The organism is Rhizobium sp. BK008, assembly GCF_014197345.1.
Lineage (GTDB): Bacteria > Pseudomonadota > Alphaproteobacteria > Rhizobiales > Rhizobiaceae > Rhizobium > Rhizobium anhuiense.
The window spans coordinates 1-53,572 of the sequence record NZ_JACIFK010000016.1 but is presented as its reverse complement, the minus strand read 5'-3'; the positions used below and the strand labels follow the sequence as shown (position 1 = coordinate 53,572).

The following is a 53,572-nucleotide window of genomic DNA, read 5'->3' as shown; positions in this document are numbered from 1 at the left end:
CCTGAAGGCCGCAGGTTCAAATCCTGCCCCCGCAACCAAATCCCACACAGACCGCCATACACACTGATACAAAAAGCCCGCCTCGTGCGGGCTTTGGCGTTTCCAGATGGAATTAAGCCAAGGCTTCAGCACTCGCCCCAGAGCCCATGGCAGCGTGGAAACGGAAAAATGTGTCGTGCCGGAACTGTCGGACCGCCTTTCCGCACCATGGCAAAAAGTCCTCAATGCAGACGCGGTCGGCGTCGTTCGCTGAGCTGCCGTCCCCGGTTCCAGCGGGCGATGGTTTCCGGCACGATGTCCGTCTTGCGGGCCGCCGGCTCGGCACATTCGCGAATGCGTTCAAGCGCCGCACTTGCCTTGGCGGCATAATCCAGTGCGGCCGGATCGTCCGAATGCACTCCCTGGATCGCAGCGAAGACGGCTTCTGCTTCAGCCAGCCGTCTGCTGGCAGTAAGGGCGATGCCACGCTTGTAATGCGCCTGGATGAGATGCGGCCCGATCTCGCCGACCTGGCGGAAAGTCTCTGCGGCCTGGTCATATTGATGCAGGGCAAGCTGCGTGTCGCCAAGCCGCATCTGGATCGGTGTCGGATCGGGCGCTCGCTCGGTGAGCGCGTTGTAGGCAGTCAGTGCCTCCGTCAGCTTGCCGCGGTCGAACAGCAGATTGGCAAGGCCGAATTCCGCGCCGGTATGGCCGGGAGCCGATTGCAGGACCTGGTTGAAGGCAATCTCCGCCTTACCGCGGGCGCCGTTGCGGTACATATCGAGCGCCTGTTCATAGACGAAGCGAATGCTGCGCGGGTTGAGCACGCCATGCAGGTTCTGGCCGTTGCGGGTGCGGAACAGGGTGCAACTGATCCGCCGTTCCTCTACCCCGAACATATATTTGTAAGGTTCGTTTCCGCGCAGGAAGTCATAGGTCTTGAAACCGTCCTCGATCGCCCGCCGGATGCAGTAGCCATGCAGGATGAGGCCGGGAGACGGCGTCTTCCAGTTCTCGTCGCGGCCGGTGATATAGAAGAGGATGGCCTTCTTCTGCCGGTCGACGATATTCGCCAGCGCGCCGAGCGGCTGGTCGCCGTACCACAAGACCGGCACGTCGAGATTGCCGCTGTTGAAGCAGTCCATCAGCATCTCGCGCGTGGTGACGATTAGCCGCTCGGTCCGCTCCGCACCCTTGCGGGCGCTCCATTTGATCCGCCAGAGATTGAAGAGGATGTTGAGGTCGCGATCGATGGTCTCGGGGGTTGCCATGGTGATCCGGTAGATATCGTCGCCTTCGACCTTGCGCAGGAACCGCCGGAGCTTCTGGCGTGTCTGGCTGCTCATGCGCTGTTCGAGATAATCGTCGAAGCTTGCCGGCAGCGGGACGATCGGGCAGATCGTGTTGTCGATGTTCTCGCTGTTCATCGGCGAGCTGTCGCGAAACATCACCTCCGGCCCTTGCAGCGCCTCGATCATCTTCTCACGCCGGCCCGCTGGGCCGCTGAAATATTCGATCTTCAGATCGGTCCAGTTCTGATGTTTGATAAACGAAGCAAAACCGGCAATGGCATGATGCTCGTAATCCGGCCTGACGATGAAGCCGGTGTAATCGGCCGCAAAATTCCCGGCCATTATGATTTCGTCGTAGAAGAGCCCGGTCTTCTCGTTCAGATGGGTGATGAGGCGCAGCGGAAAGAAGGCGACATAAGGTGCTGCGGGATCGCGCTCGCGAAGGGCAAGGATGAACCAGCGGCGCCGGCGAGAGAGATAATTCTTCAGCCAGATCCAGGAGAGGAAATGCTGCGCGTCGGGATCTTCCATGAAGACCCGATCCCAGTTGTCGCGTAGCGCCTCGAACCCGGCAATAGTGTCGATAACATCTATGCGCATGTCCGCCCCCCAATACCCCATACGTCACTCGGGAGGTTTCATTCTAATGGGAAACACCGATCTTCAAATAAACCGTCCGGATGATTTGCAGGGCTTAAATATGATTAGTCCTGAGCCGGCGCTTAACCCAAAATCGAAGTCGGTTTTCAGTAAAGATCACATATCAATTCAAAGACATAGAGCGCGATGCCCCTGTCGAATGCGACGCTTCAATCTATCTCGCCCGAAAGTGTGCAACGGTTTTGGAAAGAGATACTCGTAAGAGTTACTCAGAGCTCGCCGGCGATCCTCGGGCTCGCATGGATGAAGGCCCAGAGCGTCCGGCTGATGGCGACGATTTCGGCGATCGACTTTTCCAGAAGGTCGAGCTCGCGCGCGTCCATCTGCTCGATCTTGCCATAGCGGATCTCCTTGTCGTCCTCGACCAGCCGCATCAGCTGCGTGCTGGAGATCTCTCCCTTTTCGTCGAAGGAATAGATGCAGTGATTGTATTTGTTGCGTGTCTTGGATTCCTTCTTCAGCCGCGACATGGCTGAAAGGATCGCCTTCCGGTCGGAAGCTGAGGTCGAAGCGAGCTTGGCAAGCCGTTCGATGAGATCGATCCGGGCGCGCGTCGTATTGAGCGTCAGGAACACCACGATCGCCGCATCCTTTTCGACCCGGAGAAGATGGGCGATGATGTAGATCAGCAGGCTTTCGGTATTCGTCCAGACATAGTTCAGGCGGCCGACCCGCAACAGGACATCGGACATCGCCGCCATGCTCTACCCTTTCTCCCCCTGAGGGGACGACCCATCCCCAAGGGGATGATACGTGCCGACATTATATCAGAACAATGGACGAGGCCGTCATATTGCCGGACCGCTCCCTGCCTGATTGCGAGTGATCAGCGTTCCTTGAAAGCCCGTGACATGCTGTCGGTGATTGGTTTGCTCAGATATTCGAAAAAGGTGCGTTCCGACGTCTGGATCAGCACTTCTGCTGGCATGCCGGGAACGGGATGGAAATTGTGCACTCGGGAAATCTCGGAATCGGGTATTTCGACGCGGACGATATAGACGTCCTTGACCGAGACCCCGGAACTTTCCTCGATCGAGTCGGCCGAAACGTAGAAGACCCTGCCTTGCAGCACCGGCGTCGTGCGCCGGTTGAGCGCCGTCAGGCGGATCGAGGCTGTTTCTCCCTCGTGCAACTGATCGATGGAGGTACGCAGCACCTGCGCCTCCAGGATCAGCGGCACATGCGCCGGCAGGATTTCCATGATCGGCTTGCCGGTCGTGATGACGCCGCCGGCGGTATGAAAATAGGAGCGCACCACTGTGCCCGTCACCGGTGAGCGGATGGTGGTGCGTTCGAGCACGCCGGCAGCCTCGCGCATCTGTTCGCGCACGCTGTCCAGATCGGATTCGGCGGTTTCGAGCGCATCGAGTGCCGCCTGTTTGTTGGAGTTGACGGCGATGATGGCTTCCTGGCGGAATTTGGCGATCTCCGCCTCGCTCTCGTTGAGCTCGCCGTTCAGGCGAGAAATATCGCCCATCGCATCGGCGATCGCCCGTTCGATTGCCAGGAGATCCGTCTTGCGCATATAGCCGACCTTGACCAGGCGCGCCTTGGAATCGCGTTCCTCGGTCAGCAGCGCCAATTGTCTCTCGAAGGATTCGCGTTGGCCTTTATAGCCGCCGAACCGGTATTCCAGCGACTTGATGTTTTTCTCGATCAGATTGAGCTGCTCTTCGAGCTTGATCTGCTTGCTGTGGAAGACGACGTTCTGGCTCTGGATGATCGCGTTGATGTCTGGATCACTTGCTTCCTTCATGACGATATCGGGAACCTGGAATTCCCGCAGGCCCTGCGCTTCGGCACGGAGCCTTGCTACGACGGCTTCCAGGCGCAGGCGCCGAAGCTGCAGCATCCGTTCGTTCGAGCGGGATGCTGTCGGGTCGAGGGTCAGCAGGACGTCGCCTTCCTTCACCGTGTCGCCCTCGCTGACGCGCATCTCCTTGATGATGCCGCCTTCCAGATGCTGGACGATCTTGTTGTTGCCGGTCGCAACGAAGCTCGCCTGGGCAATGACGGCCGAGGCGAGCGGTGCCGTCGCAGCCCAGAAGCCGAACCCGCCGAACGAGGTGAAGAGAACCGTCAGGCCGACGATGCTGTGCACGCGGATCGAGCGCGGCACGTCGCTATACCATTCGAGCTGCGCCGGGCCTGATGTCTCCCGATTTTTGCGTCCCATGTCGTTCACCCTTCGATACGCGGTGCTTGTTGACCGTTATTGCCGTTGTTCTTGGAAAGCGCCTGCAGCACCTCGATCCTTTCCCCGAACATGGCGACAGTGCCCTCCTTGAGCACGAGGATCTTGTCGACGCATTGGAGAAGGGCGGGGCGCTGGGTGATGGTGACCGTGGTGATGCCCTGCTTCTTGGCGTGGATCAGCGCCTTGGCAAGCGCTGCCTCGCCCTGGGTATCGAGGTTCGAATTCGGCTCGTCGAGAACGACGAATTTGGGATTGCCGAAGAAGGCGCGGGCAAGCGCGATGCGCTGCTTCTGGCCGCCCGAAAGCGGAGCGCCGTCTGCCGCCACGATGGTTTCATAGCCCTGCGGGAAGCTTGCGATGAGCTCGTGCACGTCGGCGAGCACTGCTGCCTCGTAGATCTGATGATCGTCGACGTCGTCGCGCATGCGGCAGATATTGGCTTTGATCGTACCGGGAAAGAGCTGCACGTCCTGCGGCAGGTAGCCGATGCTTTCGCCGAACTGACGCTGATCCCAGTTGCGCAGATCCATCAGATCGAGGCGCACATTTCCCGATGTCGGAACGATCGAGCCGACGAGCATCTTGCCGAGCGTCGTCTTGCCCGATCCGGAATTGCCGATGATCGCAAGCGATTCCCCCTTCCTGAGCGAGAAGGAGATGCCGTTGAGAATGACTTTCTTCTGTGGCGGCGGCACGAAGAGAATGCGCTCGACATCGAGCCGGCCTTCCGGATTGGGAAGGCGCAGGCGCGGGAAGTTCAAGGGAGAGTTCAACAGCAGTCCCTTGATCCTGCCATAGGCGGCTGCCGACCGGTTGAACTGGTGCCAGCCTTCGATGGCGCCTTCGATCGGCGCCAGCGCGCGTCCCGAAATGATCGAGGCCGCAATCACCATGCCGCCCGTCAATTCTCCGGCGAGCGACAGATGCGCGCCCCAGCCGAGCAGGGTAACCTGGGTAATCATGCGGCAGGCCTTCGATATGCCCGAGAAGATAATGTTGCGGTCCTGAGCCTCGACTTGCGATTTCAGCGAGCCCGCCGTTTCCCGGCCCCACATCTTCACCGCCTCGGGGATCATCGCCATGGCGTTGATGATTTGCGAATTGCGCGACATGGAATCGAGATGGAAATTCGCCCGGCTGAGATAGCCGTTGGATTCGGCGAATTGCCGGGCGGTGAATTTCTGATTGAGATAGGCGATGAAAAAAAGCACCGCACAGCAGACCATGATGATGATGCCGAGATGCGGATGCACGAAATAGACGACGACCACGAAGAACGGCATCAGCGGCGCATCGAGAAATGCGATCAGCGTGCCTGACGTCACGAAGCCGCGCAGCAGCTGCAGGTCCTGCAGCGTCTGATAATCCTTGCCGCTGCCATGCAGCGACGCCCTCGCCGCAGCGCTGAGGATCGGCGCGCCGAGCTGTACTTCGAGCTCCACCGCGGTGCGCATCAGGATGAAGCGCCGCACCGAATCCATGAAGGCCTGCAGCAGCACGGCGCCGAGCACGGCGATCGAAAGCATGACGAGCGTGTCGATGGAGCGGCTGGTCAGCACCCGGTCGGATATCTGGAAGAGATAGAGCGGGATCGCCAACAGAAGCACGTTGATGGCGATCGTGAACATCATGACCACAGCCATGTTGCGTCGGACCGCCGCCATGCCGCGCGAGAGGCTGGCGGCGAAATTCACAGGCTCACTGCGCTTGTGAAAACCGCCGCCACTTCCCCCGCCCCCGCCCGCGCCGCCACCGGGATCGGAATCCTTGCCGGTTCCGCCGCCGCCGGTGCGCAGCCGTCTGTCATTCTCGCTGATCGGACCGCCCTCGCCTTCGATCGTCTTGCCGAAGGGCATCGTCGGGTTCGATTTGAGCTCGGTCGTCTCTTTCGGCAGTTCAGGCGCCGCCCGCGCTTCGATCTGCGGTTGGGCGGGCGCTTCCGCCGGTTTTGCTGTGGCCGGGGCCTGCACCACCCCGGCGAAAGGCGCCGTTTCCGCGGCCGAAGGTTTCGGCGAGGCTTCCGGCATCACCACCTTTTGCGCAGAGGGTGGCGGCGCTGTGTCTTCGCGCGCCATAGCGGCAGCCTCGCGTACTGCAACTTCGGCCGTCTTCTTGCCGCCTTCGGTCGATGAAGCAGCGGCGCCGCTGAGCCTGCGAAGGTTCTCGACCGCCTCGTCGATCGCAGAGATGCACAGATTGGCCGGCGCCGTTTCCGAAGGGGCAGCGGAGGGAATATTGCCCGACCTCAGATCGAGAGCGCTGCCTGCTGCAAAAACTTGTTTCGAAATCTGGTTCATCGTGGTTCCTTCGCAATACTTAAGGTCACGCGACCATGGCTTGCATTACGTCGGCGGGGTGCGCCGACGACCATGAAAGATCATGCCCGGCATTGATGACGCCATCGGCGGAACAGCCGCCCGTGGGATCGTCGTCATCGAGAAAGGCGATGACTTCGTTGGCGAGCCTGTCGTCGGCTGACTGCGGCTGCGTCGCATCATGCTCCACCAGCCCGCCTTGAATGAGGATGGCGTCTGAATAGAGCTGGCCTGCCAGATAGGTGGTCTGGCCGAAACTGTCGTAGTCGACGATCTCGGCGATGTTGATGACCGCATTGCTGCCAGTGTCGATCGTCACCGTCGCATCGGGATTGTTGCCGAGGAGCGTCGCCGCCGCCTGGGTCACATCGTCGGAATCGCCGAGGATGCTCACCTGCTTTATGATCGTCATGTCGTAGAGATTGCCGGTGATGTAGAGCACGTTGAGGCCGGCATATCCCTGAAAATTCACATCGAACGACAGCCCCTCCGGCATATTGGGATCGCGATCTTCGATCGCCTTCTGCGCTTCGATCATATAGTCCGGCATGGCCTCGAACGGGGTGCCCGTCCCGACATTGTGGATCGAGGCGAAATTCCAGATCAGGTTGTTGCCGGTCTGGATGTCGGCGCCCGGATCGACGCCGTCTTCCGCCCGCACCCAGTCATTGTCGTAGAGCAGCGAGATCTGCGTGATGCTGTTGATGTCGAGCACATTGCCGCCGATGATCACCAGGTCATACTGCATGCCCATCCCGAAAAAGGAGGATAAGTTGATGGAGGTATTGCCACCCGTCAGAACCGTGGCTTCGGATCCCGAGGTGGTGACCGTCATCGTGTCGTTGTCGCTGATGAAGTGATACTGCTCGATCCACTGTACGAAGGAGACGTCGCCATCGATGACGTTGACGCGCCAGCTGTTCGGGAATGTCGGGTCGGCAGCATCGGTGTCGGCGTGGCTCGATGCTGCGAAGGTGCTGTTTTCGAAGACGGCGATATTCTTGGCGATCGTTCCCGCCTCCTCGGCCGAATGGCCGGATGAGCGCAGCGTCGAGGCGATCTCGTCATTGTCGCTGTAGACGAAGGCCTGGGAGACCGCGTCGATCTGGTGGTAATTGCCCATGACAGCGGTGACCGAGGTGATGACGCCGGTATTGATCACCGAGGCGATGTTGACCACGAAATTTGCGCCGGCGGTCACATCAAGGCTGTTGCCGCTGGGATCTGTCTGCTCGACGGATGAATTGCTGTCGTCAGCTTCTTCCTGGAGCTTGGCGAGACCGCGGTCGGGCAGGAAGTCGTCGAGGACGGGGATGTCGGCTTGACGTTCGCCATTGACATAGATGATGGGGTCGTCGCCCACCAGATCGGTGGTGACGAAATGATGCGTCGGGTCGGTGCTGAGCGAGGTTGTTCCGCTGTCCTCGGTATTCTGGGCATTCTGGATATAGGTTTCGATATCCTCGGCAATCTTCAGCGCGCCATCATAGGTATCAATCCGGTGCAGGCTCGAAAAAGGCGTGAAGATCTCGGCTTTGGCGCTGAAATCCGCGAGCCGTTCGATGACGAAACTCGTGTCGCGAGGCGCATGGATGCCATTCGTCATGTCGAGATAGTCGTCGTCGTAGAGAACGTTGACCTGAAGGACATGGCTGATAGCCGAGCCGGGCCCGGCAAAGACGGTCAGTTCCGGCTCATCCGACAGCACGATATCCGTAGGATCGCCGAAATGCGGTAGCGGGATGTCCTTTGCGGCGATCGCCGCCAGCTTCTCAAGGCTTTCTTCGAGGACGCGGCCCACATGGCGCGTCGGACCATATTCGATCTCGTAACTGCCGCTTTGGTAAATGACGCCCGGATCGTAGTCCTTGAGCTGGAAATCGGAAGAAAAGGCGGCGGTAAAGGCATCCTGATCCGGCAGAGCCGGTCCATCCGCGCCGGGTCCTGCCCCTTCGGCATAATTGGTGCGCAACCTCATCTCGTCGATCGTCATCTCGAAGACACCGATGAAATGCGCAATGATTTCCGAAATCTTCTCGATATGCATGGTTCGGCCCTCCCATTCGAAATGACGATCGGCCTTATCAGGCGCCCCTCGTTGGGAGCCGTGGTGTGGTCGTCAAACCGTTTTCAAGCAGTCAAACTGCACCGGCCGGAGCCGGTGCAGTTCGTCTTGGTCGTTGGAGGTCAGTGTCAGGTGCCGGTATCCTCGCCGACGTCGGAGACATGAGAATTGCCGCCGATGACGCTGGAGTCGACTGTATTGCTGAGCAGGTTCGCACCCTGAACGAGCTCGAGGTGGAAGCCGGAATTGGCAAGGACTGCCGAAGCATCGGCCGTGCTCGAGCCGCTGGCATCGTCGCCCGCCTTGAGGTCCCAGCCCTTGCCGTCCATCTCAATGCCTTCGGCACTGTCGGCGTGACCGGCGTCCGCCTTCAGGTGGTTGTCGGCGCCGCCATTGTCCATCTTGATGTTCCAGGCCTGGTCCTGGTCGGCCAGATGGTTTGCCTGGACGGCACTGAAGCCGCTGTCATTGCCCTCGCCGGACAGCGAATTGTTCAGGATGCTGTCGACGTCGAGCGTGAAGGAGAAGTCGTCGCCGAGATTGAAGGTGAGGTCGTGGCCGGCAACGCCGAGGTTGTCGAAGTCCTTGACGTCCTCGATCACGGCGAAGTCGGTGTCCGTCTTGTTGAAGCTGTCGGAGGTGTTGTTGCTGTCGGAGACCGTCTTGGTATCCGTATCCGTGATGGTCTTGATATCGGTGTCGGTCACGGTCTTCGTGTCGGTATCCGTGATCGTCTTGGTGTCGGTGTCGTTGTCGCTGTACGACTTGCTGTCATAGCTCCAGTCGTAATCGGTTTTGGTGTCGGTGTCGGTGATCGTCGTGGTCTTGACGCTCGTATCGTCGTCGGACTTGTAGCTCCAGTCATAGTCGTTGTCACGGTTGTCGCCATTGCTGGCGGAGATTTCGGCCTTAACGTCGACGTCGACGCTGTTGTCCGTATTGTCGCGATTGTCGCCATTGGCGACGCCGACATAACCGGTCGAGCCGTCGTCGACTTCAGTTGAATTGACAGCACTGTTTGCAAAGCCGTCGGCCAGAGCCCCGACCTTCGTGATTTCGGTTTCGTCGCCCGAAGATTTCGGGGGCTTATAGTCGTCAGACATTGCAGTTACTCCAGAAAAAAACCGGAGCAGCTTTTCGAAATCCCTCTCATCTCAAATGGGATTTTGCTCGCGCTCGCTCCGATGCGGTGAACATCGGCAGATGTATTCGATACTAGTCATCTGCGGGTTTGTCGCGACTTGTTGATCAAATCGATAGTATTGGGAACGCACGTACTCAGTACAATGCCGCACATATCCGACTCCCTATCCTGAAGAGGATAAGGAGTATTCAGGTTTTCTTTTAGTTGAGTTGCCATAAATGGAAGTCATGCATCAAAAAGGCATGCAGATACATAGCTCTTCCATGTCACCACTTGGACGACGACCACAGATTGGTGGAAAAAATACGGATCCGATAGATATCAATTCGGGCTAAGGCGGATCTGCCACGTCCGGATAACCCCGTCGCGGGAGCGTTAAGACCTTGTCGGAATCGATGTTGCTGAGCAGCTGGAATGCGGGACGCCCGGCATTCGCGGCTGGGTTGAGAGGCGACTTTCGACACGTCTCTGCCTCATCCCGGTGCATCCCCGCATGACGAAAATATGACAATTTGTACTGAAATATTACATTCAGTCGATCATCTATAGTCACGACAAATATAACCTTGAAGTATCTATCGCAGTGAAAATACAACCAAAGCATTGTAACGTATCGTTTTTCGTCCGCGAAAACTAATCACTTTGGGCCATTTCCTTCCTTCTCAATCCGTATTAACATAATTAAGAAATGTCTAAAAAATAAAGCGGTGACATCAGGGGCCGGCATTTCATACTATTTAATACCCGCCATCGCTCCACGTTTGAGTAAAGTGTAACGCTAGGGGAGGCGTATATGTTCATGACAGGCTCAGGAATGGAGAATGCGGACCAGGGAAGGAAGTTGGGTTCGTCCGGAAATACTATACTAGTGGTGGCCAAGGCGGATCTGTTTTCAGAGTGCATGGTAGAGGCGCTCGCAAAGAAATTTCCGAACTGTGAAGTGACAAGTATAGCGAGTACAAATCCGATGCTGGAAAAAGACACCAGCGATATAAAGCTCGTTTTATTTTACCATATACCCGCCCCGGAGCTTCATGAAGCGCTGCAGGCTGCCCGCGAAAACCACCCCGAAACCTCAATCGGGCTCGTCGTTGAAGCGATCGACATGCTCGAACCCTATGTCAGCCGGCTGGTCGAGGCACGGATCATCGATGGTGTCCTGCCGCTCAATCTCCGGCTCGATGTCTTCATGGCCGCAGTGGATCTGCTGATGAAGGGCGGCGAACATTTTCCGTCAGCGCTTCTCAATCGTCTGACCAACAAGAATGCCCAGCTGGAACCTTCGCTCTATCAGACAAAATCGGTCGATGTGGCGCGCAGCAATGCGCTCAAGCTGAGACGTGACAGCATCTCCGCTTTGACAACCCGGGAGGTTCAGATCCTGGACCTCATTTGCAAGGGGACGCAGAACAAGATCATCGCCGACAAGCTGCATCTTTCCGAAAACACCGTGAAGGTTCACGTCCGCAACATCTACAAGAAGATGAACGTCCGAAACCGCACCGAAGCGGCATCGCGCTTCTTCAATGAGCATCCCGTCGGCGAAGACGACATGTCCGGCCGGTGGCGCAATTGATCTAATGGTTTTATTTCAGATCGAAGGACGCGCAAAGCAGCGCGACTTCTGTCCGAAGCCGCTCGGAGAGCAGATATAAGGCGCTGAGCCGTGATAGGCGACGGTGCGAACCGTTGCCGCAGCCCGGCGCTCGGTCCGGCTTGCCGGATAAGCATAGGCCTTCGAGACACGCGGTGCCTCGACCACGACGACATTCTCTTTCGCGACGACGGCGATATCGTCATCGACGGCCGTACAGGCCGTCGGCCCGGTCGCTAGAAGCGCCATTCCCCAGACAAACATTGTCGAGCGAAGACGCCAGCCTTTCAGCTGCGCTACATCTTGCTTTTTCAACATGGCCAAAACCCCTCGCATATCGCGCTCCCCGATGCAAGACCGGCCGTGCGGTCAAGCGCGGCCAAGCTGCACGCCGTCCGTTCTATATTAGTTTCATTGCGTGAAGCTTAAGCAATGGATGATAGGCGTTGCGGCGGAAAAGTGTCCGGAGTGATTAATCAATTGTTACTTTGAAGAATATTTGCGTAATTATTTTGGATATCTAGAATTTTTAAAGTTGACCTTGTCGGCAATAGACTTATCATTGAAATACTAATTCAGTTATCCGAAGAATAACTCAGGAAGTTATTCAAACTTGATAGTCATAATAATGAATATCAAGGCGGATAAGGGAGATATGACGGGCATACCCAAATCAAAAGACTAAAAACATGGGAAGGAGTTTGTAATGCGTAGTTTCGTTCCCAACGACGGCTATTCTCAAGTGTCAGGCATGCCGGTGCCCCAAGGCGCGCGCACCGTCCTTGTGAATGGTGGGGCCGGCTTCCTCGGCTCTCATCTCTGCGAAAGGCTTCTGCAGCGCGGCCACAAGGTCATATGCCTTGATAATTTTTCGACCGGCCGCCGTGTGAATGTCGATCACCTTCTATCGAATAGCCGCTTCCACATCGTCGAGCACGATGTTCGCCAGCCCTTCGATATCGACGCGTCACTCATCTTCAATTTCGCCTCTCCCGCCTCTCCGCCGGATTATCAGCGGGATCCTGTGGGAACGCTGCTCACCAACGTGCTCGGTGCGGTCAACACCCTGGACTGTGCGCGAAAGACCGGTGCGATTGTCGTTCAGTCGTCGACGTCGGAGGTCTATGGCGACCCGACCCACAGCCCGCAGCACGAATCCTATTGCGGCAACGTCAACCCGATCGGGCCGCGCGGCTGCTACGACGAAGGCAAGCGCAGTGCCGAAACCCTGTTCTTCGACTATCACAGGACTTACGGCGTCGACATCAAGGTTGGCCGCATCTTCAACACCTACGGGCCACGCATGCGCCTGGACGACGGGCGGGTTGTTTCCAATTTCATCGTGCAGGCCCTGCGCAATGCCGACCTGACGATCTATGGCGATGGCGAGCAGACCCGTTCTTTCTGCTATGTCGATGATCTTATCGAGGGTTTCCTGCGTTTTTCGGCTGCCGGCAGCGCCTGCAACGGTCCGATCAACCTCGGCAACCCGACCGAAATCACCGTTCGCCGCCTGGCGGAAATCATTCGGGACCTGACGAATTCCCGTTCGCGGATCGTCCACCTGCCTGCGGTCGCCGACGACCCTCGTCAGCGGCGGCCGGATATTTCCCGGGCCATGGCAGAGCTGGACTGGCAGCCCCGCATCGGGCTCGAAACCGGTCTGGCTCGCAGCGTCGACTATTTCGACGGACTGCTGGCGGGCACAGAGAAGGCGGAGATCGTATGAGATGCCCCGCTACATTCTGGTTACCGGCGGTGCCGGTTTCATAGGCAGTCATATCTGCAAAGCGCTGTCGCGCGCCGGCATGACCCCGGTTACCTACGACAATCTGTCGACGGGACATGCCGACAGTGTCCGCTGGGGCCCCCTCATTCGGGGCGAGCTTGCCGACGCCGCCATGCTGCGCCGGACTCTCGCAGAGTTTTCGCCCGATTGCGTTATCCATTGCGGCGCCAATGCCTATGTCGGCGAATCCGTCGACATGCCGAGGAAATATTACCGCAACAACGTCGTCGGCAGTCTGACGCTGCTCGAGGCGTGCCTCGACCAGGATATCGACCGGATCGTCTTTTCGAGCAGCTGCGCCACCTATGGCGTTCCCGACTCCTTGCCGATACGAGAGGAAAGCCCGCGGTTACCGGTCAATCCCTATGGGCGCACCAAGCTGATCTTCGAGATGGCCCTCGAGGATTTTGCCGCTGCCTATGGCATCCGCTTTGCCGCGCTGCGCTATTTCAATGCGGCCGGAGCCGATCCGGACGGTGAGCTTGCCGAGCGCCACGACCCCGAAACCCATCTCATTCCTCGCGCCCTTCTCGCCGCCGCCGGCAGGCTGGAGCGGCTCGATATTTTCGGCACCGATTATGCGACCGAGGACGGAACCTGTGTTCGCGACTATATTCATGTCAGCGATCTGGCGCAGGCGCATCTCGCCGCCGTCAACCACCTGATGGCGGACGGCGGCTCGCTCAGCGTCAATCTCGGCTCCGGCCGGGGCACCTCGGTGCGCGAGATTCTCGAAGCGATCCGTCGCGCGAGCGGCCGCGAAGTTCCCGTCCGTTATCGCTCCCGCCGCATCGGCGATCCGCCGATCCTCTTTGCCAACACGGCAAGGGCAAAGGCGGAACTCGGCTTCGTGCCGGTTTTCTCGGATATCGATACGATCATCCGCACCGCCGGTCCCACCTTCGGACTGGAGATGACCGCATGAGCGACGCTTCGCAAGTTGGCCACGGCGTCGGCATGGCGAAAGCCGCCACCGCGGCCGATGCATTCGATCCTGTTTTCACCGGCTGGAACCGCGTCGCCTATGGCTTCGGCATCCTCTGCTGGCTGGCGTCGCTCGGCTATTTCTGGATCTGGTGGTGCCAGTCCGCCCATATCATTTCCTGGGCGGCTTTCGTGCTCATCACCCTCGTGCTTGCCTGGATTACGCTGGTGCCGGCCTATTTCATCCTGATCTTCCTCGATGCGAGGACGATCAGCCCGCACGCACGGCTGCCGGAAGGGCGGGTGGCAATGGTCGTCACCAAGGCGCCGTCCGAGCCCTTTGCCGTCGTCCGCGCCACGCTGCAGGCGATGCTCGACCAGGTTGGCGTCGATTTCGATGTCTGGCTGGCCGACGAGGACCCTTCGGAGGAAACCAGGCGCTGGTGTGCGGCGCACGGCGTGCTGATCTCCACCCGAAAGGGCGTGGCGGAGTATCATCGCACCATCTGGCCGCGTCGCACACGTTGCAAGGAAGGCAACCTTGCCTATTTCTACGACCACTTCGGCTATGAGCGCTACGATTTCGTCGCCCAGTTCGATGCCGACCATGTACCGACGCCGACCTATCTCCGTGAAATCCTGTGCCCCTTCACCGATCCTGAGGTCGGTTATGTCTCGGCTCCCAGCATCTGCGATGCCAACGCCGGGGCAAGCTGGGCGGCGCGCGGCAGGCTCTATGCGGAGGCAAGCCTGCATGGTTCGCTGCAGACCGGTTACAACAATGGCTGGGCGCCTCTTTGCATCGGCTCCCACTATGCGGTTCGCACATCAGCCCTTCGTCAGATCGGCGGCCTCGGTCCCGAACTTGCCGAAGACCATTCGACGACGCTGATGATGAATGCCGGCGGTTGGCGCGGCGTGCATGCCGTCGATGCGATCGCCCATGGCGACGGCCCGGCAAACTTCGCCGATCTCGTCGTCCAGGAATTCCAGTGGTCGCGCAGCCTCGTCACCATTCTGCTGCAACATTCCCGCCACCATGTCATGCACCTGCCCTGGCGGCTGCGGTTCCAGTTCGTGTTCTCGCAGCTGTGGTATCCGCTCTTTTCCGCCTTTATGGCCGTAATGTTCCTGCTGCCGGTTGCCGCGCTTCTGACGGGCCATGTCTTCGTCAATGTGACCTATCCGGAATTCCTGCTGCATTTCGTGCCGATCTCGATCGTGCTGACGCTGTTTGCCTTCTTCTGGTGGGCCACGGCGACCTTCCGGCCCTATGATGCGAAACTGTTCGGCTGGGAAGGGCTTGCCTTCATATTCCTGCGCTGGCCATGGTCGCTGGCCGGCAGCCTGGCGGCCGTTCGCGATCATATCTGCGGCTCCTTCGTCGATTTTCGCATCACGCCGAAGGGAAGGCAGCAGCAGCAGTTGCTGCCGCTGCGCGTCATCGCACCCTATATCGCGTTCGCCGGGATGTGCGCTGTCGCGATGGTGCTCGCCAGTGAGGCCGCTGCCGCTCAGGGCTTCTATATTTTCGCGGCGATGAATCTTTCGATCTATCTGTCACTGACGGTGCTGATCGTCATTCGCCACGCAATCGAGAACGATCTGCCATTACGGCCGCAATCACGCGGGCTGTGGCTTGCGACGGCCATGGGGTTTGCGATCTGCATCACCGGCGGCATGCAAGCGGGTACCCATGGTCTGCACAGCCTCGAGGCCCTTTCCCACGGCCAGACGCTCGTCAGTTTTACCCAATCGCAATTTGCCGTGGCCGGGGCCGGCCTCGGCGGCGGCAAGACCAGGATAGTGAAATTCCACTTGAGATGGAATGGTTTCGGCAGAACCGACCGAGACGAACGTGGTGTGTAAGCCGGCGGAACCGGCAAGTGTCGAGTATGGAGGATGTAATGAGTATCGGATCGAGACTATGGGGAGCAGCGCTTGCTCTCAGCCTGTGTCTGCCGGTGGCGGCGCACGGCGCCGAGATCGCCAAAACGAAGGCGCCGACGCCGCTGAGCGCCTATGAGCTCTATCGGATCTACGGCGACAAGACCTGGACCTGGAATACCGGAGGCGGCCGTTTCTTCGACGATGGTCGGCGGTTCGTCGCCTGGAGCAACGACAAGGGGAAACCGTCTTTCGCCGAAGGCAAATGGGTGGTCGACGATCTCGGCCAGCTCTGCATGCGCGCTACCTGGACAAATGCCGAGGGCGCGGCCCGCGCCAGCACCTGTTTCGGGCATCGCAAGGTCGGCAACACGATCTATCAGCGGCGCCAGCCGAGCGGCGAGTGGTACGTCTTCCGCCATGCATCGGTGCGCCAGGACGATGAGTTCGGGAAGCTTGTTGCCGCCGATACCGTAAGCGCGAAGGCAAGCGAACTGAAGCAGATCCTGCTGAGCCAGGAAGTAGCCCGAAAAGGAGGGTGAGCCATGAAGAAGCTAATGAAAAACCACCTCTCGACCGCCGCGATGGCGCTGCTGTTATTGTGTGTCGCGGATCTGCCGAGCCGAAGCGAGGTGCAATATGCCGGCATTGTCCCGAACCCGGCGGCGGCCGTGCGGACGATCATCGACAAACGCCCCGTCCTTCATGCCGACGGCATCAAGTTCGGGGCCTATGATCCGCACGGCGATTTCGGCGCGCAGGCGAATGTCGCGACCGAAGCCTTGTTCCTGCCCTGGGAGGACGTCGACCTCGAAACCTTGCGCGTCGCCGACGCCTATGCGCTGGCCAGAGGCCGCAACCTGCTGATAACAGTGGAGCCCTGGTCCTGGGACGTCGATTGGCGGCTGACCTCCGCTCAGCTTCGCGCAAAGGTCCTGCGCGGCGACTACGATGTCAACATGCGTGCGATCACGCAGATGATATCCCAGCTGAAAAGCCCGGTGATTGTCCGCTGGGGGCAGGAGATGGAAGACAAGTCGGGGCGGTTCTCATGGTCCGGCTGGAGCCCGCAGGACTATATCACGGCCTACAAGCGGATGATGGATATCGTCCGCGAGGAGGCGCCCGGCACACAGATCATGTGGTCGCCGAAGGGACTGCCCGGCCTCGAGGCCTATTATCCCGGCGACGATTATGTCGACCTCGTCGGACTCTCGGTCTTCGGCCTGCAGCGCTATGACGAGCTTGCCCACAATGAGCACCGCACGTTCTCGGAAGCGTTGAAGCAGGGCTATGATCTCGTCGCCGGCTACGGCAAGCCCATCTGGGTGGCGGAACTCGGTTATCAAGGTGGCGACGCCTATATGAAGCCGTGGATCGAAACTGCCACGTTGAAGCAGAGCGCCTTCCCGAATCTGCAGGAGGTGGTCTATTTCAACGATCGGGATGTGCACGCCTGGCCCTTCGATCTCGGCCGGCCGGATTGGCGCGTGGTTGAAAGCCTGGGCAACTGACACCACGCAATTCCAGCAAAAGTGTGTAGCGGTTTTGCGTCCGGAATTGCGTGAAAAAAACTATAGCATTTCTGTGAAAACGGAAATTCTCTAGCATAAAACAGAAAGGCCCGCCGGGGTTTTGCGGGCCTCTCCTCTCATATCCGGCAACAGATCAGCCTTTGATCGTTGCCTTACCCTCTTCGATGAGCCGGGTTGCCGCGTCGGCGGGCGAGACCCGTTCGAAGGCGAGTTCGTCACAGATGGGGCGAAGCACCCGCTGGTCGAATTGGGTTGCGCCCATCGGCACCGGCGGCGGATATTCGCCAACCTGATCCTTGAGCAGGTTTACGTACTTGACCGTTTCCTGCTCCGTCGGGTTGAGTTGCGGCAGGATGGCTTCGCGCACTGTCGTTGACATGGGCACACCGCGTTCCACACCGAGAATCTTGCCGGCTTCGGGATCGTTGACGAAGAAGCTGATGAACTTCGCGGCGGCTTCGCCCTGTTTGCTCGTCGCGCCCACACTCCAGATCAGTGCCGGACGGTAATAATGGCCGGATGGACCGCCCTTCTTTTCGCGCGGCAGCATGGTGATGCCGAGCTTGTTCTTGATGATCAACTGATAGCCGATCATCTGGTTGGAATAGGCCATGCCGATCACCGATTTGCCGAGACCGAGGCAATTGGTATCGATGGTATTCTGATCGAGCGTCTGCACGTCGGCAGCAACGGTGCCGCCCGCCTTGCGCAGCTTCTCCCAGTAGTCGAACCATTCCCTGGCATCGTCGGCCGTGAAGCCGAGCCCAGCGCTTTCCCTGGCAAAGAGGCTTTTGCCGCGCTGGCGCAGCCAGGCGTCGAATACATAGGCGTAGCGCGCCGCATAGGGGCCGCCGCCCTTGCCCGAGGACTTGGCGAGTTCTACGGCGAGCTTGGCATACTCATCCCAGGTGAGGTCGGCCGTCGGCAGCGGGATGCCTGCCTTCTCGAATTCGACCGTGTCGAAGAACATCGAGAAGGAGTTGAGACCGAGGCCGACACCATAGAGCTTGCCGTCGATGGTGGTCAGCTTCAGCATGTCGGCGCCGAAGCTGTCGACCTTCAGCGTCGAGGGGACGAATTCATCGAGCGGCAGGCAGGCGCCGCGCTTAGAATAGTCGGAAATCGTTCCCGGCTCGAGCTGAAAAATGTCGGCGATCGAGCGGCCGGCCATCTGCGTTGCGAGCTTCGTCCAGTAACCGTCGCCCGAAAGCGATTCACCAACAATGGTGACGCCGGGCGTCTTGGATTGATAGAGCTTGGCGACATCGAGCGTGCGCTTGGCGCGGTCGTTGGAACCCCACCACATGGCCCTGAGCTGCGCGTCTTCGGCAAAGGCCGGAATGGCGCTTCCGGCGCCGAAGGCGAGGCCGGCGGCCGCACCGGCTGAACCCATCAGGAATGAACGGCGATTGACCTGCATGATATCCTCCTTGTCCCAATATGCCCCGCTGCCATCCTCCAATGGCCTGTCGGGGCATTTCGGCAAACAGGGTACGCAAAAAAATATTTATTGCAAGAAGTAATCATTTTCTTGCAAATTTGCATAACTTGCATAATGTTTGCCTATGAACGACCAAAAGATCAGACGGCCGCGTCAGGCCGATATAGCCACATTGGCCGGCGTCTCCGTCTCCACGGTGTCGCGCGTGCTTGCCAACGAACCTGGTATCAGCGAAACCGTTCGCCGCCAGATCTTGAAGGTGGCGGCCGAGCACGGCTATCCGGTCAAGCCGGCTTCCGAAGCCGTTGCCGGGGGGCTGGCGCTGATTGCCAGCGACGGCGTCACGGGCGGTCTCAGCGTTTTCTATGAAGCGATCGTCGACGGCTTGCGTGCCGGAGCCGTCGACGCAGGCATGCCGTTCGAGGTCCGGCTGGTCCGGGAGGATCGCACCACGCCGGATGCCGTGCGCGACCATATGCAGGCGGCAGGCGCCGAAGGTCTCTTCCTCGTCGGCATCGATCCGAACGAGATGTTGCGCGGCTGGCTGCAAGCCGGCATGACGCCGACCGTTCTTGTCAACGGCACCGATCCCAGGATGCAGTTCGATGGCGTTTCGCCGGCTAATTTCTTTGGAGCCTATGAGGCGACCAGCCGGTTGACCAAGGCCGGCCATCGCCGCATCCTGCATCTGAGCGGCTCCCACCGCCATACGATCCGGGAGCGCGTGCGCGGTTTCGAGGCGGCGATCGCCGCCGTCCCCGGTGCCGAGGGCCGTTTTGTGTCCATGACGCTGCAGGGCAGCGCCAGCCGCGAGGCCCATGAACACACGGCTGCGATCCTTGCCGAAAATGCCGGTTTCACCGCCGCCTTCTGCATGAATGATTTCATCGCCGTCGGCGTGCTCGAGGCGGTCACCGAAGCCGGTCTGCGCGTGCCGGAAGATTTCGCGATCGTCGGCTTCGATGATCTGCCCTGCGCGCTGATGACCAATCCGCAGCTTTCCACCATGCGCGTCGACCGCGCCGCCCTCGGGCGCGAGGCCGTTTCGCTGATGCTGTCCCGTTTCCGCGACAGGACGGCACCGGCGCGCCACATCTGCCAGGCAGTCGTTCCCGTTCCGGGAGGGACCGTTGTGAACGTCGAACCCCGTGAGTGACGCCGATGACCTATGATCCCGCCAGCGCCAACCCGCTCGCAGGCAATCCGCTCGAAACCCGTGCCGATATGAGCCGCGCCCTCCTTGATCTGTTCGATCCGCTGCTTCCCTGCTTTTCGAAGGACAATGCCCGCGTCAGGTTGAGCGGCACCGCCGCCCATTTCGACCGGGCGGCGGCCGACCTCGAAGGCTTCGCCCGGCCGCTCTGGGGATTGGCGCCGCTTGGTGCCGGCAACGGCGACTTTGCCCATTGGCATCGTTTCGCCGAAGGCCTCGCAAACGGCACCGATCCCGCCCATCCCGAATATTGGGGAACGGTCAATGGCCGCGATCAGCGGATGGTCGAGCTTGCCGCTCTCGGTTTTGCCCTGGCGCTGGTACCGGAAAAGATCTGGGAACCGCTCGATGCGCGTGCCCGCGGCAATGTGATCGCCTATCTCAAGCATGTCAGGCAGTTCGACTATGCCGACAACAACTGGAAATTCTTCCGGATTTTCGTCGACATCGCGCTCGATCGTCTCGGCGCCGATTTCGACCGCAGCCTGACGCGGCAATATCTGCAGGAACTCGAAGGCTTCTATATCGGCGACGGCTGGTATCGCGACGGCAACGTGCGCCGCATCGACCATTACATTCCCTTTGCCATGCATTTCTATGGCCTGATCTATTCGAAGCTCGTCGACGACGATTATGCAAAGCGCTATCGCGAGCGCGCGATCCTTTTTGCCCGGGATTTCCGGCATTGGTTCGCCGCTGACGGGGCGACGATCCCCTTCGGCCGCAGTCTGACCTATCGCTTCGCCTGCGCCGGCTTCTGGTCGGCGCTTGCCTTTGCCGATGTCGAAGCCCTGCCCTGGGGTGAGGTCAAGCATCTCTGCCTGCAGCACCTGCGCTGGTGGAAGGACAAGCCGATTGCCGATCGCGACGGCGTGCTGTCGATCGGTTTCGGCTATCCAAACCTGCTGATGTCGGAAAGCTACAATTCCGCCGGTTCGCCCTATTGGGCCTTCAAGGCCTTCCTGCCGCTGGCGATCGCGGAGGATCATCCGTTCTGGACCGCGACGGAAAAAGCGCCGGAGCAGGCGCCCGAGGTCGTTCCCCAGCGTCATCCCGGCATGGTGATCATGCGGGCGGGCGGCGATGTCGTGGCGCTGTCCTCCGGCCAGGAAAACCTGCAGATGCGGTTCGGCACGGAAAAATACGCCAAGTTCGCCTATTCCGCCCGCTACGGCTTCAGCGTCGAGGCCGATGAACGTGCCTTTGCGCTCGCCGCCTTCGACTCGATGCTGGCCTTCAGCGATGACGGCCTGCACTACCGGGTGCGCGAAACGAACGAGGAGGCCAGGCTCGCAGGCGACGTGCTTTTTGCGAAATGGTCGCCTTTCCCGGATGTCGGCGTCGAAACCTGGCTCGTGCCCGCAGTACCTTGGCATATCCGCCTCCACCGGGTGAGGACAAGCCGGCCGCTGCGGATTGCCGAAGGCGGATTTGCCATCGGTCGCCGGGATTTCGAGCTGGATAGGCTGTCCGCCTCGAATGGGGTTGCCTATGCAATCGGCGAGGCCGATTTCACCGGCATTCTCGATCTCGGCTCTTCGGTGAAACGGTCCGGGCTCGTCCAGAAGGCAATGCCCAACACCAATGTGATCGTTGCGAAAACCCTCGTGCCGCAGCTGCGCGGCCAGATTCCGGCCGGCGAAACCATCCTGGTGACGGCGGTGCTGGGGCTTGACAATCCCGCTGCCGTTTCGTCTGCCTGGACAAGACCGCCGAAAGCGCCTGACATTACGGCGCTGGGGGCCGTGGTGAGGGAAAGGGGCGTGACGGTGAGCGCCATCGAAGCGCCGGGGCAGATGCCATGAGCCATCCGGCGATTGTCCTTGCCATGCAGCCGTCGCGCACCGAGCATGTCTTGCCGGATGAGGTTCTGCGCCGGCTGGACGGCATCGGCCGCCTGCTGGACGCTAAACCGCTGCAGCGTTTCGACGACGAGCGTGCGAGGCGTCTGCTGGCCCAGGCCGAAATCCTGATCACCGGCTGGGGCGGACCCTATGCCGGGACCGAAATGCTTACCGCGGCGCCGCACCTCAAGCTCATCGTTCATGCTGCGGGCACGGTCAAGGGCGTCATCGACGACGCCATCTTCGCGGCCGGTATCCCGGTCAGCCATGCGGCCGAGGCCAACGCCGTGCCGGTTGCCGAATTCACGCTTGCCGCGATCATCTTCGCCGGCAAGCGGGTCTTCCGTTTCCGCGATCTCTATGTCGCCGATCGCAACCGCGACCGGACCCATTCGATGCAGCGTCAGGCGATCGGAAATTACCGCCGCACCGTCGGCATCGTCGGCGCTTCGCGCATCGGTCGGCGCGTCATCGAGCTGTTGAAACCCTTCGACTACAGGCTGCTGCTCTCCGATCCCACGCTCGATGCCGCCGAGGCGGCCTGCCTCGGAGCGGAAAAGGTCGAGCTCGACGAATTGATGCGGCAAGCCGATATCGTTTCCCTGCATGCGCCGTCGCTGCCCTCGACGCAGCATATGATCGATGCGCGAAGGCTGTCGCTGATGAAGGACGGGGCGACACTCATCAACACGGCGCGCGGCATTCTTATCGATGAGGCCGCACTGCTCTCAGTGCTGAAGAGCGGCCGCATCGACGCGGTCATCGACGTCACCGATCCGGAGATCCCTGAGCCCGATTCTGCTTTCTACGATCTGCCGAATGTCTTTCTGACGCCGCATATTGCCGGCGCCGTCGGCCTGGAACGGGCGCGCCTCGGCGAGATGGCGGCTGACGAGGTCGAGCGCTTCGTGGCCGGTCGGCCGCTGCTCTACCAAATCCGCCGGGAGAATCTCGAAAACATCGCCTGACGCGCGCCTCGCCGAGCGAGCTTACACAGCAGGCGTCAGCGTGACGACCTCAGCGAATTCGGCGAACCGTCATTGGCAAGCTCAGGCATCAGCTCGGCGATGTCGACCACCTTGCCGGTGCGCGAGCTCGTCAGCGCGGCAATACCGCAAAGCACGGACATGGCGCCCGCCCGCGTGCCGGCGCGCTGCGCGAGCCTGTCTTCCATATCCGGCTTGAAGATCATGTTGCGCATCCGGTCGTCGCCGCCGTAATGGCCGCCGGTGAAATGCGGAACGACGATGCGCTCCACCGCCTCCTTGCCGTTCGGGAAATTACGGATCAGCAGAATCGTGTCCTGCTTCGGCTCTTCCCAGGGCTGGGCCTCGTATTGGCGAAGCTCGATCCGCCCCTTGGTGCCGTTGAAGGCCAGGTGATGGCCTTCGATCGGCTGGAAAGTGTTCAGCGAATAGGAGACGTGGACGTTGTTGCGGTAACGGAGCGACACCACCATCGTATCGGGAATGTCGATGTCCTCGCGGAAGACGCAGCCGTCGCGGAAGTAGCCGTCGATCTTCGAGGGATCCTCGTAGAGCTGGTCGAGGAAGGGATCGGCTTCAAGATCGAGATAGTAGTCGCATTCCTGCGTGTGCGGACAGAGCTTGCAGCGGGGCCCGCGGAACGGGCCCTTGCGGCCGTAATTCTGCAGGTCGGCAAACGAGGTGACGGACTCCGGATCGCTGTCGAGATACCAGTTCAGCAGATCGAAATGATGCGTTGCCTTGTGGACGAACAGGCTGCCGGAATTTTCCGTATAGGCGTGCCAGCGACGGAAGTAGTCGGCGCCGTGCTTGGTGTTGAGATACCAGTGGAAGTCGACTGAGGTCACCCGGCCGATCTCGCCGGCGTTCAGCAGTTCCTTGATCTTGGCGGCCGTCGGCGCATAGCGATAATTGAAGGAGACGTCGACCCGGCGGCCGGTGCGCTTTTCTGCGTCGAGAATCCGGCGAATTTTCTCGATCGAGGTGGTCATCGGCTTTTCGGTGATGACATCGATGCCGGACTCCAGCGCCCGCACAATGATATCGTCATGCGTATGGTCGGGCGTGCAGACGATGACCAGATCCGGCTTCTGCTCGACGAGCATGGAATCGATATTGTCATAGAGCGGCGCGTTGCTGCCGATCATGTTGCGGGCGCGCTCGCCGCGCAGCGAATTCTTCTCGACGATGGCTGTGAGGTCGACATGTTCGCGCCAGCCGGCCAGCAGATCCTTGCCCCACATGGTGGTGCCGCGGTTCCCGGTGCCGATCAGGGCAAAACGGCGTTTCTCCATCGAATGATCCTCCTGCATGCGTGATGAAACAAATATTGAAAATCAGATCTGGCAGCAGCTCCGGAAGCGTTCGACGCAGGTGGCGATCACCTCGTCGGCCGGGCGTTTCCACCAGGTCTCGGCCGAGAAGATCTCCACCTCCTGCGCGCCGAAGAAGCCGGCGGCCTCGATCATTCGTCTTATGCCTTTGAGGTCGATCACGCCATCGCCCATCATGCCGCGGTCGAGCAGCATATCCCGGGTCGGCACCAGCCAGTCGCAGATGTGATGGGCAAAGATGCGTTTCATGCGGCCCGCTCGAGCAATCTGGTTGGCAAGATCGGGGTCCCACCAGACATGGTAGACATCGATCGCCACCCCGACATCCTCGCCAAGCGGCTCGCACATGTCGAGCGCCTGACCGAGCGTGTTCACGCAGGCGCGGTCGGCGGCATACATCGGATGCAGCGGTTCGATCGCGAGCTTCATGCCGGCCGCCTGCGCATGCGGCAGCACGGCGGCAATGCCGTCGAACACCATCTGACGGGCCGCAACGATATCCTTCGAACTGCCCGGCAGGCCGCCGACGACGAGCACGAGGCAGTCGGCTGAAAATGCGGCCGCCTCGTCGATGGCGCGCCTGTTGTCGTCGAGATTTTTCTGCCAGTCGGCATTATTTGCCGCCGGGAAGAAACCGCCGCGGCAAAGCCCGGTCAGCTTGATGCCGTTCGATTTGACGATGCGCACCGCCTCGTCAAGACCGACCTTGGCGACCTGATCGCGCCAGGGCGCGATCGAGGTGATGCCGTGTTTCAGGCAGATGTCGACGGCTTCGGCAAAGCCACATTGCTCGCGGATCGTCGCCAGATTGATCGAAAGTCCTTCGACCTGCATGTCATTCTCCTCCCAGCCGGTGTCCCGCTTCAGTTGACGCCGTGGACGGCGAGCACCTGGCGCATGCGGCTTGCGGCGAGTTCGGGGTCGGCCAGCACCCGCGCTTTGTCGGCGAGACGGAAAAGCTCCGCCAGGTGCGCCAGCGAGCGAGTGCTCTGCTGTCCGCCGACCATGACGAAATGATCCTGCAGACCGTTGAGATAGGCGAGGAAGACGACGCCGGTCTTGTAGAAGCGCGTCGGCGCCTTGAAGATGTGGCGCGACAGCGGTACGGTCGGCTCCAGCAGATCGAAGAATTCATGGTTGCTCTTGCGGCCGAGCGCTTCGAGGGCCGCCGAAGCTGCCGGCGCGATCGCATCGAAAATACCGAGCAGCGCGTCGGAATGGCCCGCTTCGTCGCCGGCGATCAGTTCGGCATAGTTGAAATCGTCGCCTGTATACATGCGCACGCCCTTCGGCAGTTGGCGGCGCATCGCCACTTCCTTCTCCTTGGAGAGCAGCGAGATCTTGATGCCGTCGACCTTGTCGGCATGGGCCCTAATCACCTCGAGGCAGGTCTCCATGGCTTTCAGATGGTCGCCATTGCCCCAATACCCCTCGAGCGCCGGATCGAACATTTCGCCGAGCCAATGGATGATGACAGGGTCTTTCACCTGGCGGAGGATGCGGTCGTAGACGCTGACATAGTCGTCCGGCCCCTTGGCGGCGGCGGCAAGTGCCCGGCTCGCCATCAGGATGATGCGGCCGCCGGCCGCCTCCACCGTTTCGATCTGCTCCTCATAGGCCCTGAGAATAGTGTCGACGGTGACGTCGGGGCCAGGCGTCAGATGATCGGTGCCGGCCCCGCAGGCAATCATCGCATCCTTGCGCCCGGCCGCTTCATCAAGCGCCCGGCGGATCAGCTCGCGCGCTTCCGGCCAGCCGAGGCCCATGCCGCGCTGCGCCGTATCCATCGCCTCGGCAACGCCGAGGCCGAGATCCCAGAGCCGGTGGCGGAAGGCAAGCGTCCGCTCCCAGTCGATCGCCGGCGTCAGCCACGGATCGTTGTCGGCAAGCGGATCGGCAACGACATGAGCGGCGGCAAAGGCGATGCGCGGAAAGGCCTTGGCGTCGCGCTTGGCGACCGCGATCGGCGTGCCGGTCAGCGTATAGGGGACGATCTTGCCGTCGAGGGGGAGATTGATCGTCGTCACGGTTCAGAGCTCCAGTGCGGGAACGTCGAGCCAGCGGCGTTCGGCCCAGGATTTCAGGCCGAGCTCGGCGAGCTGCACGCCCTTGGCGCCAGCTTCCAGGCCATAGGGCCACGGCGCATCTTCGACGACATGGCGGATGAACATTTCCCACTGCGCCTTGAAGCCGTTGTCGAAGGCCTGGGTGTCCGGAACCTCGTCCCAGGTCTTGTAGAAGTCGATCGTCTGCGGTTGATCCGGGTTCCAGACCGGCTTCGGCGTGTTGACGCGGTGTTGGCTCCAGCATTTCGTCAGGCCGGCGACGGCCGAACCATGGGTGCCGTCGACCTGGAAGGTGACGAGATCGTCACGACGGACGCGCACCGCCCAGGAGGAATTGATCTGCGCGATCGCGCCGCCCTCGAGCTCGAAGGTCGCATAGGCCGCATCATCCGTATCGCAATCATAGGGCTTGCCCTGTTCGTCGATGCGGCGCGGAATATGCGTCGCGCCAAGACAGGAGACGGCCTTCACTTCGCCGAACAGATTGTCGAGCACGTAACGCCAGTGGCAGAGCATGTCGAGAATGATGCCGCCGCCGTCGCCCTTGCGGTAGTTCCAGGACGGACGCTGGGCGGGCACGCCCCAATCGCCTTCGAAGACCCAGTAGCCGAATTCGCCGCGCACCGAGAGGATCTTGCCGAAGAAGCCGGAATCCCTGAGCAGCGCCAGCTTGCGCAGGCCGGGCAGGAAAAGCTTGTCCTGCACGACGCCGTGCTTGAGGCCCGAGCGGCGCGCCTTGCGGGCAAGGTCGACCGCCACTTGCAGGTCGTCGGAGATCGGCTTTTCGCAATACACGTGCTTGCCGGCATCGAGCGCCTTGGACAGCAGCTCGGCGCGCATCAACGTCGTGCCGGCGTCGAAGAAGATCGTGTCGTCGGGATTGGCGAGCGCGGCGTCGAGATCGGTCGACCAGCGCTTGATGCCGTGCTTCTTCGCCAGCTCTTCCATCTTGGCGCCGTTGCGGCCGACGATGATCGGGTCGATCTCGAGTTTCTCGCCCGATTTCAATGTGATGCCGCCCTGGTCGCGGAAGGCGAGAATCGAGCGCACCAGGTGCTGATTGTAACCCATGCGGCCGGTGACGCCGTGCAAGATGATCCCCAAGCGTGCCATTTTATCCTCCCAGCAATCTTTTGCGGCGGGAGCGGGCATCGTCGCCCGGCCCTCCCGAGCCGGTAACTAAACAGTTACTTGATGGCAGAAGAGCGGCGCGGCTGTCAAGCGTCAAATCCGATTTTTGAAATTCAGCGCTTGATCGAGGCGAGCGTGACGTGGACGATATGCCTTTCCCAGGCATTGAGATGAGTCGGCTCGATCAGGTCGCGGCCGAAGATCGTCGAAAGCGTGTACTGGTTCGACAGGTAGAAATAACCGAGTGAGGCGATTGTCAGGTAGACATGCAGGGGATCGGCGGTTTCGATGAAGACACCCTGTTTCTTTCCCTGCTCGAGCACTTGAGAAAGCTCGCCGATCAGATGCGAATGCAGTTCCTTGAGCCGGACGGACTGGCGCAGCCAGCGGGCGCGATGCAGATTTTCTGTGCCGAGCAGGCTGAGGAATTCCGGGTGCTGGAGAAAATAACGCCAGGTGAACAACGCCAGTTCGCCGATGCCCTCCTCCGGGCTGCGGTCGCCGATATGAAGCGCGCGCTCGGCGGTACGGATGCCGACATAAGCTTCTTCGAGCACGCGGAGATAGAGCTGCTCCTTGTCGCCGAAATAATGATAGAGCATGCGCTTGTTGGTGCCGGCGCGTTCGGCGATTGCGTCGACGCGGGCCCCGCCCATGCCGTTTTCGGCGAATTCCCGGGTTGCCGCCTCAAGGATCGCGGCGCGCGTCCGCTCCGGATCGCGCTGCGTCGTCCGTTCCTGAGGTGGGCGTCGAGACCTTTTCTTCTCCCCATTCTCCCCGCTGTCGTTCATCGCTCCACCTCCGTCTCGCATGTTGCGCTCATAAGCCTTCGGTGCGAAATTGTAAAAACCGAATTTGCAGGGCTCAAACAGCCGGAGCACGATGTCGCCCGAAACCGCTCACACTTTTCGGCACCACGCTCTGGCCGACACCGCTTGACACACTTGCCGCTTTGCTCGTAGCTTGTAACCAATTAGTTATTTATGCAAGGGTAACTAGTTTCGGAAGCGTGTGGAGGCGCTTCCCTTTGGAGGAGGAAAAAATGACCCTACGTGTAAGCAGACGTAATTTCGTTGCGGGAGGGGCCACGCTCCTTTCGCTCTCGGCGCTTGGAACCAGCGCTTTGGCACAGGAAAAGCGCTTGCGTCTCCTGTGGTGGGGCTCGCAGCCGCGCGCAGATCGTACCAACAAGGTATCGCAGCTCTATCAGTCTAAGAATTCGGGCACGTCGATCACCGGCGAATTCCTCGGCTGGGGCGATTACTGGCCGCGCCTTGCGACCCAGGTCGCCGGTCGCAACGCGCCCGACGTGATCCAGATGGATTACCGCTATATCGTTCAGTATGCCCGGCGCGGCGCGCTTGCCCCGCTCGAATCCTATATGCCGGCCAAGCTCAACCTCGACGATTTCGACAAGGCGCAGATCGAAGGCGGCAGCGTCGACGGCCATCTCTATGGCGTCAGCCTCGGCGCGAATTCGGCCGCCACGGTCCTGAACACCACCGCCTTCAAGGAAGCCGGCGTCGATCTGCCGACGCAGGCGACCACTTGGGAAGAGTTCGCCCGCATGGGTGCGGAGATCACCAAGGCCGGTAAACGCAAGGGCATGTTTGGCATGGCCGACGGCAGCGGCGGTGAACCGCTGTTCGAAAACTGGCTGCGCCAGCGCGGCAAGGCGCTTTATACCGCCGACGGCAAGATCGCCTTCGGCGTGGACGACGCCTCGGAATGGTACGACATGTGGGCCAAGTTCCGTGAGGCCGGCGCCTGCGTTCCCGCCGATGTCCAGGCTCTCGACAAGAACGATATCGACACCAACACGGTCTCGCTCGGCAAGTCGGCTGCCGGTTTTGCCCATTCCAACCAGTTCGTCGCCTATCAGGCAATGAACAAGGACAAGCTGGCGCTGACCAACTATATGCGGATCAAGGCGGATTCGAAGGGTGGCCATTATCGCAAGCCTTCGATGTTCTTCTCGGTCTCGGCCCAGTCGCAAGCGGTCGACCTGGCCGTGGACTACGTCAATTTCTTCGTCAAGAACCCCGAGGCAGCGGTCCTCCTGGATGTCGAACGCGGCATTCCGGAATCGAGCGCCATGCGCGAGGTCGTCGCGGCGAAGCTCGATGAGAACGGCAAGGTTCCGCTGGAATATGTCAGCGGCCTTGGCGATCTCGCCGGCAAATTGCCGCCGCCGCCGCCCGCCGGCGCCGGTGAAGGCGAACTGATGCTGCGTAACATCGCCGAGCAGGTGGCCTTCGGACAGCTATCTCCTGCCGATGGCGGCAAACAGCTTGTCACCGAAATCACGCAGATTCTCGCACGAGGCTGATCCCGTATGAGCAATGCGATGCGCACGCCCGCAGGGGCCATAAATGTGGAAAGATATCAGGGGGCCGTGGCCGAAGGACGTTTCAGGCGTCTCTGGAACGCCAATGCTCCCGGCTATCTCTTCCTTCTTCCATGGCTCATCGGCTTTTTCGGGCTGACGCTCGGGCCGGCCCTGATTTCGCTCTACCTCTCCTTCACCGACTTCGACATGCTGCAGTCGCCGAGGTGGGTGGGAATAGCGAATTACGTGCGCATCGCCACGGCGGATCCGAAATTTTCGGCCGCCATGCACGTCACCTTGACCTATGTCGTCTTCTCCGTCCCGTTCAAACTGACCTTCGCCTTGCTGGTCGCCATGGCGCTGAACCGCGGCCTGCGCGGGTTGCCGATCTATCGCGCCATCTTCTATCTCCCCTCGTTGCTGGGCGGCAGCGTGGCGATCGCCGTGCTCTGGCGTCAGCTTTTCGCCAGCGATGGCCTCGTCAATGCCGCGCTCTCGCATTTCGGCATCGAAGGTCCGAGCTGGATCTCGCATCCGAACTATTCGATCTACACGCTGGTGGCACTGTCGGTCTGGCAGTTCGGCTCGCCGATGATTATTTTCCTGGCTGGCCTGCGCCAGATCCCGCAGGACATGTATGAGGCGGCCAGCCTCGACGGCGCCTCGAAATTCCGGCAATTCTACAAGATCACCCTGCCGCTTCTGACGCCGGTGATCTTCTTCAATGCCGTCGTCCAGACGATCGAAGCCTTCAAGGCCTTCACGCCGGCCTTCATCATATCAGGCGGCACGGGCGGCCCGATCAACTCGACGCTGTTCTACACGCTCTACCTCTATCAGGAAGCCTTCGGCAATTTCCGCATGGGCTATGCCTCGGCGCTTGCCTGGATCCTGGTGGTGATCATCGCGATCTTCACCGCTTTCTCCTTCCTGACCTCGCGTTATTGGGTGCACTACGATGACTGAGATGACCGCTTCCGTCACTGCGGCCAGGCCGCCATCGGATATCAACAAACGCAGCCTGCCGGGGTCGCTCATCATCCACGCCCTGCTGATCGCCGCGTCACTTCTCATGCTCTATCCGCTGTTGTGGATGGTTTCGGCATCGGTCAGACCGGAAAACGAGATCTTCTCCTCGACCTCGCTTATCCCGTCGTCGATCGATCTCTCCTCCTATGCGCGCGGCTGGGTCGGCCTCGATGTCAGCTTTGGCCGGTTCTTCTGGAATTCGCTCGTCATCTCGCTGCTGGTGGTGACCGGCAATGTTATCGCCTGTTCGCTGACGGCCTTCGCCTTTGCGCGGCTGCGTTTTGCCGGCCGGAACTTCTGGTTCGCGATCATGCTCGGCACGCTGATGATCCCCTATCACGTGACGCTGATCCCGCAATATGTGCTCTTCCTCAACCTCGGCTGGGTGAACACCATCCTGCCGCTCGTCGTGCCGAAGTTCCTGGCAAGCGATGCCTTCTTCATCTTCCTGATGGTGCAGTTCTTCCGCGGCATCCCGCGCGAACTCGATGAGGCGGCGATGATGGATGGCTGCAGCGCCTGGCGCATCTACTGGAAGATCATGCTGCCGCTGTCGCTGCCGGTGCTGGCGACGGCCGCCATCTTCTCCTTCATCTGGACCTGGGACGATTTCTTCGGTCCGCTGATCTACCTGAACGACATGAACACCTATACGATCCAGCTCGGCCTGCGCACCTTCGTGGATTCCACCAGCGCATCGGATTGGGGTGGCCTGTTCGCCATGTCGACTCTGACGCTGGTGCCGGTCTTCTTCTTCTTCCTGTTCTTCCAGCGCCTTCTGATCGAGGGCATCGCCACGACGGGCATGAAGCGCTGATGGCGGCAACGGGAAAGAACGAGATGAGCATCAGGACGGTCGCGATTGTCGGCTGCGGTATCGGCCGCTCCCATATCGTCGAGGGTTATCTGCCGCATGCAGACAAGTTCAAGGTCGCGGCAATCTGCGACCTGAATGAACAGCGTCTGGCGGCCGTCGGCGACGAGTTCGGCATCGAACGGCGTACCACCTCCTTCGCCGAGCTGCTCGCCGACGACACGATCGACATCATCGATATCTGCACCCCGCCGGGCATCCATCTGGAGCAGGTGGTCGCCGCGCTCGCCGCCGGTAAACATGTCGTTTGCGAAAAGCCGTTGACCGGTTCGCTTGCCGGCGTCGATACCATCATGGAAGCGGAAAGGAACGCCAAAGGCGTGCTGATGCCGATCTTCCAATACCGCTATGGCGACGGTATCCAGAAGGCCAAGCGGATCATCGACGCCGGTATTGCCGGCAAAGCCTATACGGCCTCGGTCGAAACCTTCTGGCTGCGCAAGCCGGAATATTACGCCGTGCCCTGGCGCGGCAAATGGGCGACGGAACTCGGCGGTGTGCTCGTCACCCATGCCCTGCATCTGCACGACATGCTGATGCATCTCATGGGTCCGGCGGCAAGGGTCTTCGGCCGCGTCGCCACCCGCGTCAACGATATCGAGGTCGAGGATTGCGCCTCCGCCAGCCTGCTGATGGAAAACGGTGCCTTCGTCTCGCTGTCCTGCACGCTGGGTTCACAGGAACAGATGAGCCGGCTGAGGCTGCATTTCGAGAATGTCACTTTCGAAAGCACCCACGAGCCCTACACACCAGGCAAGGATCCCTGGAAGATCATCGCCGCGAATGATGACGTGCAGGAAAAGATCGACCGGGTGGTCGGCGACTGGCAGCCGGTCGCGCCGCGCTTCACCACCCAGATGGGCCAGTTCCATGCCTTCCTCAGCGGTCAAGGACCGCTGCCGGTGACAACGACGGACGCGCGCCGCGCGCTGGAACTCGTCACCGCCATCTACCAGTCTTCCGACAGCGGCGCTGAAGTGCCGCTGCCGGTCGGTCCCGACAGTCCGAAATACGCCGATTGGCGCGCAAGAACGAAGTAACCGGCAAAAGAGAGGTTTTGAGAAGATGGCAACCAGTGTCGTTCTTCAGAAGGTCGAGAAGCGCTATGGCTCGCTGGACGTGATCCATGGCATCGACCTGACGATCGATCCCGGCGAATTCGTCGTTTTTGTCGGCCCCTCGGGCTGCGGAAAATCGACCCTTCTGCGCATGATCGCCGGTCTCGAGGAGATCTCGGGCGGCGCGTTGCTGCTCGACAGCGAGCGCATGAACGAAGTGGCGCCGGCCAAGCGCGGCATCGCCATGGTCTTCCAGTCCTACGCGCTCTATCCTCATATGTCGGTCTATAAGAACCTCGCCTTCGGCCTGGAGACGGCGGGTTACAAGAAGGCCGATATTCAGCCGAAAGTGAAGCGGGCCGCCGAGATCCTGCAGATCGAGAAGCTCCTGGAGCGCAAGCCGAAGGCGCTCTCCGGCGGCCAGCGTCAGCGTGTCGCGATCGGCCGCGCCATCGTGCGCGAGCCGCGTATTTTCCTGTTCGACGAGCCGTTGTCGAACCTCGATGCCGAACTGCGCGTGCAGATGCGCGTCGAAATCTCCCGCCTGCACCGCAGCCTCGGCAACACGATGATCTATGTCACCCATGACCAGGTCGAAGCCATGACGATGGCGGACAAGATCGTGGTGTTGAATTCCGGCCGCATCGAGCAGGTCGGCGCGCCGCTCGATCTTTACAACAACCCGGCCAACCGCTTCGTCGCCGGTTTCATCGGCAGCCCGAAGATGAATTTCCTGAAGGCCCGCATCGAGCAGGTCGGTGAGACCGAAACCAGCATCCATGTCTGCGGCAATTCCGTCCATCTGCCGCGCCGGTTGAAAGGCGCGGTCGGACAGGATGTCACCTTCGGCATCCGCCCCGAGCATCTTTCGCTGACCGAAGGCGCTATCACGCTCTCGACCGTCAATGTCGATCTCGTCGAAAACCTGGGCGGCGCCACCATGCTCTACACCACGACGCCGGACAGCCAGCTTCTGACTGTCGCGCTTGATGGCCAGCAGAAGGTGGAACGTGGCACCAATGTGAAGACCTTCTTCGATCCGGCCCGCTGCCACGTCTTCGATGCCGCCGGCAAGACGATCTAAGCGCTGCTTGACATAGGATCCTCCTCTGCCCATCATTTCGGAAGGGGCTGTAGGGGAATAAGCATGACGCCTGAAGATAGGATTCATGCGCTTGGCATCTGGCAGGGCCCGATCGATATTTCGCCGATAGCAGGCGGCATCACCAACAGGAACTACCTGGTCAGCGATGCCGTCGCGCGTTGCGTCGTCAGGCTCGGCACCGATATCCCGATCCATCACATCAGCCGGCAGAACGAGCTTGCCGCAAGCCGTGCGGCGCATGCCGCCGGTATATCGCCTGCCGTCATCCATCATTCGCCGGGCGTTCTGGTGCTCGAATATATCGAGGCGAGAGCGCTTTCGCCTGATGATATCAGGAGGCCGGAAACGCTCGCCCGGGTCGTGCCGCTGGTGCGCGCCTGCCACCGCGACATCGCCCGGCATTTCCGCGGCCAGGCGATGATCTTCTGGGTCTTTCACGTCATCCGCGATTACGCCGCCAATCTGAAGGCCGCGGGCAGTGCCTATCTGCCTCTGCTGCCGGCGCTGGTCGGCCGGGCTGAGGCGCTGGAAGAAGCGGCAGGGCCTTTCGAAATCGCCTTCGGCCACAACGACCTGCTGGCCGCCAATTTTCTCGACGACGGCAAGCGGCTCTGGCTGATCGACTGGGATTATGCCGGCTTCAACACGCCGCTTTTCGATCTCGGCGGATTGGCCTCCAACAATGAGCTCCCGCAAACGGCAGAACACACGATGCTGGAGACCTATTTCGACCGGCCGCTGACCGATGATCTCAGCAGGCGCTATGGCGCGATGAAATGCGCTTCGCTGCTGCGCGAGACGCTCTGGAGCATGATTTCGGAAATCCATTCCAGCATCGATTTCGACTATGCCGCCTATACGGCCGAAAATCTCGCGCGTTTCGAACGCGCCTATCAAGCCTTTGAACAGGATCAATAAATGACGAGGGAATTACCGAAGACGGCGAAAGCCGTGGTCATCGGCGGCGGCATCATCGGCTGTTCGACAGCCTATCATCTCGGCAAGCTCGGCTGGACCGATACCGTCCTGCTGGAGCGCAAGAAGCTCACCTCGGGCACCACCTTCCATGCCGCCGGCCTCGTCGGCCAGCTGCGCACCAGCGCCAACATCACCCAGCTTCTCGGTTATTCCGTCGATCTCTACAAGCGGCTGGAGGAGGAGACCGGCCTCGGCACCGGCTGGAAGATGAATGGCGGCCTGCGCCTTGCCTGCAACGAGGAGCGCTGGACCGAGGTCCGGCGCCAGGCGACCACCGCCCAGTCCTTCGGCCTCGAAATGCAATTGCTGACGCCGCAGGAAGCATTCGATCTCTGGCCGCTGATGACAACGGACGATCTCGTCGGCGCCGCCTTCCTTCCCACGGACGGCCAGGCCAATCCCTCCGACATCACCCAGGCGCTGGCGAAAGGCGCCCGCATGTCAGGCGTTTCGATCTTCGAGGACACCGAAGTCATCGACCTGGAAATCGACAAGGGAAGGATCCGCGCCGTCGTCACCGCTGAGGGACGCATCGAATGCGAGCGCGTCGTCGTCTGCGCCGGCCAGTGGACGCGCGCCTTTGCCGCCCGCTTCGGCGTCAACGTGCCGCTGGTCTCCGTCGAGCATCAATACATCATCACCGAATCCTTCGGCGTGCCCTCCAACCTGCCGACCCTGCGCGATCCCGATCGCCTGACCTACTACAAGGAAGAAGTCGGCGGCATCGTCATGGGCGGCTATGAGCCGAATCCCATTCCCTGGGCGCAAAACGGCATCCCCGACGGCTTCCACTACACGCTGCTGGACAGCAATTTCGATCATTTCGAGCAGATCATGGAACAGGCGCTCGGCCGCGTTCCGGCACTGGAAAATGTCGGCGTCAAGCAGCTGCTGAACGGCCCGGAAAGCTTCACGCCGGATGGCAACTTCATTCTCGGCGAGGCGCCGGAGCTGAAGAATTTCTTCGTCGGCGCCGGCTTCAACGCCTTCGGCATCGCCTCGGCCGGCGGCGCCGGCATGGCGCTTGCCGAATGGGTGACGAAGGGCGAACCGCCCTATGATTTGTGGCCGGTCGATATCCGCCGCTTCGGCCGTCCGCATTTCGATACCGACTGGGTGCGCACCCGCACGCTCGAAGCCTATGGCAAACATTACACCATGGCCTGGCCGTTCGAGGAGCATTCGAGCGGCCGCCCCTGCCGCAAATCGCCGCTTTACGACCGGCTGAAGGCGCAGGGCGCCTGTTTCGGCGAAAAGCTCGGCTGGGAGCGGCCGAACTGGTTTGCCGATCTCTTCGCCAACGAGGAGCCGAAGGATGTCTACAGTTATGCCAGGCAGAACTGGTTCGACGCCGTCGGCCGCGAGCACAAGGCGGTGCGTGAAGCGGCCGTCATCTTCGACCAGACCTCCTTTGCCAAATTCGTGCTGAAGGGCAGGGATGCCGAGGCAGCGCTCTCCTGGATCGCTTCCAACGATGTCGAAAGGCCTGTGGGATCGCTCATCTACACGCAGATGCTCAACGACAAGGGCGGCATTGAATGCGACGTGACGGTCGCCCGCATCGCCGAGAACGAATATTACATCGTCACCGGCACCGGTTTTGCTACCCATGATTTCGACTGGATCGCCCGCAATATACCGGCAAAGATGCATGCCGAGCTGGTCGACGTCACGTCAGCCTATTCGGTGCTGTCGCTAATGGGACCGAATTCGCGCGCCGTGCTGGAAAAGGTGACGGGCAGCGACGTCTCGAATGCGGCCTTCCCCTTCGGCCGGGTCAGGACCATCGGCATATCAGGCTGCCCGGTGCGGGCGCTGCGCATCACCTATGTCGGCGAGCTTGGTTACGAGCTGCATATTCCCGTTGAATATGCGACGACGGTCTATGACGTGCTGATGGCATCAGGTGGCGAATTCGGCCTGGTCAATGCCGGCTACCGCGCCATCGAGAGCTGCCGCCTGGAAAAGGGCTATCGCGCCTGGGGATCGGATATCGGTCCCGACCATACGCCTGTTGAAGCCGGTCTCGGTTGGGCGGTGAAGATGCGCAAGGCCATTCCCTTCCGCGGCCGCGAAGCGATCGAACGGCAGCTTGCAGGCGGGGTGAACAAGCGCCTTGCCTGCTTTGTTCCCGAAAATGCCGATACCGTGTTGCTCGGCCGTGAAACGATATATCGCGACGGCAAGCGCGTCGGCTGGCTTTCGAGCGGCGGCTTCGGCTACACGCTGGGCAAGCCGATCGGCTATGGCTATGTCCGCAGCCCCGAGGGGGTGACCGAGGATTTCGTCCTCTCCGGCACCTATGAGCTCGATGTCGCGCGGGAGCGTATCCCCTGCAAGGTGTCACTGTCGCCGCTCTACGATCCCGATATGGCGCGTATCAAGGCGTAGCGGGGGAGTCTAGAACAGCGGCAACCTATCGTCCTGGATCAGAATCTCCAGCTTGTCGGAGACATCCTGCGTCCACGCCCGGTGTCCTGTCAAAGCCGCCGGGAAAAGTCCAGGAAGGGTGAAGAGTGCCGCCGAAATCGCCAGACCGGTGCGCGGGACATCGGCGATGAGGGCGGCGATCTCAGCCGCACGGGGATCGCGCAACTCGTAGCGCTCGCCGTTGCCGTGTTCGCCGATCGCATAGCGCATCCACGCCGCAACGGCGATCGCATAGGTCTCCGCCCGGTCGCCATGCGAAAGCGCCTCGCATGCCGGTTCCAGCAGCCGCTGCGGCAGTTTCTGCGTGCCGTCCATGGCGATCTGATAGGTGCGATGGGCGATCGCCTTGTTTGCAAAGCGGGCTATCAATTCATTGGCGTAGGCATCGAGATCGATACCGGGCACAGCGTCGAGCGTTCTCGCAGCCGCATGCATGTGGCGGTAGGCGAGGGCCGCCAGGCCGGCATCGTCCATCACGTCGCGGATGAATTCATAGCCGCCGATATAACCGAGATAGGCGAGCAGCGAATGCGCGCCGTTCAGCATCCGCAGCTTCATCTTCTCGTAGGCGGAGACATCTTCGACCATCAGCGCACCGTGCACCTTTTCCCAGGCCGGCCGGCCATTGGCGAAATGGTCTTCGATGACCCATTGCGTAAAGGGTTCGGTCTCGATCGCCGCCATATCCGTGCGGCCCGTCAGCCGCTCTGCATCGGCATAGGTCGCGTCCGTGCTGGCCGGCGTGATACGGTCGACCATCGTGGAGGGGAAGGGTACATTCGCTTCGATCCAGCGATGCAGGTCGGGATCGATGCGGGAGGTGAATTCCAGCACGAGGCGTTTCAGCACGGCGCCGTTGCTCGGCAGGTTGTCGCAGCTCAGCGGCGTAAAGGGCGCTATGCCCTTCTTCCGCCGGCGTGCCAGGCCTTCGACGAGATAGCCGATGACGCCCCGCGGCGCATGCCGGTTGGCAAGGTCGGCGACAATATCGGGATGCTTCAGGTCGAGGCCACCCGTCGCAGGATCGAAGCCATAGGCCTTTTCCGTCACCGTCATGCTGACGATGCGGATATCAGGGTCTTCGAGCCGCGCCAGCAGGCCGGCCGGATCGCGCGGCGCCACATGCGCCTTCAGGATCGGCCCGATCACCTGCGCCGTCGTGCCTGACGTATCGCGGATCAGCATCGTATAGAGGCCATTCTGGGCAGTCAGATTATCCGCGACGTCAGGCGTGCGCAGGCTTGCCACTTCGATGCCCCAGTCACCGCCCGCGGCCGAGAGCGCATCATCCGTGAAGGGCGCGAAATGCGCGCGGAAGAATGCGCCCGGCCCGAGATGCAGGATGCCGCTCTTCAGCCGGCTGCGGTCATAGGCGGGAAGCTTCGCCGTCGGGGCGAGGCCGGAAAGGGTCTGCAGTCGTTCGCTCACAGCTTGTAGGCCTTCTTCGCATTGCCATAGGAGAGTTCGCCCGCGACGATCTCGGCGTCCCGTTTGGAAATCCGGTGCTCGGCGGCGAGCTGGGCGAGGAAGCGGCAGACTTCGCGGCGCCACACATCATGCCGCGCTGGGATCGACAACAGCGCGCGCGTATCATCGTTGAAACCCGCCATATTGGCAAAGCCTGCCGTCTCGACGACCTGGTCGAGATAGCGCCTTATGCCGTTCGGGCTGTCGTGGAACCACCAGGGCGGGCCGATCATCAGGCAGGGCCAATGGCCGACCATCGGCGCCATCTCGCGCGCATAGGTCGTCTCGTCGAGCGTGAAGAGCAGCACCCTGAGCCCCGGCGCATGGCCGTATTTGGAAAGCAGCGCATTCAGGCCGCCGACCCAGTCCGTGCGTGTCGGGATATCAGCGCCCATATTGGGGCCGCGCGCCGCAAAAAGCCCGCTGTCGGTATTGCGTCGGGAGCCGGCATGGATCTGCATCACCATGCCGTCTTCGGCCGAAAGCCCGGCCATCTCCGTCATCATCAGGCCGCGGAAGAGTTCGGCGTCTGCAGGCGAAAGCGGTCCCTTCAAGGCCTTGTCGAGCAGCGCCTGTTTTTCCGCAAGCGGCAGATCCGCGGTAAAGGCGGTGGGCACGCCATGGTCGGTCGCGGTGGCGCCGAACTGGCGGAAATAGGCGCGCCGGCGGCGATGCGCCTCGACCAGGCCGTCCCAGCGCGTTACGTCGGCGCCGGTGATCTCTCCGAACTTGACGAGATTGTCGCGGAAGCCGACGGCGTCGGGATCGGTGATGCTGTCCGGCCTGTAGGTGGTGCGCACCTTGCCGATCCAGCCGTCCGCCGCCATCTTCTGGTGATGCGCCAGCGGGTCGAGCGCGCCTTCGGTCGTCGCGATCGTTTCGATGCCGAATCGCTGATGCAGCGCCCGCGGGCGGAATTCAGGAAGAGCAAGCTGAGCATTGATATGGTCGTAGAGCGCATCGGCATTGTCTGGTGTCAGCGGCTCGGTGCAGCCGAGCACGGCCGACATCGCATGATCGACCCAGATGCTGGAAGGCGTCCCGCGGAAGAGATGGTAATGCGCGGCAAAGCTCCGCCAGATCGCCCGCCCCTCAGCCACCGGCTTGCCGTCGAGCCGCGGCACGCCGAGTTCGTCCAAAGTGACGCCGACGCTGTGCAGCATCCGGAAGAGATAGTGATCGGGAATGACCAGCAGCGAGGCCGCGTCTTCGAAGGGCTTGTCGTCGGCAAACCAGGAGGGTTCGGTATGCCCGTGCGGGCTGACGATCGGAAGGTTGCGCACTGTCTCGTAGAGGTCTCGCGCGATGGTCCGTGTTGCCGGATCAGCCGGAAAAAGCCGGTCCGGATGAAGAAAGCCGTTCCCTGCATCCATCAGTATTCCTCCCTGGTGGATAAGGGCCTACCCCACAACATCAGGCACGGCAAGGTCTTTTAGTAACCAAACGGTTCAGTTTTGCGCATGGCTGCATTGGGCATGGAAAGCATTGACGAGGTGGCCTATTTCCGCTTTGGGAGAACCATCTGTTCTGCCGGTTTCGGCAAAGGAGGATCGATGTCCGACGAGACGAACCGCATCACCCGGCTGGAAGAAATGCTGGCCTACCAGGCAAAGACGATCGAAGAGCTTTCCGATCAGCTCGCCGAGCAATGGAAGACGGTGGAGCAGATGCGCACCAAGCTCGACCGGTTGACCGAACGCTTCCTGTCGCTGGAGGAGCAGTCGCTGGAAGCTCCTGGTATCACCCGTCCGCCGCATTATTGACGACACGCGGCTGAATGCCGCGTGTCCCAGTGCTTCTTGTATCGTAGATGACCCGGATCAGACGCCGCCGATGCAGAGATATTTCATTTCCAGATAATCGTCGGCGCCGTGACGCGAGCCTTCGCGGCCGAGGCCGGATTGCTTGATGCCGCCAAAGGGCGCCGTCTCCGACGACATCAGGCCGGTATTGATGCCGATCATGCCGTATTCCAGCGCTTCCGCCACCCGCCAGACCTTCTTCAGGTCACCGGCATAGAAATAGGCGGCAAGACCGAATTCCGTATCATTGGCCTGGGCGATAACATCCTCGACCGTCTCGAAACGGAAGAGCGGCGCCACCGGCCCGAAGGTTTCCTCGCGCGCCACCTTCATGCCGCGCGCCACACCGGTCAGCACCGTCGGCGCAAAGAACGTGCCGGCGCCGTCGATGCGCTTGCCGCCGATCAGCACCTTGGCGCCCTTGGCAAGCGCGTCGCTGACATGGTCTTCCACCTTGGCAAGGCCCTGCTCGTCGATCAGCGGCCCGATCAAGACACCCGGCTCGAAGCCGTCGCCGACCGGCATCTCGGCGACCTTGGCGGCGAGCTTGGCCGCAAAGGCGTCATAGACGTTCGACTGGACGTAGAGGCGGTTGGCGCAGACGCAGGTCTGACCTGCATTGCGGTATTTGGAGGCGATCGCGCCCTCGACGGCGGCGTCGAGGTCGGCATCGTCGAAGACGATGAACGGCGCGTTGCCGCCGAGCTCCAGGCTCACCTTCTTGATCTGGTCGGCACACTGCCGCATCAGGATGCGGCCGACTTCCGTCGAGCCGGTGAAGCTGATCTTGCGCACCTTTTCATTGCCGCAGAGCTCGCGGCCGATCGCCGGGCCGTCGACGCCGACGATGACGTTGAAGACGCCTGGGGGAATACCGGCCTGCTCGGCGAGCACGGCAAGGGCGATCGCCGTCAGCGGCGTCTGTTCGGCGGGCTTCGACACCGCGGTGCAGCCGACGGCAAGTGCCGGCGCGATCTTGCGGGCAATCATCGCCGCCGGGAAATTCCACGGCGTGATCGTGCCGACGACGCCGACCGGCTGCCTGATGACGATCATGCGCTTGTCTTGGGAAGGCGCGGGAATCGTCTCGCCGTAGATGCGCTTGGCCTCTTCCGCATACCATTCGATATAGGCCGCGGCATAAAGGATCTCGCCGCGCGCTTCCGGGAACGGCTTGCCCATCTCGGCGGTCAGGATCGCCGCGAGCTCGTCGGCATTGGCGACCATCAGGTCGAACCATTTGCGCAGGAGCGCGCTGCGCTCTTTGGCTGGGCGGGCAGCCCAGGTCGGTTGGGCGGCATGCGCTGCATCGATCGCCGTCCGCGTCTCGCCCGCACCCATATCGGGCAGCGAAGCGAGCAACTCGCCGGTTGCCGGGTTGAGCACGTCGAAAGTCTTCGTGGCATCGCCTGATGTCCAGACGCCGTTGATATAGCCGGCATCGCGCAGCAAGGGCGAGGAGAAGGGAACGTGCCTGGTCAGTGCAGTGGTGAAAGCCATGTCATATCCTCCTGGGGAGTGCGGCTGCCGGTGGCCGGCAGCCATTGAAATCCGGTTCCGGTGCGCTTAGCTGGCCGCGCTCGCTTCCAGTATCGAGGCCTCGAGAATGTCGAGCGCCTCGCCGAGGATTTCGTCCCGGATGGTGATCGGCGCCAGGAAGCGGATGACGTTTCCGTGGGTGCCGCAGGTGAGCAGGATCAGCCCCTTGTCGAGCGCGATCAGCCGCACCCGGTTGGCGAAATCAGCACTCGGCAATCCCGTCGTCCGGTCATTGAATTCGACGGCGTTCATGAAGCCCGGCCCGCGGATATCGACGATCTCGGGCACCGTATCGCGCAGCGATTCCAGTCGCTGCTTCAGCCGGCCTCCGAGCTGGTTGGCGCGGTTGCAGAGATCTTCGTCCTTGATGACGTCGAGCACGGCATGGGCGGCTGCGATCCCCAGCGGATTGCCGCCATATGTGCCGCCAAGCCCGCCCGGCCCCGGCGCATCCATGATCGCGGCGCGGCCGGTGACGGCGGCGAGCGGAAATCCGCCGGCCAGGCTCTTTGCCATCGTCGTCAGGTCGGGCGCCACCTCGTGGTGATCCATCGCGAACATCCTGCCGGTGCGGGCAAAACCGGTCTGCACCTCATCGGCGATCAACAGGATGCCGTGTTGGTCGCAGAGTTCGCGCAGCGCCTTCATGAAGGCACCGGGCGCCGGGTAGAAACCGCCTTCACCCTGGACCGGCTCGATGATGATGGCCGCGACGCGCTGCGGATCGACATCGGCGGCGAAGAGTTTCTTCAGGGCTGCCAGCGACTGGTCGACCGTGACGCCGTGCAGCTCGACCGGAAAGGGAACGTGGAAGACATCGCCCGGCATCGCGCCGAAACCGACCTTGTAGGGCACGACCTTGCCGGTCAGCGCCATGCCCATGAAGGTGCGGCCGTGGAAGCCGCCGCCAAAGGCGATGACCGCCGAGCGGCCGGTTGCCGCACGTGCGATCTTGACGGCGTTCTCGACCGCTTCGGCCCCCGTCGTGACAAAGATCGTCTTCTTCTCGAAGTTGCCCGGCACCAGTGCGTTCAGCCGTTCGGCGAGATGCACGTAGCTTTCGTAAGGCACCACCTGATGGCAGGTATGGGTGAAGCGGTCGAGCTGGTCCTTGACCGCGGCGATGACCCGGGGATGGCGGTGGCCGGTGTTGAGAACGGCGATGCCGGCGGCGAAATCGATGTAGCGGTGGCCTTCCTTGTCCCAGATCTCGGCGTTCTCTGCACGATCGGCATAGATCTGGGTCGTCATGCCGACGCCGCGTGAAATGGCTGCGTTCTTCCGGTCCGTAAGGCTTGTCGCGGTCATCGATGCGCTCCTGCGCTGAAAAGGGGCTTGAGAACTATCTTGCATAAATTCTGCAAGACATGTAGAAAACTCCTACATTTTTCCTGCAAGAAAACAAGTGGGATTTTTTGCTTCAAACATCACGCCTTTTGATGAATGCTCGCGGGCGATTGGAATCAGGGATATTTCGGATGGGTGACAACGGACCTGTGCGCTACAAGGTGGCGGAGGCCGCGCGGCTGGCGGGCGTTTCGGCCTCGACCTTGCGCCTCTGGGAAAGCCAGGGTCTGCTGGTTCCCGGCCGTTCGCAAACCGGCCATCGGCAATACAGCGCCGACGATGTGGCGCGGCTGAAGCGCATCTCCTGGTATCGTGTCGAACGTGGCCTCAATCCCGCGGCAATCCGGGAGGCGCTGGAGAGCGAGGAACCTTCCGCCGATGGCGCCGAGGCGAGCCAGGATTCCGGCATCGGCCGCAAGCTGCGCAGCCTGCGCCATGCGAGCGGCAAGACGCTCGATCAGGTCGCCGGCGACATCGGCGTCACCGCGTCGACGCTCTCGACGCTGGAGCGCACCTCGCAGGGCGTGAGCTTCAAGACGCTGCACGATCTCGCCGAATATTACGGCACCACCGTCTCGCGCCTCTCGGGCGAGGAGCGCGCGGACGTGCCGACGCTGGTGCGCGCCGGCGAATGGCGGACATGGCCGGAAACGACGCCCGGCGTCACGGTGCAGCTCCTCGCCGAAGGCCGCAGGATGATGGACTGCCATCGTTTCGTGCTGGCGCCCGGTGCCGCCAGCGAAGGCGCCTATCGCCACGAGGGCGAAGAATTCATGCATGTCCTGTCCGGCCGGCTGGAACTGGTGCTCGACAGCGATCAGTTCTTCGATCTTGGCCAGGGCGATTCACTTTATTTCGAAAGCCGACGTTACCATTCTTGGCGTAATCGCCATGATGGTGAAACCGTGATTCTCTGGATCAACACGCCGCCGACATTCTGACCGCTGCACGAAGCGGAGATTGAAGATCAAAAGAGTAGAGCGTCCTTTGCGCGTCCGAGAGGACGGGAGGGCTCTGCGGCAGGAAAGCGGTTTCGCATTCTGCACCTTTGCGCTATAGCGCTGCTGCATAATTGCTTAAATCGGCATGGATTTAAGGATAAATTATACAGCCATTCAAAGCGCTACAGCGTCCTTTGCGCGTCTGAAAAGACGCACCGCGCTGTAGAGGATGCATTCGAACGAAAGATTGTCTCATGGCGGCTACCATACGTTATCACGAAGGCGATATTTCCGCGGCCGATGCCGCCCGCTACACTGGCGCGGTCGCGATCGACACCGAAACGCTCGGCCTGGTGCCGCGCCGCGATCGGCTCTGCGTCGTCCAGCTTTCGCCGGGTGACGGCACTGCCGACGTTATCCGTATTGCTGCCGGCCAGAAGCAGGCTCCCAATCTCGTCGCTCTGCTCGAAGACCCCACCCATCAGAAGATCTTTCATTACGGCCGTTTCGATATTGCCGTGCTATTCCATACTTTCGGCGTCACGACGAACCCGGTTTTCTGCACCAAGATCGCCTCGCGCCTGAGCCGGACCTATACGGATCGCCACGGCCTCAAGGACAATCTCAAGGAGATGCTCGACGTCGATATCTCCAAGACGCAGCAATCTTCCGATTGGGCGGCCGCGACGCTGTCCCCGGCCCAGCTCGAATATGCCGCTTCCGATGTGCTTTATCTGCACGCGTTGCGCGACAAGCTGACGGAACGCCTGATCCGCGACGGCCGCTTCGACCATGCGACGGCCTGCTTCGCATTCCTGCCGACCCGCGCCAAGCTCGACCTGCTCGGCTGGGAAGAGGCCGATATCTTCGCTCATAGCTGAGCGATTCATTCTTCGACAGGTGACCAAGGACCGTGGGCATGTTTGCCTGCGGCCGTTATCGATTCGTTAACGCCTCTTTCCTAAAATTCCAGTTAATATTTATGCATTCGATGACGCGAGAATGCGTCATGCGGACAGGAGGATCTGCTGGGATGCAAGGGGACCGGATGAGCGCGGTCCTTTTATAGAGCCTGCTTTCATCGTCACTTTGCGAAAGGAGCATGCCATGTTGACTCCCGTTCGTGCAGCGTCCAATGCAAGCTTTTCGTCCCAAGGCCAGACTGCGGCGATCGTCGCCGGTGGTCTCGGTCGTTCAGTGATTGCCCCCGCGCCTGTCAACGCCGTCGAAGCGGCTGATCTCAATTCCGCCATTGCCGGCAAGCTCAATATTCTGCTTCTGGCCGCGCGCGAGCGTATGGTCGAAGCGCTTTTCGATGTCATCGATGCGGCAGGCCGCTCGATCTCGCTGGATCGCGGCGAGGACGAGACCAATCTTGCCTTTGCCTCCCGGCTTGCCGATGCCATCCGGCGGCTGCTGGCTGTCAGGATCGACGAGGTCGAGCGCCAGCTGACCGATGAGGGCCATAGCCTGCCGTTGCGGATGATCGCCGAAGCCCTGAAGAACCCGGCAGGCCCGGAAGCAGCCCGCATCGTCGCCTATCTGGAAATCATCCGCTACAAGGATCGCGACCTCGCCGCCCGCGCCGTCGTCCGCTCTTATGGCCAGAACGACGCTTCGCCGATGCGCGCCGAAACCCGTCCCGAGATCCAGCTGCATGAGGACAGCCTGCCTGCCGCCATGCGCCAGCCTGCGGAAAAGGCGCCTGTGCAAGCCGATCCGCTGATCGAGGCCGCAACTTCGGCGACTGCCGAGGAAGCGGTCATCGCCGAAGCTGTGGAAGCTGCCGATCCGGAAACGCCGCAGGCTGCAAACCGGGCTCAGTCCGCCCCGGCGACGACAAGCGAGGTAGCACCGAAAAAATCGGCGCCGCAGGAGATCGAAGACCGGCAACCGCTGTCGACGAATGCCGCAGCGGCCGACGACGCGCAGGAAACGCCGGCGCCGCCTGCCATCCAACCCCACGCGACATCGGAAAAAGTCGATCCTGTCATTCCGAAGAACTGGACAGGCATTGTCGCCTCCATGACCGGAGAAGCCTCCGAGATGATCGCCACCATCATCCGCGAGCAGGACGTCGAAGCCCTGCTGGAGGATGTCCCCGTCGAGGCGGCGGTGGAGATCGATACGATCCTCGATGACGCCGTGATCAGCGATGCGACCGAGACCTTGACCCGGCAGCCGGCCGAATTCGTCGCTCCCGATGCTCGCCAATCCGCAGCGCTCCACCCCTCGCAGATGGATATCGAGAGCGCGGTCGCGGTCGCCCGTCAGCCGAAAGAAATCGCCGCGCAACCGCAAATCATCCCGATGTCCGAGACCGTCGAGGCTTCCTATATGCCGCTGGCGGCAAAGATGCCGGAGGGGTTTGCCTATGCCCAGCTGCCTTACCAGTTCGCCAAGGATACGCCACCGAACGAGACGGCAGGCGAAACGCATCACCAGCATCAGCACCATCGCGACGACGCGTCCGAGGATCAGCAGCAGGCGCAGTCCGGTGGCGAGGATGCCGAGCCTGATGCCGAAGAAACCGAGGCAGCGCCCGGGCGAAGAACGCCAAGGATGATCGATGCCGAGCCGTCCGTTTATCAGGCAGGCACGGCTGCCGACCCGGTCTATGCGCTCTATCAGCGCATGGTCGGCTGGGAATAAGATTTCTATCGCCTGAAAATGAAGAACCCGCCGGATCGCTCCGGCGGGTTCTTCAATTCAGAGGCGGATGCGAGGCTTATTCGCCGCCGCGGTTCTTCAGGGCTGCGCCCAGGATGTCGCCGAGCGAAGCGCCGCTGTCGGACGAACCGAACTGGGCGACGGCTTCCTTCTCTTCCGCAATCTCCAGAGCCTTGATGGACAGCATGATCTTGCGGTCCTTCTTGGAGAAGTTGGTGACGCGGGCATCGAAGACCTGGCCGACCGAGAAGCGCTCGGGGCGCTGCTCGTCGCGGTCGCGAGCGAGGTCGGCGCGGCGGATGAAGGAAGTGATGTCCTCGTGGTTGACGAGCTTCACTTCGACGCCGCCGTCGTTGACTGCGATGACTTCGCAGGAAACGACTGCATTCTTGCGCAGGTCGCCCGATGCAGCGGCTTCGCCGACCGCATCCTTGCCGAGCTGCTTGATGCCGAGCGAGATGCGTTCCTTCTCGACATCGACGTCGAGAACGACGGCCTTGACGACGTCACCCTTGTTGAACTCCTCGATGACCTGTTCGCCCGGACGGTTCCAGTCGAGGTCGGAGAGGTGCACCATGCCGTCGACATCGCCGTCGAGGCCGATGAACAGGCCGAATTCGGTCTTGTTCTTGACTTCGCCTTCGACTTCAGTGCCGGCCGGATGGCTGCGGGCGAATGCTGCCCACGGATTTTCCAGCGTCTGCTTGAGGCCGAGCGAGATACGGCGCTTGGACGGATCGACTTCGAGAACGACGACTTCGACTTCCTGGCTGGTGGACAGGATCTTGCCGGGGTGAACGTTCTTCTTGGTCCAGGACATTTCCGAGATATGGATCAGGCCTTCGATGCCCGGCTCCAGCTCGACGAATGCACCGTAGTCGGTGATGTTCGTGACGGTACCGGAAATCTTCTTGCCTTCCGGATACTTGGCCTGGATGCCATCCCACGGATCGCTCTCGAGCTGCTTCATGCCGAGCGAGATACGGTGGGTTTCCTGGTTGATGCGGATGATCTGAACCTTGACCTGCTGGCCGATGTTCAGGATTTCCGACGGATGGTTCACACGGCGCCATGCCATGTCGGTGACGTGCAGCAGGCCGTCGATGCCGCCGAGGTCGACGAACGCACCGTAATCGGTGATGTTCTTGACGACGCCGTCGACAACCTGGCCTTCTTCGAGGTTCTGAACGATTTCAGAACGCTGTTCGGCACGGGATTCTTCCAGAACCGTACGGCGCGAAACCACGATGTTGCCGCGGCGCTTGTCCATCTTGAGGATTTCGAAGGGCTGCGGGTTGTGCATCAGCGGAGTGACGTCGCGGATCGGGCGGATATCGACCTGCGAACGCGGCAGGAAGGCGATCGCACCGTCGAGGTCGACCGTGAAGCCGCCCTTGACCTGGTTGAAGATCACGCCTTCGACGCGCTCGCCGGCTTCGAACTTGGCTTCGAGCTTGATCCAGCTTTCTTCGCGGCGAGCCTTCTCGCGCGATAGAACGGCTTCGCCAAGCGCGTTTTCGATGCGCTCGACATAAACTTCGACTTCGTCGCCGACCTTCAGCGAACCGTCCTTGGCGCGTGCGCCGAATTCCTTGAGCGCGATGCGGCCTTCAACCTTGAGGCCGACGTCGACAACGGCGACGTCCTTCTCGATGCCCGTGACGATGCCCTTGGTGACATAGCCTTCGGCCAGGTCGTTCTTGGCAAAGGACTCTTCGAGAAGAGCCGCGAAATCCTCGCGGGAGGGGGTAGCTACTGACATAAAATCTCCTGCGTGCCCTAAACGGAAGCGGACACGTATGCGCCGGTTGGTTTGCGTTGAACGGGCCTGAACCCAGTCCGCCCTCTCTCGAAGGCAATCCGGCGCTTGGACGGAATTTCAGGCTGCTGCATTAGAAGCGATCCGTGCTCAGAGCACGCAAAATCGCTTGAATTTAGGCATTTCGGCTCAAGACCGCATCGATGATCGATTGAGCGGCATGAAACGCGGCCTCTATACTCATTTCCGACGTATCAAGCAAGTGCGCATCGACCGCTGGTTTCAAAGGGCTGTCGGCCCGTCCCATGTCACGTTCGTCGCGCCGCTTGACGTCCTCGAAAATCGCATCGAAATCCGCCGTCGCCCCCTTGCCGAGGATCTCGTCGTAGCGGCGTCTCGCGCGAACCTCGGGCGACGCCGTCACATAGAGCTTCACTGGCGCATCGGGGCAGACGACCGTGCCGATATCGCGCCCGTCGAGCACCGTCCCCGGCGCTTTCGCCGAAAACCGCCGCTGCGCCTCGACCAGCGCCCGGCGCACCGCCGGCATGACGGCAATCTTCGAGGCGGCTTCGCCGATCTCATGTTTGGAAAGTATATCGCGATCCAGTCCGGCGAGTTCAACCTCGCGCGCGATCTTTTCCGCCACCGCCTCGTCGTCGAGCGGCAGGCCGGCGTCGAGCAGCGCCTTGGCCGTGGCGCGATAGGTGAGGCCGGTGTCGAGATGATGGAAGCCATATCGCTCGGCGATAAGGCGCGAAAGCGTACCCTTGCCGGCCGCCGCCGGGCCATCGATGGCGATGATGAAAGTCTTGGTTGTCATGCGATCAATCCTGCGGCAGCGCATGGGAACGGCAAATGAGATCGTCTTTGCGGAAATGCGGGGCGTTGGTCCATCACTGCGGCACCTCCTCGATCTTTGCTCCAAGGCCGGCCATCAGCTGCATGAATTCCGGAAAGCTGGTCGCGATCATCGCCGCGTCGTCGATCGTCACAGCATGCTCCGATGCAAGCCCCAGAACAAGGAAGCTCATGGCGATGCGATGGTCGAGATGCGTGCTGACCTTGCTACCTCCAGCGCTGCCGAGGCCCTTGCCGTCCGGCCGGCCGCGGACGATCAGAAAATCCTTGCCTTCGTCGCAGTCGACGCCATTCAGCTTCAGGCCGTCGGCGACGGCGGAAAGGCGATCGGATTCCTTGACGCGCAGTTCCTCCAGCCCCTTCATCACGGTCGTGCCCTCGGCGAAACAGGCAGCAACCGCGAGGATGGGATATTCGTCGATCATCGACGGCGCCCGTTCTTCGGGAACGGCCACACCCTTCAGCTCGGAATGGCGCACGCGCAAATCCGCCACGTCCTCGCCGCCGGCAAGACGCGCATTCAGCACCTCGATGTCGGCCCCCATCTCCTGCAGTGTCAGGATCAACCCCGTGCGGGTCGGGTTCATCAGCACGTTGACGATGGTGATATCGGAGCCGGGCACGATCAGCGCCGCAACAAGTGGGAAAGCGGTGGAAGACGGATCGCCGGGAACGTCGATCACCTGGCCCGTCAGCCGGCCGCGGCCTTCGAGCCGGATCGTGCGGATGCCGTCCGCGTCGGTCTCGACGGCAAGGGCGGCGCCAAAGCCCTGCAGCATCTTTTCGGTATGGTCGCGCGTCATTACCGGCTCGATGACCGTGGTGATGCCAGGCGTATTGAGACCGGCAAGCAGGACGGCCGATTTCACCTGGGCGGAGGCCATCGGCACGCGATAGAGGATCGGGCTTGGGGTTCCCGGGCCTCGCAGCGTCACCGGCAGCCTGTCGCCCTCCGATGCGCTGACCTGCACGCCCATGTCGCGCAGCGGATTGAGCACGCGGCCCATCGGCCGTTTCGAAAGTGAGGCGTCGCCGATGAAGGTGGAGTGAAAGTCGTAAGTGCCGACGAGGCCCATGGTCAGCCGCACCCCGGTGCCGGCATTGCCGAAATCGAGCGGCGCGTCAGGCGCAAGCAGCGCACCATTGCCGGTGCCCTCGATCACCCACTCTTCGCCTTGCTTGCGAATCCTGGCGCCCATCGCCTGCATCGCCCGGCCGGTATTGATCACATCCTCGCCTTCGAGCAGGCCGGTGATCCGCGTTTGCCCGGAAGCAAGCCCGCCGAACATGAAGGAACGATGCGAGATCGATTTATCGCCCGGAATGCGGACGCGGCCCGTAAGGCCGGCGGATTTGCGGGCGGTGGCGGGCCTGGGCGCAGAGCCGTGAAGCATGGCGCAATCCTTTGCAAACGCAGTCTATTTTTACAGCAGGACACGCTTGGCCGGTCGCAATCCTCGCCCGGTTCTGTGGCTGCCGCGGCTCGTTAACATAAACGCGCCGGGCGGTCATCCGTCGGCGCGGGGAAAACCCCGCAGGGCGTTCATAAAGTTTGGCTTTGACATGGGAAGCCACAGCGATTAAGGGGACCGGCTTATAAATTCCGATGGAACGCCGGCTTGATCGGCATTTGCCGAATCTCGAATTCGGTCATTCTCACGAGGCTTATAGTGGCGAAAGCGGAACTTGGAACCAAGCGTACCGATCCGGAAACCGGCAAGAAGTTTTATGATCTGAACCGGGATCCGATCGTCTCTCCTTATACCGGCAAGTCCTACCCTCTGTCTTTCTTCGAGGAAACCTCGGCGATCGCCGAAGTTGCCGAGGAAGACGAGGTGGCGGAAGTCGATACTGAAAACACCGAAGTCGAACTGGTTTCGCTTGAGGATGCCGATGACGCCGCCTCTGGCGACGACATCCCGGATATCGGCGATGACGATGTTGAAATCGAAGGCGACGACGACGACGATACCTTCCTCACGCCTGACGAAGACGATGACGATGATGACATGAGCGACATCATCGGCGTGACCGGCGACGACGACGAAGTTTGACGATTGCATTTCGGCCCGGCGAGGAAAAAATTCTCCGGGCCGGATTTTTTAGGCTTGCTATCTCCGGAAACCGGAAGTAATAAGCCGCCACTCCGCAGGGCACGCCCTGAGGAGCATCCCAGGACCGGCCCTGCGCCGGACCACCTTGATGGGGCTATAGCTCAGCTGGGAGAGCGCTTGCATGGCATGCAAGAGGTCAGCGGTTCGATCCCGCTTAGCTCCACCAAACTCGTTAGCCAACCGATCTTCAATGTAAAGCTGTGGCCCGTAGGGCTTTGTTCCATTCAACCGAAGGGAACGGACCATCGAACCCTGGATCTAACAGCTAGGCTGCGGCTGACTCCCTTGGCAGGATCGAGGCTCCGGCCGATCGCCGATCTTCACGCGGCCTCTGGGCAGAAGTCCGAGAAGCCGAACATCGACGTCTGCAGTCCGTCGGGAAACAATATGCCGTTGAGGAGAGAGACGGCTTTCTCGCTTCGATGGCTGGCGAGCGAATAATAGATCGTTTGCGATTCGCGGCGCGCCTTGACGACCTGCTGACGTTTCAGCACGTTCAGATGGTGCGATAACGCCGACTGGCTGAGCCCGACACTTGTGGCGAGCTCCGTGGCTGAGATCTCACCCTTGGCCAGCCTCCGCAGCACCGATAAACGGCTGGCATTGGCGAGCGCGGAAAAATAGTCCGCCAGTTCACGGTCATTGACGATCATCGCCTGCCTCCTCTGGACACGAATGTACATTAGCGGCGCGCAAGACAGGCTCATTGACCTAACGCAAATCTCATAGCGAGAAGGCCGCGCTTGGCATGATGTATTCGCGGTATCCTTGGTGCCGTCAAAATGCACTGAGGGTCAGCGCGGCCGAGAACACCAGCAGGGTTGCGGATCCGCATCGCCGGGCCAGCAACGGCATTTCCTTTTCGCTTCCAAGAACAATTCTGCCTGTCGACAGCCAGATCAAGGATGCGAAAAGGACGACGAAGGCGAGCGCCGCGGTGGCGTCTATCCCAGACACCTCCTGCGCGGAGGGCATCATCGTAAGCCCGATGATAAGCGCCTTGGGATTCAACAGCGTCGTGATCGCCAACTGCCGTACTGTCACAACCTCGGTGGGACTGGATCCGGAGCCCCAGAGCCGTAGCGCGAGGTAGAATACCCAGGTTGCTGAGGCAAGCTTGACACCTTGCGCGACCAGAGGGTGCTGGTGGAGAAAAGGACCGGCCAGGCCGGACGCCGGAACGACAATGGCAAGATAGGCGGCGACCACCGTACCAAGCAGCATGATCGCGCGCCCGGCGGTCAGACCCTGAGAGGCCATCGCCAATATCGCGTTGGTCGGCCCAGGCAAAATGAGAAGCGCAAAAACGCCGGCTGCGAAAGGGAAGAGATGCACTGCTTTGGTCCCTCGGTTCCGTCCGCTTTTTGCATGGTCAGCCACGTCAGTCGTTGACAAAGATCAGTCCGCGGCCGGAACATTCTCGTGGCCTGGCCGTTGGCATGAGCTAACTCTGAGGTGCCGCCATGCCTCGCATGATCAGCTTCATACTCACTCGATTGGCCACGGGCTTTGCAATTGGATGCGCCACAGGATTCCTGGTCTGGCAGAACGGTTTTTTGTCCTCCAGCGCCGCGGCAGGCACTCTTGAGAATTACCTTGCCCAAGGGCTGTTCATGTATCTCTTCGCGAGCACAATAAGCATGGGCTACCTGTCCACAGCTCTTCTGCTGGAAGAGGATTAGCCGCTTAATCCCCATCAAAAGACCCCCGGCTTTTGTCGCGGTGTCCGATAGTCGCTGAGGATAGGTCCCCGCTCAGGCAACCATCCGCGCCAATGCACAGCGCGACCAGAGCGAATGCAGCGCCTCGACCAGATGGGCGATATCGGCATCGGAATGCAGCGGGGTCGGCGTGATGCGCAGCCGTTCGG

General features: G+C 61.0%; 44 protein-coding genes and 1 tRNA gene. 23 read left to right on the top strand and 22 right to left on the bottom strand.

The window, feature by feature from the left end; genetic code table 11:
• Positions 1-221: 221 nt before the first annotated feature.
• The 6 genes from FHT69_RS33610 to FHT69_RS33585 form a co-directional block, all read right to left on the bottom strand.
• On the bottom strand, positions 222-1,874 hold the full coding sequence (locus tag FHT69_RS33610; RefSeq protein ID WP_029733027.1) for a GNAT family N-acetyltransferase: 1,653 nt from the start codon (positions 1,872-1,874) through the stop codon (positions 222-224).
• Positions 1,875-2,143: 269 nt separating this feature from the next.
• Positions 2,144-2,635: a hypothetical protein gene (locus FHT69_RS33605; RefSeq protein WP_028756241.1), complete on the bottom strand. Its 492-nt coding sequence runs from the start codon at positions 2,633-2,635 to the stop codon at positions 2,144-2,146.
• 125 nt (positions 2,636-2,760) lie between these two features.
• Positions 2,761-4,110 carry an HlyD family type I secretion periplasmic adaptor subunit gene (locus FHT69_RS33600; RefSeq protein WP_028756240.1) on the bottom strand — a complete coding sequence of 450 codons (1,350 nt, stop codon included), beginning with the start codon at positions 4,108-4,110 and terminating at the stop codon, positions 2,761-2,763.
• Between the two features lie 5 nt (positions 4,111-4,115).
• Positions 4,116-6,428, bottom strand: coding sequence for a type I secretion system permease/ATPase (locus FHT69_RS33595; protein ID WP_183906596.1), 2,313 nt, complete (start codon positions 6,426-6,428; stop codon positions 4,116-4,118).
• Positions 6,429-6,453: 25 nt separating this feature from the next.
• Positions 6,454-8,493, bottom strand: coding sequence for a hypothetical protein (locus FHT69_RS33590; RefSeq protein ID WP_127431879.1), 2,040 nt, complete (start codon positions 8,491-8,493; stop codon positions 6,454-6,456).
• Between the two features lie 146 nt (positions 8,494-8,639).
• On the bottom strand, positions 8,640-9,614 hold the full coding sequence (locus FHT69_RS33585) for a hypothetical protein (protein WP_052215224.1): 975 nt from the start codon (positions 9,612-9,614) through the stop codon (positions 8,640-8,642).
• Positions 9,615-10,448: 834 nt separating this feature from the next.
• Here FHT69_RS33585 and FHT69_RS33580 point away from each other — a divergent pair.
• Positions 10,449-11,231 carry a helix-turn-helix transcriptional regulator gene (locus FHT69_RS33580; RefSeq protein WP_028756235.1) on the top strand — a complete coding sequence of 261 codons (783 nt, stop codon included), beginning with the start codon at positions 10,449-10,451 and terminating at the stop codon, positions 11,229-11,231.
• A gap of 15 nt (positions 11,232-11,246) precedes the next feature.
• Here the strand turns inward: FHT69_RS33580 and FHT69_RS33575 are convergent, their stop codons facing one another.
• Positions 11,247-11,567: a hypothetical protein gene (locus tag FHT69_RS33575; protein ID WP_183906595.1), complete on the bottom strand. Its 321-nt coding sequence runs from the start codon at positions 11,565-11,567 to the stop codon at positions 11,247-11,249.
• 388 nt (positions 11,568-11,955) lie between these two features.
• Here FHT69_RS33575 and FHT69_RS33570 point away from each other — a divergent pair, with 388 nt between their 5' ends.
• From FHT69_RS33570 to FHT69_RS33550, 5 genes are read left to right on the top strand one after another with little or no spacing between them, the layout of a single operon-like run.
• Positions 11,956-12,978, top strand: a complete 1,023-nt coding sequence (locus FHT69_RS33570) for a UDP-glucuronic acid decarboxylase family protein (RefSeq protein WP_028756233.1) — start codon at positions 11,956-11,958, stop codon at positions 12,976-12,978.
• Between the two features lies 1 nt (position 12,979).
• Positions 12,980-13,963, top strand: a complete 984-nt coding sequence (galE, locus tag FHT69_RS33565; protein ID WP_183906594.1) for a UDP-glucose 4-epimerase GalE — start codon at positions 12,980-12,982, stop codon at positions 13,961-13,963.
• On the top strand, positions 13,960-15,831 hold the full coding sequence (locus FHT69_RS33560) for a glycosyltransferase family 2 protein (protein WP_183906593.1): 1,872 nt from the start codon (positions 13,960-13,962) through the stop codon (positions 15,829-15,831). Before galE ends, FHT69_RS33560 begins: the two co-directional genes overlap by 4 nt.
• Positions 15,832-15,869: 38 nt before the next feature.
• Positions 15,870-16,391, top strand: coding sequence for a DUF995 domain-containing protein (locus FHT69_RS33555; protein WP_028756230.1), 522 nt, complete (start codon positions 15,870-15,872; stop codon positions 16,389-16,391).
• A 3-nt stretch (positions 16,392-16,394) separates the two neighbouring features.
• The gene (locus FHT69_RS33550; RefSeq protein ID WP_183906592.1) at positions 16,395-17,363 is read left to right on the top strand and encodes a glycoside hydrolase family 26 protein; all 969 of its coding nucleotides are present in this window, start codon (positions 16,395-16,397) and stop codon (positions 17,361-17,363) included.
• Between the two features lie 154 nt (positions 17,364-17,517).
• Here the strand turns inward: FHT69_RS33550 and FHT69_RS33545 are convergent, their stop codons facing one another.
• Positions 17,518-18,804 carry an ABC transporter substrate-binding protein gene (locus FHT69_RS33545; protein ID WP_127431875.1) on the bottom strand — a complete coding sequence of 429 codons (1,287 nt, stop codon included), beginning with the start codon at positions 18,802-18,804 and terminating at the stop codon, positions 17,518-17,520.
• A 145-nt stretch (positions 18,805-18,949) separates the two neighbouring features.
• On the opposite strand from FHT69_RS33545, the gene FHT69_RS33540 reads away from it, so the two are divergent.
• Genes FHT69_RS33540 through FHT69_RS33530 form a run of 3 tightly spaced genes read left to right on the top strand, consistent with a single transcriptional unit; the run spans position 18,950 to position 22,850 of the window.
• Positions 18,950-19,981, top strand: coding sequence for a LacI family DNA-binding transcriptional regulator (locus FHT69_RS33540; protein WP_029868038.1), 1,032 nt, complete (start codon positions 18,950-18,952; stop codon positions 19,979-19,981).
• Between the two features lie 5 nt (positions 19,982-19,986).
• Positions 19,987-21,843: a DUF2264 domain-containing protein gene (locus tag FHT69_RS33535; RefSeq protein WP_183906591.1), complete on the top strand. Its 1,857-nt coding sequence runs from the start codon at positions 19,987-19,989 to the stop codon at positions 21,841-21,843.
• On the top strand, positions 21,840-22,850 hold the full coding sequence (locus FHT69_RS33530; protein ID WP_029733081.1) for a hydroxyacid dehydrogenase: 1,011 nt from the start codon (positions 21,840-21,842) through the stop codon (positions 22,848-22,850). The genes FHT69_RS33535 and FHT69_RS33530 overlap by 4 nt, the downstream gene beginning before the upstream one ends.
• A gap of 35 nt (positions 22,851-22,885) precedes the next feature.
• On the opposite strand, the gene FHT69_RS33525 is transcribed toward FHT69_RS33530, so the two are convergent.
• The 5 genes from FHT69_RS33525 to FHT69_RS33505 form a co-directional block, all read right to left on the bottom strand.
• The gene (locus tag FHT69_RS33525) at positions 22,886-24,163 is read right to left on the bottom strand and encodes a Gfo/Idh/MocA family protein (protein ID WP_028758435.1); all 1,278 of its coding nucleotides are present in this window, start codon (positions 24,161-24,163) and stop codon (positions 22,886-22,888) included.
• Between the two features lie 42 nt (positions 24,164-24,205).
• Positions 24,206-25,036: a sugar phosphate isomerase/epimerase family protein gene (locus tag FHT69_RS33520; protein WP_029733083.1), complete on the bottom strand. Its 831-nt coding sequence runs from the start codon at positions 25,034-25,036 to the stop codon at positions 24,206-24,208.
• 29 nt (positions 25,037-25,065) lie between these two features.
• A complete protein-coding gene (locus FHT69_RS33515) occupies positions 25,066-26,229 on the bottom strand; it encodes a dihydrodipicolinate synthase family protein (RefSeq protein ID WP_183906590.1) in 1,164 nt (387 codons plus the stop codon).
• 3 nt (positions 26,230-26,232) lie between these two features.
• Positions 26,233-27,381 (bottom strand): Gfo/Idh/MocA family protein, encoded by a 1,149-nt coding sequence (locus FHT69_RS33510; RefSeq protein ID WP_029733084.1) that lies wholly within the window; start codon positions 27,379-27,381, stop codon positions 26,233-26,235.
• A 131-nt stretch (positions 27,382-27,512) separates the two neighbouring features.
• Positions 27,513-28,190: a TetR/AcrR family transcriptional regulator gene (locus FHT69_RS33505; protein ID WP_127431870.1), complete on the bottom strand. Its 678-nt coding sequence runs from the start codon at positions 28,188-28,190 to the stop codon at positions 27,513-27,515.
• A 251-nt stretch (positions 28,191-28,441) separates the two neighbouring features.
• Between FHT69_RS33505 and FHT69_RS33500 the strand changes: the two genes are divergently transcribed.
• The 7 genes from FHT69_RS33500 (at position 28,442) to FHT69_RS33470 (ending at position 37,163) form a co-directional block, all read left to right on the top strand.
• The gene (locus FHT69_RS33500) at positions 28,442-29,728 is read left to right on the top strand and encodes an ABC transporter substrate-binding protein (protein ID WP_029733086.1); all 1,287 of its coding nucleotides are present in this window, start codon (positions 28,442-28,444) and stop codon (positions 29,726-29,728) included.
• A 6-nt stretch (positions 29,729-29,734) separates the two neighbouring features.
• Positions 29,735-30,694 (top strand): carbohydrate ABC transporter permease, encoded by a 960-nt coding sequence (locus FHT69_RS33495; RefSeq protein ID WP_028758429.1) that lies wholly within the window; start codon positions 29,735-29,737, stop codon positions 30,692-30,694.
• Positions 30,687-31,574: a carbohydrate ABC transporter permease gene (locus FHT69_RS33490; RefSeq protein WP_028757923.1), complete on the top strand. Its 888-nt coding sequence runs from the start codon at positions 30,687-30,689 to the stop codon at positions 31,572-31,574. The genes FHT69_RS33495 and FHT69_RS33490 overlap by 8 nt, the downstream gene beginning before the upstream one ends.
• A complete protein-coding gene (locus FHT69_RS33485; RefSeq protein WP_028757924.1) occupies positions 31,574-32,671 on the top strand; it encodes a Gfo/Idh/MocA family protein in 1,098 nt (365 codons plus the stop codon). The genes FHT69_RS33490 and FHT69_RS33485 overlap by 1 nt, the downstream gene beginning before the upstream one ends.
• A gap of 25 nt (positions 32,672-32,696) precedes the next feature.
• Positions 32,697-33,773: an ABC transporter ATP-binding protein gene (locus FHT69_RS33480; RefSeq protein ID WP_029868036.1), complete on the top strand. Its 1,077-nt coding sequence runs from the start codon at positions 32,697-32,699 to the stop codon at positions 33,771-33,773.
• Positions 33,774-33,836: 63 nt separating this feature from the next.
• Positions 33,837-34,712 carry a phosphotransferase gene (locus tag FHT69_RS33475; protein ID WP_183845621.1) on the top strand — a complete coding sequence of 292 codons (876 nt, stop codon included), beginning with the start codon at positions 33,837-33,839 and terminating at the stop codon, positions 34,710-34,712.
• The gene (locus tag FHT69_RS33470; RefSeq protein WP_028757927.1) at positions 34,713-37,163 is read left to right on the top strand and encodes an FAD-dependent oxidoreductase; all 2,451 of its coding nucleotides are present in this window, start codon (positions 34,713-34,715) and stop codon (positions 37,161-37,163) included.
• 9 nt (positions 37,164-37,172) lie between these two features.
• Here FHT69_RS33470 and FHT69_RS33465 read toward each other — a convergent pair whose 3' ends face one another.
• Together FHT69_RS33465 and uxaC are read right to left on the bottom strand one after the other, a co-directional pair.
• Complete coding sequence (locus FHT69_RS33465; RefSeq protein WP_047619818.1) at positions 37,173-38,630, bottom strand: mannitol dehydrogenase family protein; 1,458 nt, start codon at positions 38,628-38,630, stop codon at positions 37,173-37,175.
• The gene (uxaC, locus tag FHT69_RS33460; protein ID WP_029868032.1) at positions 38,627-40,042 is read right to left on the bottom strand and encodes a glucuronate isomerase; all 1,416 of its coding nucleotides are present in this window, start codon (positions 40,040-40,042) and stop codon (positions 38,627-38,629) included. The genes FHT69_RS33465 and uxaC overlap by 4 nt, the downstream gene beginning before the upstream one ends.
• 180 nt (positions 40,043-40,222) lie before the next feature.
• Here uxaC and FHT69_RS33455 point away from each other — a divergent pair, with 180 nt between their 5' ends.
• On the top strand, positions 40,223-40,432 hold the full coding sequence (locus FHT69_RS33455; protein WP_028757154.1) for a SlyX family protein: 210 nt from the start codon (positions 40,223-40,225) through the stop codon (positions 40,430-40,432).
• A 57-nt stretch (positions 40,433-40,489) separates the two neighbouring features.
• On the opposite strand, the gene FHT69_RS33450 is transcribed toward FHT69_RS33455, so the two are convergent.
• Both FHT69_RS33450 and FHT69_RS33445 read right to left on the bottom strand, forming a co-directional pair.
• Positions 40,490-41,971 (bottom strand): NAD-dependent succinate-semialdehyde dehydrogenase, encoded by a 1,482-nt coding sequence (locus FHT69_RS33450; protein ID WP_047619844.1) that lies wholly within the window; start codon positions 41,969-41,971, stop codon positions 40,490-40,492.
• A gap of 66 nt (positions 41,972-42,037) precedes the next feature.
• Positions 42,038-43,318 (bottom strand): 4-aminobutyrate--2-oxoglutarate transaminase, encoded by a 1,281-nt coding sequence (locus FHT69_RS33445; RefSeq protein WP_183906589.1) that lies wholly within the window; start codon positions 43,316-43,318, stop codon positions 42,038-42,040.
• Positions 43,319-43,488: 170 nt separating this feature from the next.
• On the opposite strand from FHT69_RS33445, the gene FHT69_RS33440 reads away from it, so the two are divergent.
• The 3 genes from FHT69_RS33440 (at position 43,489) to FHT69_RS33430 (ending at position 46,950) form a co-directional block, all read left to right on the top strand.
• Positions 43,489-44,298, top strand: a complete 810-nt coding sequence (locus FHT69_RS33440; protein ID WP_028757151.1) for a MerR family transcriptional regulator — start codon at positions 43,489-43,491, stop codon at positions 44,296-44,298.
• Between the two features lie 254 nt (positions 44,299-44,552).
• Positions 44,553-45,179, top strand: coding sequence for a ribonuclease D (locus FHT69_RS33435; RefSeq protein WP_028757150.1), 627 nt, complete (start codon positions 44,553-44,555; stop codon positions 45,177-45,179).
• A 226-nt stretch (positions 45,180-45,405) separates the two neighbouring features.
• Positions 45,406-46,950: a hypothetical protein gene (locus FHT69_RS33430; protein ID WP_183906588.1), complete on the top strand. Its 1,545-nt coding sequence runs from the start codon at positions 45,406-45,408 to the stop codon at positions 46,948-46,950.
• Between the two features lie 76 nt (positions 46,951-47,026).
• Here the strand turns inward: FHT69_RS33430 and rpsA are convergent, their stop codons facing one another.
• From rpsA to aroA, 3 genes are all read right to left on the bottom strand, one after another.
• Complete coding sequence (gene rpsA, locus FHT69_RS33425) at positions 47,027-48,730, bottom strand: 30S ribosomal protein S1 (protein ID WP_028757934.1); 1,704 nt, start codon at positions 48,728-48,730, stop codon at positions 47,027-47,029.
• Positions 48,731-48,902: 172 nt separating this feature from the next.
• On the bottom strand, positions 48,903-49,550 hold the full coding sequence (cmk, locus tag FHT69_RS33420; RefSeq protein WP_183906587.1) for a (d)CMP kinase: 648 nt from the start codon (positions 49,548-49,550) through the stop codon (positions 48,903-48,905).
• A 73-nt stretch (positions 49,551-49,623) separates the two neighbouring features.
• Positions 49,624-50,982 (bottom strand): 3-phosphoshikimate 1-carboxyvinyltransferase, encoded by a 1,359-nt coding sequence (gene aroA, locus FHT69_RS33415; RefSeq protein ID WP_183906586.1) that lies wholly within the window; start codon positions 50,980-50,982, stop codon positions 49,624-49,626.
• Between the two features lie 276 nt (positions 50,983-51,258).
• Here aroA and FHT69_RS33410 point away from each other — a divergent pair, with 276 nt between their 5' ends.
• Both FHT69_RS33410 and FHT69_RS33405 read left to right on the top strand, forming a co-directional pair.
• The gene (locus tag FHT69_RS33410) at positions 51,259-51,642 is read left to right on the top strand and encodes a TIGR02300 family protein (protein WP_028757143.1); all 384 of its coding nucleotides are present in this window, start codon (positions 51,259-51,261) and stop codon (positions 51,640-51,642) included.
• 150 nt (positions 51,643-51,792) lie between these two features.
• Positions 51,793-51,868, top strand: a tRNA-Ala gene (locus tag FHT69_RS33405).
• A gap of 154 nt (positions 51,869-52,022) precedes the next feature.
• On the opposite strand, the gene FHT69_RS33400 is transcribed toward FHT69_RS33405, so the two are convergent.
• Positions 52,023-52,355, bottom strand: a complete 333-nt coding sequence (locus FHT69_RS33400; RefSeq protein WP_028757144.1) for an ArsR/SmtB family transcription factor — start codon at positions 52,353-52,355, stop codon at positions 52,023-52,025.
• A gap of 124 nt (positions 52,356-52,479) precedes the next feature.
• Positions 52,480-53,037 (bottom strand): threonine transporter RhtB, encoded by a 558-nt coding sequence (locus tag FHT69_RS33395; protein WP_028757145.1) that lies wholly within the window; start codon positions 53,035-53,037, stop codon positions 52,480-52,482.
• 128 nt (positions 53,038-53,165) lie between these two features.
• On the opposite strand from FHT69_RS33395, the gene FHT69_RS33995 reads away from it, so the two are divergent.
• Positions 53,166-53,384 carry a hypothetical protein gene (locus FHT69_RS33995; RefSeq protein WP_210304419.1) on the top strand — a complete coding sequence of 73 codons (219 nt, stop codon included), beginning with the start codon at positions 53,166-53,168 and terminating at the stop codon, positions 53,382-53,384.
• The last annotated feature ends 188 nt before the right edge of the window (positions 53,385-53,572 follow it).

Bases quoted from the DNA above. Each gene is read 5' to 3' on its own strand.
- FHT69_RS33610 (WP_029733027.1), bottom strand. From the start codon at position 1,874: ATGCGCATAGATGTTATCGACACTATTGCCGGGTTCGAGGCGCTACGC.
- FHT69_RS33605 (WP_028756241.1), bottom strand. From the start codon at position 2,635: ATGGCGGCGATGTCCGATGTCCTGTTGCGGGTCGGCCGCCTGAACTAT.
- FHT69_RS33600 (WP_028756240.1), bottom strand. From the start codon at position 4,110: ATGGGACGCAAAAATCGGGAGACATCAGGCCCGGCGCAGCTCGAATGG.
- FHT69_RS33595 (WP_183906596.1), bottom strand. From the start codon at position 6,428: ATGAACCAGATTTCGAAACAAGTTTTTGCAGCAGGCAGCGCTCTCGAT.
- FHT69_RS33590 (WP_127431879.1), bottom strand. From the start codon at position 8,493: ATGCATATCGAGAAGATTTCGGAAATCATTGCGCATTTCATCGGTGTC.
- FHT69_RS33585 (WP_052215224.1), bottom strand. From the start codon at position 9,614: ATGTCTGACGACTATAAGCCCCCGAAATCTTCGGGCGACGAAACCGAA.
- FHT69_RS33580 (WP_028756235.1), top strand. From the start codon at position 10,449: ATGTTCATGACAGGCTCAGGAATGGAGAATGCGGACCAGGGAAGGAAG.
- FHT69_RS33575 (WP_183906595.1), bottom strand. From the start codon at position 11,567: ATGTTGAAAAAGCAAGATGTAGCGCAGCTGAAAGGCTGGCGTCTTCGC.
- FHT69_RS33570 (WP_028756233.1), top strand. From the start codon at position 11,956: ATGCGTAGTTTCGTTCCCAACGACGGCTATTCTCAAGTGTCAGGCATG.
- galE (WP_183906594.1), top strand. From the start codon at position 12,980: ATGCCCCGCTACATTCTGGTTACCGGCGGTGCCGGTTTCATAGGCAGT.
- FHT69_RS33560 (WP_183906593.1), top strand. From the start codon at position 13,960: ATGAGCGACGCTTCGCAAGTTGGCCACGGCGTCGGCATGGCGAAAGCC.
- FHT69_RS33555 (WP_028756230.1), top strand. From the start codon at position 15,870: ATGAGTATCGGATCGAGACTATGGGGAGCAGCGCTTGCTCTCAGCCTG.
- FHT69_RS33550 (WP_183906592.1), top strand. From the start codon at position 16,395: ATGAAGAAGCTAATGAAAAACCACCTCTCGACCGCCGCGATGGCGCTG.
- FHT69_RS33545 (WP_127431875.1), bottom strand. From the start codon at position 18,804: ATGCAGGTCAATCGCCGTTCATTCCTGATGGGTTCAGCCGGTGCGGCC.
- FHT69_RS33540 (WP_029868038.1), top strand. From the start codon at position 18,950: ATGAACGACCAAAAGATCAGACGGCCGCGTCAGGCCGATATAGCCACA.
- FHT69_RS33535 (WP_183906591.1), top strand. From the start codon at position 19,987: ATGACCTATGATCCCGCCAGCGCCAACCCGCTCGCAGGCAATCCGCTC.
- FHT69_RS33530 (WP_029733081.1), top strand. From the start codon at position 21,840: ATGAGCCATCCGGCGATTGTCCTTGCCATGCAGCCGTCGCGCACCGAG.
- FHT69_RS33525 (WP_028758435.1), bottom strand. From the start codon at position 24,163: ATGGAGAAACGCCGTTTTGCCCTGATCGGCACCGGGAACCGCGGCACC.
- FHT69_RS33520 (WP_029733083.1), bottom strand. From the start codon at position 25,036: ATGCAGGTCGAAGGACTTTCGATCAATCTGGCGACGATCCGCGAGCAA.
- FHT69_RS33510 (WP_029733084.1), bottom strand. From the start codon at position 27,381: ATGGCACGCTTGGGGATCATCTTGCACGGCGTCACCGGCCGCATGGGT.
- FHT69_RS33505 (WP_127431870.1), bottom strand. From the start codon at position 28,190: ATGAACGACAGCGGGGAGAATGGGGAGAAGAAAAGGTCTCGACGCCCA.
- FHT69_RS33500 (WP_029733086.1), top strand. From the start codon at position 28,442: ATGACCCTACGTGTAAGCAGACGTAATTTCGTTGCGGGAGGGGCCACG.
- FHT69_RS33495 (WP_028758429.1), top strand. From the start codon at position 29,735: ATGAGCAATGCGATGCGCACGCCCGCAGGGGCCATAAATGTGGAAAGA.
- FHT69_RS33490 (WP_028757923.1), top strand. From the start codon at position 30,687: ATGACTGAGATGACCGCTTCCGTCACTGCGGCCAGGCCGCCATCGGAT.
- FHT69_RS33485 (WP_028757924.1), top strand. From the start codon at position 31,574: ATGGCGGCAACGGGAAAGAACGAGATGAGCATCAGGACGGTCGCGATT.
- FHT69_RS33480 (WP_029868036.1), top strand. From the start codon at position 32,697: ATGGCAACCAGTGTCGTTCTTCAGAAGGTCGAGAAGCGCTATGGCTCG.
- FHT69_RS33475 (WP_183845621.1), top strand. From the start codon at position 33,837: ATGACGCCTGAAGATAGGATTCATGCGCTTGGCATCTGGCAGGGCCCG.
- FHT69_RS33470 (WP_028757927.1), top strand. From the start codon at position 34,713: ATGACGAGGGAATTACCGAAGACGGCGAAAGCCGTGGTCATCGGCGGC.
- uxaC (WP_029868032.1), bottom strand. From the start codon at position 40,042: ATGGATGCAGGGAACGGCTTTCTTCATCCGGACCGGCTTTTTCCGGCT.
- FHT69_RS33455 (WP_028757154.1), top strand. From the start codon at position 40,223: ATGTCCGACGAGACGAACCGCATCACCCGGCTGGAAGAAATGCTGGCC.
- FHT69_RS33450 (WP_047619844.1), bottom strand. From the start codon at position 41,971: ATGGCTTTCACCACTGCACTGACCAGGCACGTTCCCTTCTCCTCGCCC.
- FHT69_RS33445 (WP_183906589.1), bottom strand. From the start codon at position 43,318: ATGACCGCGACAAGCCTTACGGACCGGAAGAACGCAGCCATTTCACGC.
- FHT69_RS33440 (WP_028757151.1), top strand. From the start codon at position 43,489: ATGGGTGACAACGGACCTGTGCGCTACAAGGTGGCGGAGGCCGCGCGG.
- FHT69_RS33435 (WP_028757150.1), top strand. From the start codon at position 44,553: ATGGCGGCTACCATACGTTATCACGAAGGCGATATTTCCGCGGCCGAT.
- FHT69_RS33430 (WP_183906588.1), top strand. From the start codon at position 45,406: ATGTTGACTCCCGTTCGTGCAGCGTCCAATGCAAGCTTTTCGTCCCAA.
- rpsA (WP_028757934.1), bottom strand. From the start codon at position 48,730: ATGTCAGTAGCTACCCCCTCCCGCGAGGATTTCGCGGCTCTTCTCGAA.
- cmk (WP_183906587.1), bottom strand. From the start codon at position 49,550: ATGACAACCAAGACTTTCATCATCGCCATCGATGGCCCGGCGGCGGCC.
- aroA (WP_183906586.1), bottom strand. From the start codon at position 50,982: ATGCTTCACGGCTCTGCGCCCAGGCCCGCCACCGCCCGCAAATCCGCC.
- FHT69_RS33400 (WP_028757144.1), bottom strand. From the start codon at position 52,355: ATGATCGTCAATGACCGTGAACTGGCGGACTATTTTTCCGCGCTCGCC.
- FHT69_RS33995 (WP_210304419.1), top strand. From the start codon at position 53,166: ATGCCTCGCATGATCAGCTTCATACTCACTCGATTGGCCACGGGCTTT.